Annotated in this window: 51 protein-coding genes and 1 pseudogene (2 of these 52 only partly in view); 39 read left to right on the forward strand and 13 right to left on the reverse strand. The window is 69.2% G+C overall.

All coding sequences use genetic code 11. The features are described 5' to 3' along the window. Window positions 1-931, reverse strand: the 5' portion of a protein-coding gene (locus tag LE190_RS06445) for a flavin reductase (protein WP_225237902.1). It extends 290 nt beyond the left edge of the window; 931 of the gene's 1,221 nt are visible here — the first part of the coding sequence; its start codon is at window positions 929-931; its stop codon lies off the left edge, out of view. A 243-nt stretch (window positions 932-1,174) separates the two neighbouring features. Here LE190_RS06445 and LE190_RS06450 point away from each other — a divergent pair, with 243 nt between their 5' ends. The 16 genes from LE190_RS06450 to LE190_RS06525 all read left to right on the forward strand — a co-directional run bounded on the left by LE190_RS06450 (window position 1,175) and on the right by LE190_RS06525 (window position 17,403). Then, the gene (locus tag LE190_RS06450) at window positions 1,175-2,101 is read left to right on the forward strand and encodes an SDR family NAD(P)-dependent oxidoreductase (protein WP_225237903.1); all 927 of its coding nucleotides are present in this window, start codon (window positions 1,175-1,177) and stop codon (window positions 2,099-2,101) included. A 19-nt stretch (window positions 2,102-2,120) separates the two neighbouring features. After that, window positions 2,121-3,311 (forward strand): Rieske 2Fe-2S domain-containing protein, encoded by a 1,191-nt coding sequence (locus LE190_RS06455; RefSeq protein WP_225237904.1) that lies wholly within the window; start codon window positions 2,121-2,123, stop codon window positions 3,309-3,311. 66 nt (window positions 3,312-3,377) lie between these two features. Then, a complete protein-coding gene (locus LE190_RS06460) occupies window positions 3,378-4,550 on the forward strand; it encodes an acyl-CoA dehydrogenase family protein (protein WP_225237905.1) in 1,173 nt (390 codons plus the stop codon). Between the two features lie 12 nt (window positions 4,551-4,562). Next, window positions 4,563-5,699, forward strand: a complete 1,137-nt coding sequence (locus tag LE190_RS06465) for a CaiB/BaiF CoA transferase family protein (RefSeq protein WP_225237906.1) — start codon at window positions 4,563-4,565, stop codon at window positions 5,697-5,699. 39 nt (window positions 5,700-5,738) lie between these two features. Beyond that, a complete protein-coding gene (gene mhpD, locus LE190_RS06470) occupies window positions 5,739-6,554 on the forward strand; it encodes a 2-keto-4-pentenoate hydratase (protein WP_225237907.1) in 816 nt (271 codons plus the stop codon). A gap of 2 nt (window positions 6,555-6,556) precedes the next feature. Beyond that, on the forward strand, window positions 6,557-7,534 hold the full coding sequence (locus LE190_RS06475) for an acetaldehyde dehydrogenase (acetylating) (RefSeq protein ID WP_225237908.1): 978 nt from the start codon (window positions 6,557-6,559) through the stop codon (window positions 7,532-7,534). A 12-nt stretch (window positions 7,535-7,546) separates the two neighbouring features. After that, window positions 7,547-8,581: a 4-hydroxy-2-oxovalerate aldolase gene (dmpG, locus tag LE190_RS06480; protein WP_225237909.1), complete on the forward strand. Its 1,035-nt coding sequence runs from the start codon at window positions 7,547-7,549 to the stop codon at window positions 8,579-8,581. A 177-nt stretch (window positions 8,582-8,758) separates the two neighbouring features. Continuing rightward, the gene (locus tag LE190_RS06485; RefSeq protein ID WP_225237910.1) at window positions 8,759-9,727 is read left to right on the forward strand and encodes an IS1595 family transposase; all 969 of its coding nucleotides are present in this window, start codon (window positions 8,759-8,761) and stop codon (window positions 9,725-9,727) included. 408 nt (window positions 9,728-10,135) lie between these two features. After that, the gene (locus LE190_RS06490) at window positions 10,136-11,281 is read left to right on the forward strand and encodes a porin (RefSeq protein ID WP_225237911.1); all 1,146 of its coding nucleotides are present in this window, start codon (window positions 10,136-10,138) and stop codon (window positions 11,279-11,281) included. Window positions 11,282-11,314: 33 nt separating this feature from the next. Then, window positions 11,315-11,821 (forward strand): hypothetical protein, encoded by a 507-nt coding sequence (locus LE190_RS06495; protein WP_225237912.1) that lies wholly within the window; start codon window positions 11,315-11,317, stop codon window positions 11,819-11,821. Beyond that, window positions 11,822-12,007: a hypothetical protein gene (locus LE190_RS06500; RefSeq protein WP_225237913.1), complete on the forward strand. Its 186-nt coding sequence runs from the start codon at window positions 11,822-11,824 to the stop codon at window positions 12,005-12,007. A 32-nt stretch (window positions 12,008-12,039) separates the two neighbouring features. Continuing rightward, on the forward strand, window positions 12,040-13,584 hold the full coding sequence (locus tag LE190_RS06505; protein WP_225237914.1) for an MmgE/PrpD family protein: 1,545 nt from the start codon (window positions 12,040-12,042) through the stop codon (window positions 13,582-13,584). A gap of 83 nt (window positions 13,585-13,667) precedes the next feature. Beyond that, window positions 13,668-14,789, forward strand: coding sequence for a DctP family TRAP transporter solute-binding subunit (locus LE190_RS06510; protein WP_225237915.1), 1,122 nt, complete (start codon window positions 13,668-13,670; stop codon window positions 14,787-14,789). 97 nt (window positions 14,790-14,886) lie between these two features. Next, entirely contained in the window at window positions 14,887-15,375 is a 489-nt protein-coding gene (locus LE190_RS06515) for a hypothetical protein (RefSeq protein WP_225237916.1), read from the forward strand. A gap of 46 nt (window positions 15,376-15,421) precedes the next feature. After that, a complete protein-coding gene (locus tag LE190_RS06520; protein ID WP_225237917.1) occupies window positions 15,422-15,970 on the forward strand; it encodes a DoxX family protein in 549 nt (182 codons plus the stop codon). Between the two features lie 38 nt (window positions 15,971-16,008). Continuing rightward, window positions 16,009-17,403: an MFS transporter gene (locus LE190_RS06525; RefSeq protein WP_225237918.1), complete on the forward strand. Its 1,395-nt coding sequence runs from the start codon at window positions 16,009-16,011 to the stop codon at window positions 17,401-17,403. A gap of 311 nt (window positions 17,404-17,714) precedes the next feature. Here the strand turns inward: LE190_RS06525 and LE190_RS06530 are convergent, their stop codons facing one another. The 4 genes from LE190_RS06530 to LE190_RS06545 are packed head-to-tail and all read right to left on the reverse strand — an operon-like array spanning window position 17,715 to window position 21,601. After that, window positions 17,715-18,707 carry a PDR/VanB family oxidoreductase gene (locus tag LE190_RS06530; protein ID WP_225237919.1) on the reverse strand — a complete coding sequence of 331 codons (993 nt, stop codon included), beginning with the start codon at window positions 18,705-18,707 and terminating at the stop codon, window positions 17,715-17,717. A 3-nt stretch (window positions 18,708-18,710) separates the two neighbouring features. Then, complete coding sequence (locus LE190_RS06535) at window positions 18,711-19,574, reverse strand: fumarylacetoacetate hydrolase family protein (RefSeq protein ID WP_225237920.1); 864 nt, start codon at window positions 19,572-19,574, stop codon at window positions 18,711-18,713. Between the two features lie 23 nt (window positions 19,575-19,597). Beyond that, the gene (locus tag LE190_RS06540; protein WP_225237921.1) at window positions 19,598-20,605 is read right to left on the reverse strand and encodes a cupin domain-containing protein; all 1,008 of its coding nucleotides are present in this window, start codon (window positions 20,603-20,605) and stop codon (window positions 19,598-19,600) included. A 9-nt stretch (window positions 20,606-20,614) separates the two neighbouring features. Beyond that, the gene (locus LE190_RS06545) at window positions 20,615-21,601 is read right to left on the reverse strand and encodes a substrate-binding domain-containing protein (protein ID WP_225237922.1); all 987 of its coding nucleotides are present in this window, start codon (window positions 21,599-21,601) and stop codon (window positions 20,615-20,617) included. A gap of 289 nt (window positions 21,602-21,890) precedes the next feature. Between LE190_RS06545 and LE190_RS06550 the strand changes: the two genes are divergently transcribed. The 5 genes from LE190_RS06550 to LE190_RS06570 all read left to right on the forward strand — a co-directional run bounded on the left by LE190_RS06550 (window position 21,891) and on the right by LE190_RS06570 (window position 27,016). Continuing rightward, window positions 21,891-22,571 (forward strand): TetR/AcrR family transcriptional regulator, encoded by a 681-nt coding sequence (locus LE190_RS06550; RefSeq protein WP_225237923.1) that lies wholly within the window; start codon window positions 21,891-21,893, stop codon window positions 22,569-22,571. Between the two features lie 168 nt (window positions 22,572-22,739). Then, the gene (locus tag LE190_RS06555) at window positions 22,740-23,594 is read left to right on the forward strand and encodes an alpha/beta fold hydrolase (RefSeq protein WP_225237924.1); all 855 of its coding nucleotides are present in this window, start codon (window positions 22,740-22,742) and stop codon (window positions 23,592-23,594) included. 92 nt (window positions 23,595-23,686) lie between these two features. Further along, on the forward strand, window positions 23,687-24,580 hold the full coding sequence (locus tag LE190_RS06560) for a VOC family protein (RefSeq protein WP_225237925.1): 894 nt from the start codon (window positions 23,687-23,689) through the stop codon (window positions 24,578-24,580). Window positions 24,581-24,637: 57 nt separating this feature from the next. Continuing rightward, the gene (locus tag LE190_RS06565; RefSeq protein ID WP_225237926.1) at window positions 24,638-25,810 is read left to right on the forward strand and encodes an acyl-CoA dehydrogenase family protein; all 1,173 of its coding nucleotides are present in this window, start codon (window positions 24,638-24,640) and stop codon (window positions 25,808-25,810) included. A 30-nt stretch (window positions 25,811-25,840) separates the two neighbouring features. Further along, complete coding sequence (locus tag LE190_RS06570) at window positions 25,841-27,016, forward strand: MFS transporter (protein ID WP_225237927.1); 1,176 nt, start codon at window positions 25,841-25,843, stop codon at window positions 27,014-27,016. On the opposite strand, the gene LE190_RS06575 is transcribed toward LE190_RS06570, so the two are convergent. The 5 genes and pseudogenes from LE190_RS06575 to LE190_RS06595 form a co-directional block, all read right to left on the reverse strand. Beyond that, window positions 27,013-28,512 carry a helix-hairpin-helix domain-containing protein gene (locus LE190_RS06575; RefSeq protein WP_225237928.1) on the reverse strand — a complete coding sequence of 500 codons (1,500 nt, stop codon included), beginning with the start codon at window positions 28,510-28,512 and terminating at the stop codon, window positions 27,013-27,015. The genes LE190_RS06570 and LE190_RS06575 overlap by 4 nt on opposite strands. A 5-nt stretch (window positions 28,513-28,517) precedes the next feature. Further along, window positions 28,518-29,960 carry a protein phosphatase 2C domain-containing protein gene (locus LE190_RS06580; protein ID WP_225237929.1) on the reverse strand — a complete coding sequence of 481 codons (1,443 nt, stop codon included), beginning with the start codon at window positions 29,958-29,960 and terminating at the stop codon, window positions 28,518-28,520. 37 nt (window positions 29,961-29,997) lie between these two features. Next, window positions 29,998-31,037, reverse strand: a pseudogene (locus LE190_RS06585) (TerY-C metal binding domain-containing protein). A gap of 20 nt (window positions 31,038-31,057) precedes the next feature. Then, window positions 31,058-31,699, reverse strand: coding sequence for a vWA domain-containing protein (locus LE190_RS06590; RefSeq protein ID WP_225237930.1), 642 nt, complete (start codon window positions 31,697-31,699; stop codon window positions 31,058-31,060). Continuing rightward, window positions 31,696-32,304 (reverse strand): TerD family protein, encoded by a 609-nt coding sequence (locus LE190_RS06595; RefSeq protein WP_225237931.1) that lies wholly within the window; start codon window positions 32,302-32,304, stop codon window positions 31,696-31,698. Before LE190_RS06595 ends, LE190_RS06590 begins: the two co-directional genes overlap by 4 nt. Window positions 32,305-32,595: 291 nt before the next feature. Here LE190_RS06595 and LE190_RS06600 point away from each other — a divergent pair, with 291 nt between their 5' ends. The 3 genes from LE190_RS06600 to LE190_RS06610 are packed head-to-tail and all read left to right on the forward strand — an operon-like array spanning window position 32,596 to window position 35,534. Beyond that, complete coding sequence (locus LE190_RS06600; protein ID WP_225237932.1) at window positions 32,596-33,648, forward strand: DUF475 domain-containing protein; 1,053 nt, start codon at window positions 32,596-32,598, stop codon at window positions 33,646-33,648. 22 nt (window positions 33,649-33,670) lie between these two features. After that, a complete protein-coding gene (locus LE190_RS06605) occupies window positions 33,671-34,249 on the forward strand; it encodes a TerD family protein (protein WP_225237933.1) in 579 nt (192 codons plus the stop codon). Window positions 34,250-34,274: 25 nt separating this feature from the next. Continuing rightward, the gene (locus tag LE190_RS06610) at window positions 34,275-35,534 is read left to right on the forward strand and encodes a GNAT family N-acetyltransferase (RefSeq protein ID WP_225237934.1); all 1,260 of its coding nucleotides are present in this window, start codon (window positions 34,275-34,277) and stop codon (window positions 35,532-35,534) included. Between the two features lie 6 nt (window positions 35,535-35,540). Here the strand turns inward: LE190_RS06610 and LE190_RS06615 are convergent, their stop codons facing one another. Beyond that, complete coding sequence (locus tag LE190_RS06615) at window positions 35,541-36,242, reverse strand: penicillin-insensitive murein endopeptidase (RefSeq protein WP_225237935.1); 702 nt, start codon at window positions 36,240-36,242, stop codon at window positions 35,541-35,543. Window positions 36,243-36,389: 147 nt separating this feature from the next. Here LE190_RS06615 and LE190_RS06620 point away from each other — a divergent pair, with 147 nt between their 5' ends. The 13 genes from LE190_RS06620 to LE190_RS06680 all read left to right on the forward strand — a co-directional run bounded on the left by LE190_RS06620 (window position 36,390) and on the right by LE190_RS06680 (window position 51,057). Then, window positions 36,390-37,211 (forward strand): prohibitin family protein, encoded by an 822-nt coding sequence (locus LE190_RS06620; protein WP_225237936.1) that lies wholly within the window; start codon window positions 36,390-36,392, stop codon window positions 37,209-37,211. A gap of 40 nt (window positions 37,212-37,251) precedes the next feature. After that, window positions 37,252-37,848, forward strand: a complete 597-nt coding sequence (locus tag LE190_RS06625; RefSeq protein ID WP_225237937.1) for a metal-dependent hydrolase — start codon at window positions 37,252-37,254, stop codon at window positions 37,846-37,848. Then, on the forward strand, window positions 37,845-38,759 hold the full coding sequence (locus LE190_RS06630) for a hypothetical protein (RefSeq protein WP_225237938.1): 915 nt from the start codon (window positions 37,845-37,847) through the stop codon (window positions 38,757-38,759). The genes LE190_RS06625 and LE190_RS06630 overlap by 4 nt, the downstream gene beginning before the upstream one ends. 43 nt (window positions 38,760-38,802) lie before the next feature. Then, window positions 38,803-40,380, forward strand: coding sequence for a MoxR family ATPase (locus LE190_RS06635; protein ID WP_225237939.1), 1,578 nt, complete (start codon window positions 38,803-38,805; stop codon window positions 40,378-40,380). 1 nt (window position 40,381) lies between these two features. Beyond that, a complete protein-coding gene (locus tag LE190_RS06640) occupies window positions 40,382-41,389 on the forward strand; it encodes a hypothetical protein (RefSeq protein ID WP_225237940.1) in 1,008 nt (335 codons plus the stop codon). After that, complete coding sequence (locus LE190_RS06645; protein ID WP_225237941.1) at window positions 41,386-43,209, forward strand: VWA domain-containing protein; 1,824 nt, start codon at window positions 41,386-41,388, stop codon at window positions 43,207-43,209. Before LE190_RS06640 ends, LE190_RS06645 begins: the two co-directional genes overlap by 4 nt. Continuing rightward, window positions 43,206-43,799: a hypothetical protein gene (locus tag LE190_RS06650; RefSeq protein WP_225237942.1), complete on the forward strand. Its 594-nt coding sequence runs from the start codon at window positions 43,206-43,208 to the stop codon at window positions 43,797-43,799. The genes LE190_RS06645 and LE190_RS06650 overlap by 4 nt, the downstream gene beginning before the upstream one ends. Then, the gene (locus LE190_RS06655; protein WP_225237943.1) at window positions 43,784-45,250 is read left to right on the forward strand and encodes a phenylacetate--CoA ligase family protein; all 1,467 of its coding nucleotides are present in this window, start codon (window positions 43,784-43,786) and stop codon (window positions 45,248-45,250) included. Before LE190_RS06650 ends, LE190_RS06655 begins: the two co-directional genes overlap by 16 nt. 25 nt (window positions 45,251-45,275) lie before the next feature. Further along, window positions 45,276-46,349, forward strand: a complete 1,074-nt coding sequence (locus LE190_RS06660; protein WP_225237944.1) for an AAA family ATPase — start codon at window positions 45,276-45,278, stop codon at window positions 46,347-46,349. After that, window positions 46,346-47,260, forward strand: a complete 915-nt coding sequence (locus tag LE190_RS06665; protein WP_307734682.1) for a LysR family transcriptional regulator — start codon at window positions 46,346-46,348, stop codon at window positions 47,258-47,260. The genes LE190_RS06660 and LE190_RS06665 overlap by 4 nt, the downstream gene beginning before the upstream one ends. Before the next feature lie 98 nt (window positions 47,261-47,358). Further along, the gene (locus tag LE190_RS06670) at window positions 47,359-48,144 is read left to right on the forward strand and encodes a dioxygenase family protein (RefSeq protein WP_225237945.1); all 786 of its coding nucleotides are present in this window, start codon (window positions 47,359-47,361) and stop codon (window positions 48,142-48,144) included. Between the two features lie 76 nt (window positions 48,145-48,220). Next, the gene (locus LE190_RS06675; protein WP_225237946.1) at window positions 48,221-48,646 is read left to right on the forward strand and encodes a DoxX family protein; all 426 of its coding nucleotides are present in this window, start codon (window positions 48,221-48,223) and stop codon (window positions 48,644-48,646) included. A 200-nt stretch (window positions 48,647-48,846) separates the two neighbouring features. After that, window positions 48,847-51,057 carry an OsmC domain/YcaO domain-containing protein gene (locus tag LE190_RS06680; protein WP_225237947.1) on the forward strand — a complete coding sequence of 737 codons (2,211 nt, stop codon included), beginning with the start codon at window positions 48,847-48,849 and terminating at the stop codon, window positions 51,055-51,057. Window positions 51,058-51,072: 15 nt separating this feature from the next. Here LE190_RS06680 and LE190_RS06685 read toward each other — a convergent pair whose 3' ends face one another. Further along, window positions 51,073-51,450, reverse strand: coding sequence for a group III truncated hemoglobin (locus LE190_RS06685; RefSeq protein WP_225237948.1), 378 nt, complete (start codon window positions 51,448-51,450; stop codon window positions 51,073-51,075). Window positions 51,451-51,586: 136 nt separating this feature from the next. Here LE190_RS06685 and LE190_RS06690 point away from each other — a divergent pair, with 136 nt between their 5' ends. Together LE190_RS06690 and LE190_RS06695 are read left to right on the forward strand one after the other, a co-directional pair. Continuing rightward, the gene (locus LE190_RS06690; protein ID WP_225237949.1) at window positions 51,587-53,212 is read left to right on the forward strand and encodes a phytoene desaturase family protein; all 1,626 of its coding nucleotides are present in this window, start codon (window positions 51,587-51,589) and stop codon (window positions 53,210-53,212) included. A 98-nt stretch (window positions 53,213-53,310) separates the two neighbouring features. Further along, a complete protein-coding gene (locus LE190_RS06695; RefSeq protein WP_225237950.1) occupies window positions 53,311-53,511 on the forward strand; it encodes a hypothetical protein in 201 nt (66 codons plus the stop codon). A gap of 96 nt (window positions 53,512-53,607) precedes the next feature. Here the strand turns inward: LE190_RS06695 and LE190_RS22010 are convergent, their stop codons facing one another. Beyond that, a protein-coding gene (locus LE190_RS22010; RefSeq protein ID WP_225238070.1) for a YDG domain-containing protein crosses the window boundary here: on the reverse strand, window positions 53,608-56,751 show its 3' portion. Its footprint extends 1,008 nt past the window's final position; 3,144 of the gene's 4,152 nt are visible here — the last part of the coding sequence; its start codon lies off the right edge, out of view; the stop codon is at window positions 53,608-53,610.

Raw genomic sequence — 56,751 nt, forward strand, 5'->3', positions numbered from 1 at the left:
GGTGCGGCATCGAGTACAGGGCGACCAGCTCTTCGAGCTGGCTGCCTTCTCCATCCTCGCCATACAGGGCGATCGACCAGCCGCGCGCGCGCACCCGTTCCAGCTGGGCGCGCGCCGCCTCCACCGTCTCCTGGTCGGCCCGGCCCAGGCGCTTGAGCCATTCGGCCTCGCCCGGGGCGCCGGCGCTGCCCACGAACAGCGGGCCGAGTGGCGGCGCGCAGGGCACCCGCAGGCCGAGGCGGCTGTGCAGGCGGAAGTTCGGCGAGCGGTTCTCGGTGGCGACGTACACCACGTCGCCGCCGACGGCCGCCACCAGGCTGCACTCGGCCTCCAGCTCCACCGCCACCGCTTCCATCTCGTCGCGCCCGGTCTCGGCCAGCTGCACCGCCTCGATGGTTTCGCGGTCGGCCTGGGCCACCAGCGGCCCCGGCGTGAAGCGGCCGTAGCCGCGCTGGAAGAACAGCAGCGGCGCCGTGTCGCGCTCGAGCGCCATGTCGCGCACGCCGCCCAGCACGATGTAATGGTCGCCGACTTCGGTCACGCTGGCGTAGTCGCAGTCGATCCAGGCCACCACGCCGTCCAGCACCGGATTACCGGCCGGGCTGCGGTGCCAGGCCAGGCTGGCGAACTTGTCCTCGGCGGGCGAGGCGAAGTGCTGGCACACGGCTTCCTGGTCGGCGGCCAGGATGTTGACGCAGAAGCTGTTGCCGGGCGCGGCGCGCATCCGCGCGAAGGTGCGCGAGGTCTTCATCGGCAGGTAGCCGATCAAGGGAGGATCGAGCGAGACCGAGGTGAAGGTGCCGATCACCATGCCGGTGGCGGCGCCGTGCTCGTCGATGCAGGTGACGATGGCGACGCCGGTTGGATAGCTGCCGAGCACCTCGCGGAAGCGGGCGCCGTCGATGGGCTGGACGGGAAGGGTGGTGTGCATGGGGGTCTCGCTGTCTCGTTGGAATGGGCCGGATCGAAAGCCGAAAGGGGCCGGGTGCGTTTGATTATATCGTTCTAGAACGGTTATTCAAGAACTTTCGCGCACTGGAGTCATGCAGTTTACGCATAGTAGCCTTGAAGGTATTCGACTTGTATCGGTTCGGCCCAGTGCTGACAATGCTCCTCATTGCCCGACCGGGCCGGCTCCACCGGCGCCGGCAGGGACCCAGGAGACAGGTAGAACATGGACAGATTGAACAACAAGGTCGCCATCGTGTTTGGCGCGGGACCGAACATCGGCGGCACCATCGCCCACTTCCTGGCGCGCGAAGGCGCCAGCGTGTGCGTCACCGACATCAAGGAAGAAGCGGCCTTGGCCGCGGCCGACTTCATCCGCGAACGCGGCTGGGAAGCCACCGGCCTGGCCTGCAATGCCCGCAGCGACGAGGACGTCAAGCGCGCCGTTGCCGCCACCGTCGAACGATACGGCCGCCTCGACATCGTCGTCAACATGGCCGGACGCGTGCATTGGGACGACGTCCTGAACATGAAGCTGGACGACTGGCACGACTCGGTCGGCAGCTTCGCCACCGCCGGCCTGCTGGCCACCCAGCACGGCGCGCGCGCCATGCTGGCCTGCGGTGCGCAGGGCAGCATCATCCACATCATGTCCACCGCCGCCCACTTCGGCGAGGCCGACGGCGCCGCCTACTGTGCGGCCAAGGCGGCCCTGCTCAACTTCGCGCGCTCTGCGGCGCTCGACCTGGCCCACCACGGCATCCGCGTCAATACCGTCACGCCCTGCTCGATGGAGCACCAGCTGTGGTCGACCATGCGCGACGAGATGTTCGCCCCCGACTGGGAGCAGCCGCAGCGGCGCGGCTTCTACTCGCGCCAGGAATACCTGGACCAGATGCCGCTGCGCCGCTTCCCGCGCGCCGCCGACCTGGCCTGGGCCACGGTATTCCTGGCCTCGGACGAATCGTCCTGCATGACCGGTGCCGACCTGGCCGTGGACGGCGGCCTGCGCCACAAGTACCCGACCTGGACCCCGGGCAGGCACGACCCGCTCGACATCAAGGACTATGCGCGCGCCACCCGCGTCACCCGCTATGGCGAGGAGCAGGAGCTCCTCACCGAACTGCACGGACAACCGATCGACCGTTCCTGACCTATCACGGAGACACCCTATGGAAACCATCCAGGACCAGCGCCGCGAAGAACGCGCCCAGCAATTCCGCAAACTCACCGAGACCAGCCGCTGCAAGCCGATGGGGCGCCTGCTGCGCCAGTTCTGGCAGCCGGTCGCGCTGTCCGAGGACGTCGCCGCCGGCGGCGCGATCCCGCTCCTGATCATGGGCGAGGAACTGACCTTGTACCGCGGCGAAAGCGGCGCCCTGCACCTGGTGGGCGGACGCTGCGCGCACCGCCGCACCCTGCTGCACACCGGCTGGGTGGTGGGCGAAGAAATCCGCTGCATCTACCATGGCTGGCAGTTCGACGGCAGTGGCGGCTGCACCAAGCGCCCGGCCGAGGCCAACAACGGCATGCCGCGCACGAAGATTCCCGGCTACCCGGTGCGCGAGTACATGGGCCTGGTGTTCGCCTACTTGGGCGAGGGCGCGGCCCCCGAATTCGACCTGCCGCGCAAACTCCGCCTGGAGCGCGAAGGCACCCTGGTGGCCAACGGCCGCGAACGCTGGGACAACAACTGGTTCCAGCAGGTCGAGAACTCGCTGGATGCGGTGCACGTGAGCTTCGTGCACATGGCGCTCACCGTGGGCCCGTTCGGCAAGGCCGTCACCGGCGCGATTCCGGAGCTGTCGTATGAAGAGACGTCGGCCGGCATCCGCCAGACCGCAAGGCGCTCGGAAAACAACGTGCGCGTCAGCGACTGGACCTTCCCGAACAACAACCACGTTACCGTGCCCGGCCTGACCCCGGACGACCCGTGGATCGACGTGTTCGTGTGGATGACCCCGAACGACGACCTGAACACCACCCGTTTCATGATCTACGGCCAGGCCCCCGGCGCCAGCGAGGAAGCCCGCCAGCGCTTCAGCGACTATTTCGCCAAGTACGGCAAGTACGATCCGGCCGAGCACCACGACGAGCTGTTCGCCTCGCGCGAGTGGAACAATCCGGACGACATCTTCGTGGGACTGACCGCCGCCCAGGACTACCTGTCGATCCGCGGCCAGGCGCGCGTCACGGCGCGCGAGGACGAGATCCTGGGCCGTTCCGACCTCGGCATCGTCACCCTGCGCAAGCTGTTCTTCCGCGAGCTGGAGCTGATCGAGGCCGGCCAGCCGACCAAGGCGTGGCACGCGCTGCACGATGCCGACGCGCTGCCGGTGCAGCCCGGCCAGGAAGCCGCCTGATCCACCTTCGCACCCGGCGCCGCCACCTCGCGGCGCCGGTGCTCCCACCACGAATGCGCCTCCACCATGCTTGACTTGACCCCCCATGATTCGCTCCCCGAGGAGCTGCTGCAGTTCCGCGACTCGATCCGCCGCTTCGTCGACCGCGAGCTGATCCCCCTCGAACACGCCGTCGGCGCCAACGGCATGCTGCCGCCGGAACAGGCCGAGGCCCTGCGCCAGCGCGCACGGCAGGCCGGCTTCTGGCTGATGGACATCCCCGAGGAATTCGGCGGCCAGGGCTTGCCGCTGCTGGCCCTGGCCGTGTTCTGGGAAGAGGTCGGCCGCAGCACGGTCGCCTCCTGGGTGCGCGACCACGGCATCTTCGGCCCGATGGTCGGCCCGATCCTGCTCGGCCTGAACCCGGAGCAGCGCGCCCGCTACCTCGATCCCGTGCTGGATGGGAGCAAGCGTTCCTGCTTCGCCCAGACCGAGCCCGACGCCGGTTCCGACCCGTCGATGATGCGCACCCGCGCCGTGCGTACCGAGGCAGGCTGGCGCCTGAACGGCGTCAAGCGCTACATCACGCGCGCCGCGGCCGCCGATTTCGCCATCGTGATGGCGGTGACCGATCCGGACAAGGGCGCGCGCGGCGGCATTTCCTGCTTCCTGGTCGACCTGGACGCGCCCGGCGTGACGCTGGCCGGTTCCGAGAAGACCCTGATGGGCGACGCACCCAGCGAACTGAGTTTCGAGGACGTGCTGGTGCCCTTCGGGAACCTGGTGGGCGAGGAGGGCCGTGGCTTCGCCCTGGCCCAGGGCTACATCAATTACGGGCGGGTGCGCCAGGGCGCGCATGCCTGCGGTGCTGCCGAGCGCTGCCTGGCCCTCACCGCCGAATACGCGCACCAGCGCAAGACCTTCGGCCAGGCCCTGGCCGAGCGCCAGGGCGTGCAGTGGATGATCGCCGACGCCTTCACCGAGCTTTACTGCACCCGCCTGCTGGTGTACGACGCGGCCCGCAAGACCGATGCCGGGGTCGACGCGCGCATGGAGACCTTCATGATCAAGACCTTCGGCGTGGAAGCCGGCTGGCGCATCATCGACCAGTGCATGCAGCTGCACGGCGGTATGGGCCTGACCGAGGACACCCCGATCGAGCGTTTCTGGCGCGACCTGCGCAGCTACCGCATCACCGAAGGCCCGACCGAGGTGCTGCGCACCACGCTCGCGCGCCAGATCCTGAAACACTACGCCTGAAAGGAAGCACGCATGCACAACCCCCTGGAGGGCATCCTGGTCATCGAACTGGGCACGGTACTGACCGCGCCCCTGGCCGGCATGATGCTGGCCGACCTCGGCGCCCGCGTGATCAAGGTCGAGCACCCGAACGGCGGCGACCCGTTCCGCCGCCACGCGGGCAAGCTCTACAGCCCGCACTTCGCGTCGTACAACCGCAACAAGGAGAGCATCCAGCTCGACCTGCAGACCGAGTCCGGCCGCGCCGACCTGCTGGCGCTGCTGGCGCGCGCCGACGTCCTGCTGGAAAACTACCGTCCGGGCGTGATGACGCGCCTCGGACTGACGCAGGGCACGCTGGACGCGGTCAACCCGCGCCTGGTGTGGGCCTCCATCACCGGCTTCGGCGCGGAAGGGCCGTACCGCGACCGCCCGTGCTACGACGCGGTGGCGCTCGGCCTGTCCGGCCTGGCCAGCCAGATGCTGGAGCCCGTGCAGCCGGTCATGAACGGGCCGACCATCTCCGACAACATCACCGGCATGTATGCCGCCTACGGCATCCTGGGCGCGCTGTTCGGCCGCCAGCAAAGCGGCAAGGGCGCCCGGGTGGAAGTCAACATGCTGGAAGCCTCGATCGCGTTTTCGCCGGAAGGCTTCGCGCAGTACACCCGCCTGGGCGTGGTGCCGGCGCCCCAGACCCGGGTCGCGATCTCGCAGTCGCACGCCTTCGCCTGCGCCGACGGGCGCCTGGTGGCCGTGCACCTGTCCTCGGTGGAAAAGTTCTGGCAAGCCTTCGTCGCCGTGATCGAGCGCCCCGACCTGCTGGAGGACGCCCGCTTCCTCGACCCGCAGCTGCGCACCCGCAACTACGCGGCCCTGAACGACGAGGTGGCGCGCAGCTTCCGCACCCGCACCCGCGCCCAGTGGTGCGAGCGCCTGGGCGCCAGCGACGTCCCGTTCGCGCCCGTCAACACCGTGCCGGAAGTGATGGAAGACCCGCAGGTGGTCCAGGCCGGCACCTTCTACCGGAGCGCGCATCCGGAACAGGGGGAGATGACGGCGATCCACCGCCCGGTCGTGATCGACGGCGCGCGCGGACCGACCACCCGCCCGGCGCCGACCCTGGGCGAGCACGACGCCGCCATCCGGGCCGAATTCGGCCTTGGCTGACGCCGCCGGATCGACCACCCAACGACACCGGAGACACACATGAACCAGCAACACATCAAGGACATCGCCGACCTGCTCTGGACGGCCGAACAGGAAGGCACCCCGGTCGCGCCGCTGCGCGGGCGCATCCGGGAAGCGGCCGCCAGCGGCGACCCGCTGGCCTGCGCCTATGCCATCCAGCAGTACAACGCGCAGCGCCGCATCGACGGCGGCGCGCGCGTGGTCGGCCGCAAGATCGGCCTGACCTCGACCGCGGTCCAGCAGCAGCTGGGCGTGGATTCGCCCGACTTCGGCGTGCTGTTCGCCGACATGGCGTATGGCGACGGCGAACCGATCCCCTGGGCGCGCGTGCTGCAGCCCAAGGTGGAAGCCGAGATCGCCCTGGTGCTGGAGCGCGACCTGCTGCACGAGCGCCACACCTTCGCCGACCTGATCTCGGCCACCGCCTATGCGCTGCCCGCGATCGAGGTGGTCGGCAGCCGCATCGAGAACTGGGACATCAAGCTGCTCGACACCGTCGCCGACAACGCCTCGTCCAGCCTGTTCGTGCTGGGCTCCGCCCCCACCAGGCTGGAGCACCTGGACCTGGTCAACTGCACCATGACGATGGAACGGCGTGGCGAGACCGTCTCCCGCGGCAGCGGGGCGGCCTGCCTGGCCAACCCGCTCAACGCCGCGGTCTGGCTGGCCGACAGGATGGTCAAGCTTGGCACGCCGCTGCGCGCCGGCGACGTGCTGCTCACCGGCGCCCTCGGCCCGATGGCGGCGGTGGCGGCGGGCGACCGCTTCCTGGCCCGCATCGAGGGCCTGGGCGAGGTCAGCGCCGTGTTCGCACAACAAGCTGAAAAGGAATGAACATGACTACCCAACAAAGTCCGCACAAGAAACGCGTCGCCATCATCGGCCCCGGCAACATCGGCACCGACCTGATGATCAAGATCCTGCGGCATGGCAAGCACCTGGAAATGGGCGCCATGGTCGGCATCGACCCGGCCTCGGACGGCCTGGCACGCGCCGCGCGCATGGACGTGGCCGTCACCCACGAAGGCGTGGAAGGGCTGGCGCGCCTGCCGGAGTTCGACAGCATCGACATCGTGTTCGACGCCACCTCGGCCGGCGCCCACGTGAAGAATGACGCCTTCCTGCGCGGGCTGCGCCCGAACCTGCGCATGGTCGACCTGACCCCGGCCGCGATCGGACCCTACTGCATTCCGGTGGTGAACGGCGACCAGCATGTGGACGCGCCGAACGTGAACATGGTCACCTGCGGCGGCCAGGCCACCATCCCGATGGTGGCGGCGGTCTCGCGCGTGGCGCCGGTGCATTACGCCGAGATCGTGGCCTCGATCGCCAGCAAGTCGGCCGGCCCGGGCACCCGCGCCAACATCGACGAGTTCACCGAAACCACCTCGCGCGCCATCGTCGAGGTGGGCGGGGCGCGCGAAGGCAAGGCGATCATCGTCATGAACCCGGCCGAGCCGCCCCTCATCATGCGCGACACCGTGTACTGCCTGGCGGCCGAGGGCGCCGACCAGGACGCGATCCGCGCCTCCGTCGAGCAGATGGCGGCCGACGTCGCCGCCTATGTGCCGGGCTACCGCCTGAAGCAGGAAGTCCAGTTTGAGCGACTCGAAGGGGCACAGGCCCCGAACCTGCCAGGCATCGGGCGCCAGGCCGGCCTGAAGGTCTCGATCTTCCTCGAGGTCGAAGGCGCGGCCCATTACCTGCCGGCGTATGCGGGCAACCTCGACATCATGACCAGCGCCGCCATGGCCACCGCCGAGCGCATCGCCGCCGGCATGCTGGCCGCGCAGCCGCCAGCGCTGGCCGCTTAACCGGAGACACCCATGTTCGACCACGACAAGAAAATATATGTTTCGGACGTCACCCTGCGTGACGGCATGCACGCGGTGCGCCACCAGTATTCGATCGAGGACGCGGTGCGCATCGCGCGCGCCCTCGACGCCGCCCGGGTCGATTCGATCGAAGTGGCGCATGGCGACGGCCTGCGCGGCTCCAGCTTCAACTACGGTTTCGGCGCCCACACCGACCTGGAATGGATCGCGGCGGTGGCCGCCAACCTGCAGCACGCCAAGGTGGCGACGCTGCTGCTGCCTGGCATCGGCACCATCCACGACCTGAAGAACGCCTACGACGCCGGCGCGCGCGTGGTGCGCGTGGCAACCCACTGCACCGAGGCCGACATCGCGCGCCAGCACATCGAGTATGCGCGCGAGCTGGGCATGGACACGGTCGGCTTCCTGATGATGAGCCACATGAACACCCCGGAAGGGCTGGCGCAGCAGGGCAAGCTGATGGAAAGCTACGGCGCCCAGTGCATCTATGTGGTCGACTCGGGCGGCGCGATGAACATGTACGACATCGCGGCACGCTTCAAGGCCATGAAGGACGTGCTCAGGCCGGAGACCCAGACCGGCATGCACGCCCACCACAACCTGAGCCTGGGCGTGGCCAATTCGCTGGTGGCGCTGGAACACGGCTGCGACCGGGTCGACGCCAGCCTGACCGGCATGGGGGCGGGCGCCGGCAATGCGCCGCTGGAGGTGTTCATCGCCGCCGCCGACCGCATGGGCCTGAAGCACGGCTGCGACGTCAAGGGCCTGATCGACGCCGCCGAGGACATCGTGCGCCCGCTCCAGGAACGCCCGGTGCGGGTCGACCGCGAGACCCTGGCGCTCGGCTATGCCGGCGTGTATTCAAGCTTCCTGCGCCATGCCGAGGCGGCGTCGCAGCGCTACGGTATTCCGGCCTTCGACATCCTGGTGGAGCTGGGCAAGCGGCGCATGGTGGGTGGGCAGGAAGACATGATCGTCGACGTGGCGCTCGACATGCTGAAAGGGCGCGAAGCGGCTGCCGCCTGAGCGGGCCATGGCCGATGGCACGGTGCGCGATGCACCACGATGCGGCGTCCGCGATGGAGCCGCCCACCCACGGTGGGCGGCTTTTTCATTGGCGCAGTCAGCCGGACATATGGATGAGACCTGAACTGCCGAGCAGTTCGGCGGTCGAACGCTTGTCTCCCTCGACAGGAACCGATCATGCGCGCTCCCCGCTTCAGGAAGTGGTTCGCCCAGCTGCCCGCACTGAACGTGCCGCAGCGCCTGCAGACGCTCTCGGCCCTGCATCCGGCTGCCGGACTCGACCGCATCATCGCCCTCATTGCCCAGGTCAAGGAAGGCAGGCGCCGCTGCCCCGCCTGCGCTTGCGAGCGCTACTACCGGCATGGCCAGGCCAACGGCCTGCAGCGCTACCGCTGCCGTGAGTGCGGCCGCACCTATAACGACCTGAGCGGCACACCACTGGCGCACCTGCGGCTACGGGAGAAGTGGCTCGACTACCTGAACACGATGCTCGATTCGAAATCGGTGCGCAAAGCGGCCAGGGAGGTCGGCGTACACCGCAACACGGCCTTCCGGTGGCGCCACCGCTTTCTCGACCAAGCCAGGCACGATCGTCCCAAGACCTTGAGCGGTATCGCCGAAGCGGACGAGATGTTCATCCTCGAATCGCAAAAGGGGTCGCGCAAGCTGGACAGGCCGGCGCGCAAGCGCGGTGGTCGGGCACACAAGCGCGGAATTTCAAGCGAGCTCGACTGCATCCTGGTGGCGCGCGACCGTAGCGGACAGACGATCGATGCGGTCGTAGGCCGGGGTCCCTTGAAAGCCGGGCAGCTGGAGCGCCATCTGCTGCCCAAGCTCGACCGGCAGGTGCTGCTGGTGAGCGATTCCCACGCTGCCTACCGCGCGTTCGCCCGCAAGCACCGCATTGCGCATGAGGCGGTCAACCTGCAGGCCGGCATACGGGTCCGTCGCCGAGCTGCCGGCGCCATCCACGTCCAGAACGTCAACGCCTATCACGCGCGCTTGCGGCAGTGGCTCAGCCACTTCCGCGGCGTGGCCTCACGCTACCTGCCCAACTATCTGGGCTGGCGTTGGGCGCTCGACGGAGAACGCATCACGACTGCAGAACAATTGCTGCGGATCGCGATCGGAGCCATCAACAAATAACGGTGACAGCGCCTTTTCGTTGGCGCGCCTTGCATGGTGCGGAAAAACGCGTTAATTCATGCAAAAAGCGTATAGCAGCGATGCGGGGATTCATGTTGCACGCGCACCAGCATGGGGCGAGAATTCTAGAACAGACCTTCCAGAGCAAAGACTCTGGTGATATAAATAAAGACGGAGACTTCATGACCTACGTGCCCACCCGCCATTCCGGCCGGCCAGCAGCCATCCTTACCAGGGACCCGCTGCGCGCGCTACCGACCCAGCTTCGCCTCGCACCCCGCAGGCACTGATCCGCCTTCATCGACGATTTCGCATGACCAGCGCCGCTGCGCGGCAGCCCACGCAAGAGGGGCCGAGCCGGCAAACGGGCAGCCGCCACGGCGCGCCCGCCACCAGATTGGAGACAGCATGAAGAAGTTTGTAGCCGGCATGACCGCCCTGTGCGCCAGCGCCGTTTCGTTCGCCCAGGGGGCGCCAGCGGCGCCGTCCCCGGCGGGCAGCAGCATCAAGATCTACGGCACCGCGGATATCTCGCTGGCGCGCTACCGCACCTCGGGCGAATCCAAGACGGCCATGCACGCCGGCGGCGCCGGCTCGCGCCTCGGCTTCCTGATCAGCGAGGGCCTGGGCGACGGCTGGAACCTGGGTGGCCGCCTGGAGATGGGCTTCAACCTGGATACCGGCACTCCCAGCTCCACCAACGGCAACCCGAACCGCGTGTTCAGCCGCCAGGCCTACGTCGAGCTGGCGCACCGCGACCTGGGTGCGCTGCGCCTCGGCCGCCAGCAGGGGCCGACCTACGACTTCTTCCCGACCTATGATCCGATGCTGCTGCCGGCCATGGATGCCTGGGGCGTGGTCACCACCCTGGGCAGCCCGCTGCCCGGCTACGGCAGCGGCAGCGGCAGCGGCAGGCCGAGCGGCTTCCTGATCAACCCGACCGCGCGCACCGAAAACACCATCGGCTACATCTCGCCGCGCCGCGGCGGGGTGCAGGGACGCCTTTCCTACAGCCCGAACGAAGGCTCGGCCACGGTCGCCAGGCTGCTGGAGGCGAACCTCGACTATGTCGCCGGACCGCTGCAGGTGGGCGTGCTGTACGTGAAGGCCGGAGGGCTGAATGGCAACGGCGCGGTGCTGGCCACCGACCCGAACGAGGAAATCGCTTTTGGCGCCAAGTACCAGGCCGGCCCCGTCCACCCGTATTTCACCTACATCCGGCGCGATATCACCGACCCGACGCGGCGCGCGGGCGGCGGTGTCATGAACGGCAACAGCGAGACCGCGCGCCTGTTCGGCGTGGCCATCCCGGTGTCGGCGCGCGGCACCGTGCGCATGACCTACGGCCTCTATTCCAGCGGCGCCGCCGACAGCGACGCGAAGAACTACGGCATCGCCTACACCTATGAAGTCAATCCGCGCCTGATGCTGATGGCGGCCGCGACCCACCTGTCGCAGGACGGCGCGGCGCGCTTCCCGGTGTTCCAGAGCACCATCCCGCGCGCCGGCGAGTCGGTCGACGCCGTCACCGCGGGCCTGACCTGGCGTTTCTGAGTTCTTCCCTAGATCCCCACCCAAGGAGTCGACATGTCCAAGCAATCGCCCTGGTACTACATCATCCAATGGATACGCTGCTATTTCGGCGCCCACTTGCTGTTCTCCGGCATCCGCTATGCCGCGACCGGCTATGTTCCCGAGATCCCCGGCGTCGGCGGCGAATGGGTGCAGGCCAATGCCAACATCTACCTGTACCAGATGATCAAGTACCTGGAGATCGTCACCGGTCTCCTGATCCTGAGCGGGCGCTTCACGCTGCTCGGACTGATCCTGGAATTCCCGGCCACCGTGAACATCTTCTGGCTCAACACCTTCATCGTGGCCACCCCGCGCCAGCTGTTCACCGGTCCGCAGGAACTGTTCCTGAACGGCGTGCTGCTGCTGGCCTACAGCGGCTGGATGGCGGCCGTGCTGCGGCCGAAGCTCGAGCCGCTGTGGCTGTGGGAGGGCTGGCGTGCCTACCGTCCCATCGTCAACGGCGACATCGCCGAAGCGCCCAAGACCCGTTCCAACCCCATCGCCAGCGAGGTGCACTGAATGAATCAAGCCAAATGGATTGCCATCGTCGTCTGCGTGCTGCTGACCATCGGCGCCTACATCGGCTCGACCGGCCTGTTCTACGCCGAGTTCCGCCCGATCCGCAACTACGACCTGGTGGCCTTCGCGACTTCCTGGGCCGGCCTGATCTACTACCTGGTGCGCGACCGCAAGGCCAGGCACTGATGGCCCGCCATGGCGCGTACAACAAGGAGACGATGATGGAATCGAGCCGCAGGAAATTTGTTGGACTGTCCGCCTTGCTGGCCTCGGGCTGGATGGCCGCGCCGGCCTGGGCCTGGCAGGAGCCGGGCAAGGGGTCGGCCGCAGCGCCCGCAGCAGGCGGCGCGCCGGTACCGGCGCCGGACGCGATCTACGCCCTGGTCGACCATTGCCTGGACACCCGCTACGAGGCGCTGCCGCCCGAGGTGGTGGCCGCCACCCGGGTCCAGATCCTGGATACGGTGGCGGTGGCGCTGCCGGCGCTCGACGCCGACGGCATCCGCCAGCTGGCCGCCTGGAGCCGCGAGACCGGCGGCAAGGGCGAGAGCCTGGTGCTGGGGACCCGCCTGCGCCTGCCGGCCGAGAAGGCGGCGCGCCTGAATGCGGCGATGGCCGCGGCGCTGGAATTCGACGACACCTATGAGCCGTCGCTGATGCACGCCTCCTGCACCATCGTCCCGGTGGCGCTGGCGGTGGCCGAGCAGGTCGCGGCGCAGGGGCGCAAGGTCTCCGGCAAGGAGCTGATCGCGGCGGTGGCCACCGGTACCGACGCGGCCTGCCGCCTGTCGCGCGCCGGTTCCCCCGGCCTCTCTCCCTTCATCGTCGGCTGGGACCCGACCCCGATGTACGGCTTCCTGGCGGCGGCCATGGTGTCGGCGCGCCTGATGGGCCTGAACCGCGAACAGGCGGCGTCCGCAGTCGGCCTGGCTTACCACCAGCTGTCCGGGAATGCCCAGGCGGCGGTCGACGGCACCCACGCCAAGCGCCTCGGTTCCGGCTTCGCGGCCTACGGCGGCATCCTGTCGGCGCGCCTGGCGAAACATGGCGTGATCGGCTCGGAACGCGTGCTGCAGGGCGTGAAAGGCCTGTTCAAGCAGTACCACGGTGGCAAGGTCGACCAGGAAGCGCTGCTGGGTGGCCTTGGCAAGCGCTACGCCGGGGTCGACATCGCGCCCAAGCCCTATCCGTCCTGCCGCGGCGGCCACGTGGCGATCGACGCTGCGCTGGAACTCGTCACCACCCACGGCATCCGCCCGCAGGACGTGGAATTGGTCACCTTCTACAGCCCGCCGGCCGAGATCATGCTGCTGGGCGCGCCGATCGAGAAAAAGCGCAATCCGCAAAGCGTGGTCGAGGCCCAGTTCAGCAATCCGTGGATGCTGGCCGCCGCGATCCAGGACCGCACGGTCGGGCTGCAGCATTTCAGCGAAGCGGCGCTCAAGCGCAGCGACCTGCGCGCGCTGGCGGCGCGCATGACGGCCGTGGAGGACAAGAGCCTGGTGCGTCCGGATGGCGGCCCCGGCTTCGTGCGCCTGGAACTACGTACCCGCGCCGGCCAGACCCATACGAAAACGGTGCAGTTCGCCAAGGGCGACCCGAAGAACCCGATGACGGCCCAGGAATACCGCGCCAAGGCCTTCGCCTGCACCGACGCCGCGCGCATGCCGCGCGCCCAGGCCGAGCGCCTGGTGGCGCGTTTCATGAAGCTGGAGGCGGAACCGGACGTCGCCGCCCTGAACGCCGCGCTGGCGATCGGCTAGGTGTGTGGCGGAGTTTCCTGTTTGCCATTGTATGCGGAGTGGGTTAAATGATAGTCTCAAGAAACAATGTAACGGCTAGCACGATGCTTGTGACACTCCTTGCCCACTTCGCCACGTCTGCCCGGCGTGCCAGGAGCCTGCTGGCGGCGCGGCCCGCATGCCAGTTTTCCTGCATGCTTGCCTGCCTGTTAGCCTGCCTGCCGGCGCCGGCGTTCGCCGCCGCACAGGACGCGCCGGGGACGGCTGCCGTGCGCGAACTCGACATCGCCGACTACCGCGCCTACCTGGCCGAGGACCACCCGGCGCGCATGGGCATGCGCCGCTTCGCGCAGCTGGTGGAGCAGGGCAGCGCCGGCACCCTGCGCCTGCGGGTGCGTGGCGACGCCGTGCCCGGCGCGCCGGGCCGCCAGATCGCCGCCGTGGCCGCGGCCGAGGCAAACGCGCCGGCCCTGATGCTGGTGGCGGCTTCGGGCCTGGCCGGGCTGGCGCCGGCCTTTTCCCTGCTCGACCTGCCTTTCCTGCTGCGCGACGCGGACCATGCCGACGCCGTGCTCGACGGCCCCTTCGGCGATGCCTTGCTGGCGCGCCTGGCGCAGGTCGACGCGCGGCAGGACGCGGGGCTGATCGGCCTGGCCTGGTGGGAAAACGGCTTTCGCCACATCACCAGCGCCGGCGCCCCGCTGCGCGGCGCCGCCGCGCTGCGCGGCCTGACGCTGCGCGTGCCGGACGAACCGGTATTCGTCGAAGGCGCTCGCGCCATGGGCGCCGATCCGCTGCCCTTGCCTTTCGGCGCCCTGTACGGAGCGCTGCAGAGCGGCCGCGCCGCGGCGCAAGACAATTTCCTTTCCCAGATCCTGGCCGGACGCCTGTACGAGGTGCAGCAGTCCCTGACCCTCACCGATCACTCGTATGGCGCGCTGGTGCTGGTGGTTAACCGTGCCGCCTGGCGGGCGCTCGCGCCCGACCAGCAAGCCGTGCTGGGCGCGGCCGCGCGCGAGGCGGGCCGCCACCAGCGCGCCGTCGCGCGGGCCCAGGCCGGGCAAGCCCTTGCCGAGCTGGCGCGCCATGGCCTGGCCGTGCACACGCTGGCCCCGTCCGAGCGCGCGCGGCTGCGCCAGGCGACGGCGCCGCTGCGCGACATTCATTTCAGCCGCCACGGGGACGACCTGCGGCGGCGCTTCGAGGAGCAGGGCGCGCTTCCCTGAGGCGCCGCCATGGCATGCACAAGAACATCATCGATACAGGAGACATCGTGAACCAAGCAAATCCAGAGCGAGCCGGCCGCGCCGGCAGGGAGCAGTCATGATCAGCGACAGCAAACTGAATGCCGTCTCGGTGGGCCTGGGCCTGCTGCTGACGGCCTACGTGGCCCAGGACCTGCATTTCAATCCACGCTGGTATGGCGACACCGGCCCGGGCGTGGGCAAGATGCCGCGCGAAGTGGTGGCCGGCTACATGGACATCGCCTACGGCCGCGGCAAGGTGGACGAGGCGGCGCGCCTGTACTACACGCCGAAGACCGTGGACGCCACCCCGCACGCCCCCTACCGCAGCGATGCCGGTCCCCTGACGTCGACCGTGCGCCAGGTGGTGGCCGAGGGCCTGAACGTGGTCGTGCACCACTGCGTCGAAGGCGCCGGCCCGGCACGCGAAGTGATCGACATGTTCCGCACCTCGAACGGACGGATCGCCTGGCGCAAGACGATCGCCCAGCCGGCCGACGGCGGCAGCTGCGCCGCCAGCAACCTGGCCCGGCCGCTCGACCTCGGCCTGAAGCCGGCCAAGGCCTGAGCCGGCGCGCCGCGCCACCCAACCCAACGCAACGGAGACAAGCATCATGGCAGTCACAACCCGGAGCCTGACTGGCACCACCCACAAGCTCGACGCCTGGTTCGTCGGCAAACTCATCCTGATTTTCTTCCGCATCATGCTGGGGGCCTGGATGATCGTCAGCGGCGCCAGCCACCTGCTGTCGGTGTTCGGCTATCCGCCCATCTTCCCCCAGCCGCTGGGCAATATGCACCCGTCGAACGTGATGCTGGTGTCGCTGCTCGAGGTCGGCCTGTTCGACCTCGTCAAGACCGTCGAACTGGTGGTCGGCCTGTGCCTCGTGTTCAACGTGTTCGTGCCGCTTGCGCTGGCCGTGGCGCTGCCGGTGTCGTACATGGTGTTCCACAACTCGATCGCCCTGAACTTCCGTTACGAGCGCATCTTCAGCACCTACATGGCCGTGTGGTGCCTGTACATGAACATCATCCTGCTGCTGGCGCACATCCGCTACTACCTGCCGATGCTCAGGATGCGCGCCCCGATGGGCAGGCTGGAAGACCTGAAGGGCCTGGCCACCATCTTCCAGGACCCGGAACGCCCGCAGGGCGGCCGCTGAACCCTTCGCCATTCGATCAACTCATTCGCGGAACCAACATGGCAGACCATATCAACCAGGCCGAGATGGCCAAGAGCCGCCGGCGCGCCGTCATTGCCAGCTACCTGGGCACGACGCTCGAATACTACGACTTCCTCCTGTACGGCGTTGCCGCCGCGCTGGTCTTCCCGCACATCTTCTTCGTCAGCATGAATCCGGCGCTGGCCACGATGTCGGCCTTCGCCACGCTGGCCGCCGGCTACTTCGCGCGGCCGCTGGGCGCGGTGGTGTTCGGCCACTATGGCGACCGCCTGGGACGCAAGAAGATCCTGATGATCACGCTGATGATGATGGGCGGCGCCAGCGTCCTGATCGGCCTGCTGCCGAGCTACCAGCAGATCGGCGTCCTGGCGCCGATCCTGTTGGTGGTGCTGCGCCTGGTCCAGGGCTTCGCCATCGGCGGCGAGTGGGGCGGCGCCACCCTGATGTCGATGGAGCACGCCAAGCCGCGCGGCCGCGGCCTGGCGGTCTCGATCGTCGCCTCGGGCGGTCCCAGCGGCGCACTGCTGGGCACCATGGTGATGATGCTGTTCTCCAAGCTGCCGAACGAGGACTTCCTCGCCTGGGGCTGGCGTATTCCCTTCCTGCTCAGCGCACTGCTGCTGGTGCTGGGCATCCTGATCCGCCGTAAGGTCGACGAGACCCCGGAATTCGAGGAAGCGCGCAAGAAACGCCTGGCTTCCGGCAAGAAGGTCAGCGTGCTGCCGGTGGTGACGGTGTTCCGCCACAACCGCGCCCAGGTGCTGTCGGGCGTGATCGGCGGCCTGGCGCCGCTCGCTTTCGCCACCTTCGCCGCGGCCTTCCTGCTCAACTACGCCGTCACGGTGGGACACAGCCGCACCGATTCGCTGCTGGCGATGACGGTGGCGAACTTCCTGCACATCTTCACTATGCCCTGCTTCGGCGCACTGTCCGACCGCTTCGGCCGCCGTCCGCTGCTGCTGACGGGCGCCTTCCTGGGCGTGGTGCTGATCTGGCCGATCTTCCTGCTGGTGAACGCGGGCAGCCTGGGCGCGCTGATCCTGGCGCTGGTCCTGGCGCTGCCGCTGATCCAGGCCATGCTGGGCGGCCCGGTGAACACCTGGATGGGCGAGAAGTTCGCGGCCGACGTGCGCTACAGCGGCATCGCGGTGACCTTCCAGATCGCCTCGACGCTGGGCTCGGGCCTGTCGCCGATGATCGCCTCGGCCCTGCTGGCGATGGGCGGCGGCAGCGATCCGACCCTGGTGGCCTGCTTCTTCGGCGGCGTGAGCGTGGTCAGCGCGATCGCCTACTACTTCAGCGCCGAGCGCTTCGACCAGGAGCTGCCGGTGTACACCGCCGGCACCGACGAGGCGCGCGACGCCGAGCGCAAGCTGGCGGCGATCGACGGCGGCAAGCTCGGGGCGCGCTGAGCGACAGGAATCCGAATCGTCATCGACGCAACGCCCGCTGCATGCAGCGGGCGTTTTTCATGGGAGGGTCGGGGTGGCCGGCTCGACCTGGTACCGAGAGCAGGTGGGGCGGGGCAAGCCGTGGCGCATCTGAACACCGGGGTGTTGAACGCGTGGGCGGCGTCACTGCCGCGTCGGACAAGGCGTTCAGGTGGAGCCGCCCACCCTACGACAGGTTTGTTGACGAAGCACCGCGGATCCGTCCGAACGGCTGGGAATGGCAAAAAAAAGACGCCGGGAGTCACCCGGCGCAAAGGAGGAAGAAGGGAGAATTACAGGTCGAGCACTAGCCGCTCGCACCTGGCGCGCGAGCAGCACACCATCATCGATTTGTTGGAAGCGCGCTGGGCTGCCGTGAGGACTTCGTCGCGGTGTTCGACCTCGCCCTCCAGCACCGCCACTTCGCAGCAGCCGCAGATGCCTGCCTCGCAGGACGAATCGACGGCGATGCCGTTTTCGTTCAGCACCTGCAGGATGGTGGCGCCGGACGGCACGCGCAGCTCGACGCCGCTCCTGGCCAGCTGCACCACGAAGCCGTCGCCGCCGGTGGCCACCGGCGCGCTGGCGCCGAAGCGCTCCAGGTGCACGGTTTCCGGCGCGCGTCCGGCGGCTGCGGCCTCGTAGGCGGCCAGCATCGGGGCCGGACCGCAGCAGTAGAAATGGGTGCCGGCCGGCGCCGCCGCCACGATGGCGGCCATGTCCAGCACGGACTGCGCCTCCTCGTCCACGTGCAGGTGCAAGCGCTCGCCGAAGCGCGCCAGCTCGGGCAGGAAGGCGAGGTCGGCGCGGGTGCGGCTGGCGTACCACAGCGTGAACGGCGCGCCGAGGGCGGCCAGGCGCTCGGCCATGCACAGGATCGGCGTGATCCCGATGCCGCCCGCCAACAGCACGGTGTGCGGCGCGTCTTCCTTCAGCGGAAACAGGTTGCGCGGCTGCGACAGCGTCAGTTCCGCGCCCACCCGCAGCGTCTCGTGCATGTAGCGCGAGCCGCCGCGGCTGTTCGGGTCGCGTTTCACACCCACCAGGTAGCGTCCCGGTGCCGGATGCGCTTCGATCAGCGAATACGAGCGCGTGATGCCGTTGGCCAGGTGCACGTCGACGTGGGCGCCGGGCGTGGTGGCCGGCAGCGGCGCGCCGGCCGGGTCGACGAACTCGAACAGCTGGATGTCGCGGGTCACGTAGCGCACCGACTGCAGGCGCACCCGCAGCCGGTCCTGCGCCGTTGCCGGCGCGACCGCGGCCGGCATGGGGAAGGGCGCGTTCATGGCCTACTCCCCGGCCGCGCGGACCGCGACCCGCATAGCGCCGATACCTTCGATGGCGCAGTCCATCACGTCGCCCGGCCGCACCTGGCCGACGCCGGCGCAGGTGCCGCTCATGATGATGTCGCCCGGGTACAGCGTGTAGTAGCTCGAGGCCCAGGCAATCTGCTCGGCCAGTCCGATCAACATCTCCGCGGTGTTCGCCTTCTGGCGCAGCACGCCATTGACCTGCAGTTCGATGTCGAGCTTCTCGGCGTCGCCCGCTTCGTCGGCGGTGACCAGCCACGGGCCCAGCACCGCGTAGCTGTCGACCGACTTGCGCAGCGAGCGGTCTTCCGGCCCGCGCACCGTCATGTCGAGCGCGATCGCGTAGCCGGCCACGCAGGACAGCGCCTCGTCGACCGAGACATTGGCGGCGATCTTGCCGATCACCACGCCGAGCTCCATCTCGTGGTGCGACAGCCGCTGCGGGAAGCGCAGGGCCACGCCCTCGGATGGCCCGACCAGCGCGCTGGCGGCCTTCAGGAATAGTCCCTGCTCGCGCACCGCGCCCTTGTAGCGGTCGGTGAAGGTGGCCTGGTCGGCGTTCGCCTCGGCCACGTGGTCGGCATAGTTGACCGGTACGCCGATGATCTTGCCCGGGTTGGCCACCGGGCTCAGGAAGCGCGCCTCCTCGACCGGAATCGAGGGCGCGGCCGGCAGCAGCGCGGCAATCGCGGCGCGCACCGCGTCCAGGTGGGCGACCAGCAGGTCGCCCGGGGCTGCCGGGTAGCGCGCCGGGGGCAGGGCGGAGAGGGCGGCGCTGACGTTGAATACGCGGCCGTCGATGACGGCGCCGAGCTGTTGTTGGTTGTACCAGCAGATCTTCATGGGATGTCCTTCAGTGGGTCGGGTCAGGCGGCGGGCCTGGTTTCCTCGGTCAGCAGGCCGAGGCGGCGCAGCACGTCGGCGTCGGACACGATGAACAGGCGGGCGTCGCTGCTTGCGTGGTGCGCGGCCCAGTTGTGCTGCGGGATGGTGAAGGTGTCGCGCGGGCCCCAGGCAATGGTGTGCTCGCCGATGCGGGTCTCGCCCTGGCCCTCGACCACGGTGCACACCAGGTTGGCGCTGGTGCGCCGCGGCAGGGTCGGGGCGCCGGCATCGAGCTGCAGCATGCAGGTGTCGAGCATCGGCATGGCGCCGGCGCCGTCCAGCGGATTCACATAGCGCACCCTGCGCGCGCCATCGGGCGAGCGCGGGGCGTGGGCCAGGGCGCGCACCGCGTCCGCATACGGATAGCGGAACACGGGCGAATGCGCGCGCCGGCCGGGGATGGTCTCGGGGACGATGTTGGCCGAGGCAAACGCGGTATCCGGTATGGTGGCCGGCGCGTCCACGACCGGGCCGGGCTGGAATACGACGCTGCCGAGGTGGGCGTGCAGCGGCACGTCGAGCACGTCGAGCCAGACCACCGGCTCCGCGCCGTCGTGGCGGTGCTCGTGCCAGCACATGCCCGGAGTCAGCACGAGGTCGCCGAATTCCATCGGACATTCCTTGCCGTCGACCAGGGTCACGGCGCCGGCGCCTTCGAGCAGGAAGCGCAGCGCGTTCATCGTGTGGCGGTGCGGGCGCGCGGTCTCGCCGGGCAACAGGCATTGCAGGGCCGAGAGCACGCTGCCGCAGGTGAATTCGTCCGCCAGCGTCGCCGCGTGCGGGCTCCACATCTGCAGCACGCGGCGCTGCACCGCGGCCGGCGAGGTCTCCTGGAACGCCAGCTCGACCAGCGGCCGGGTCTCGCTCCAGCGCCAGATGTAGGGCGCCGCGGGCGGCGGCGGCGGCTTGTGCGCGTTCGGGCTGGCCCACAGCGGCGCCAGGCGCGCGGCGTGCCAGCGGGCATAGACGTCTGGGTTGGACTCGCTCATGGCAGGCCTTTACAGTTTGAAGGATTCGAAGGTGCCCGGGTGGAACAGGTCTTCCGGCTGCACGCGGCGCGTGGACAAACCCTGGCGGTGGTGATGGTCGAAGAACTTGTCCAGCACGTGGCGGTTCTCCTCGACGCCGTACGACCAGAAATCCTCGCCCATCAGATCGCGCGCTTCCTTCAGGCGTTCCTCGGCGAAGGGCAGGGTGATCTTGGTGGCCGAGGTCTCGCCCAGGTGCTCCAGCGCGGCTTGCTTTGACTGGTTGAAGGCCTTGAACACGGCGCCCGGCAGCCAGGGATGCTGCTGCGCCAGGCTGCGGCGCACGCCCAGGATGTGCATGATCGGGAAGATGCGGGTGCGGCGGAAGTAATCCTTGGCCGCTTCCACCGGATCGGGGAACAGCCAGCCGATGTCCGGCGTGCCGGCCGGGACGTCGGGCGCGCGCGGCGCGACATAGGCGTCGATCTCGCCCTTGGCCAGCAGGCTGGAGATGGTCTCGCCTTCGGGCGCGTCGACCAGGCGCACGTCCGGCGGCAGCGCCAGCTTGATCTTTTCCGGGCGGCCCGCGTGCGAGATGCCGCCGCGCACCCAGGTTACGTCCTCCGGCGCGACGCCGTAGTCGTCCTGCAGGATCGAGCGTACCCAGACGTTGGCGGTGAGCTGGTATTCCGGCAGGCCGATGCGGCAGCCGCGCAGGTCTTCGGGACGCTTGATGCGGTCGGTGCGCACGTAGATCGCGGTATGGCGGAAGGCGCGCGACAGGAAGACCGGTACCCCGACATAGGGCAGGGTGCCGGCGGCGGCTTTCACGGTGGAACTCGACAGCGACAGCTCGCAGATGTCGAACTCCTCGGCGCGGAAGGCGCGGAAGAAGATTTCCTCCGGCGAGAGCGTCATGAAGACCGGGTCCACGCCGTCGATCTGGACGGCGCCATCGATCAGGGGACGGCAACGGTCGTAATTCCCGATGGCCACGGAGAGCTGCAGTTTGGACATATGTTTCCTTGACGTGTGAGGCGGGTGCGGCGGCGGACGGACCATGCCGGGCCGCGCTGCGAGGGTGGAGCTATTTTTTGCCATCGCAGGAGAGGGAGCAACGCGAAAAGCCTCATTTCAGCTATGCGTACCCAGCATATCGGTATGGCGAAACGCACATTTCCGCATAGCTCCAGACTGGCATGCCCTGTTCCTCGCGCATGGCGGCGTCCCGCGTACGGGTGGCAATCCTGCAATGCCGCGTGTTACCATTTTTGTTCCCCTTGCCAACCATCCCCTGCCTATGTCCATGATCGACCGCCCCCGCCGTTCCGGAGAACACCGCACCAGCGCCGCCTCGCGCGAGCGCATCCTCGATGCCGCATTCGAGGTGATCCGCGACGAGGGCTACAGCGGCGCGACCATGGCCAAGGTGGCCAAGAAAGCCGAGCTGCCGGTGGGCAGCGTGTACTGGCACTTCGAGAACAAGGACCTGCTGCTGGCCGCCCTGATCGAGACCAGCTACGCGCGCTGGCACAGCCAGGTGGCAAGCTCGCTGCAGCCGCTGGAGGGCGAAGGTTTCGGCGAGCACATCGCGCGCCTGTTCGGCACCGTCGATGCGGCGCGCCAGTACGACGCGGCCGACTTCTGGCGCCTGGGCGTGATCCTGAGCGTGGAGAAATCGGTGCGCGAACAGGTGGCGCGCGAGCGCTTCCTGCGGATCCGCCAGCTGCAGCGCGCCGAATTCGCCGCATGGTGGAGCAAGACCCTGCCGGGCGAGGTGCTGGCGGCCGACCCCGGCCTGCCGGACCGCCTGAGCGGCTTCACGCTGGCGCTGCAGGACGGGAACGCGATCGCGGGGGCCTCCGGCGAAGCGATCCAGGCCTTCCGTCCGATGCTGGCGTCCAGCCTGCTGCACCTGGTGCAGGAGGCCACGGCCGGACTGGCCGCAGCACCGGCACGCAAGCGCAAGACGGCCGCCAGGGCCTGATCCGCCTTCTTCCGCGCGGCATCCGCGCCGTGCCGCCACACGCAAAAATAAAATATTGATTCTAGAACTGGTATTCAGCTAATATGTCTCGACCACCCCGGCGCCGGCCCGTTCGGCGACCCGGCGCGCGGGGCAGGCAACCGAATCTGAAGCTCATTGGAGGAAGACGTGGCGATCGTGACCGAAGAAAACACCAGCAAGCGCATCAAGACCCGGAACTGGGACATCCATTACCACGAAGCAGGCCAGGGCCACCCCCTGGTGCTGGTGCATGGCGGCGGCCCGGGCGCTTCGGCCTGGAGCAACTACAACCCGAACATCGCCACTCTGGCGAAGAAATACCGCGTGCTGGCGGTGGACCTGCCGGGCTGGGGCAAGTCGCAGGCGGTCACCTACGACCGGCGCGACAACAGCGGCGCCCTGGCCGAGTTCCTGGAAGCGCTGGGCATCACGCGGGCGGCTTTCGTGGGCAATTCGATGGGCGGTTCCTCGTGCATCCGCCTGGCCTATGAGCGCCCGGAACTGGTGTCGCACCTGGTCACCATGGGTTCCTCGGCCGGCGTGCCTGGCATCTTCGATCCGGCCGGGCTGAGCGAAGGCGTGAAGGCGCTGGAAGCGGCCTACTTCAATCCGTCGATCGAGACCATGCGCAAGTTCGTCGAAGGCATGGCCTTCGACACCCGCCACGTCACCGACGAGCTGCTGGCCGAGCGCGTGAAAGCCGCCCTGGCGCGCCCCGACCACATCGAAGGCTGGAAGAGCGGCCACGGCAAGCCGATGGTCAGGCTCGACCCGGCGCGCGTGGCCACCATCACCGCCCCGACCCTCCTGATGCACGGCCGCGACGACCGCACCGTCCACTTCAACTCGGCCCTGGTGCTGGCGCGCGCGATCGCGAACTCGCGCGTGTACATCGTGAACCGCTGCGGCCACTGGGTGCAGCTGGAGCACACCGACGAGTTCAACCGCGTCATCGATTCCTTCATCGAAGGCAACCCGGTCACCATCGAGCAGGCCGCCTGAACGTGAATGCCGGCCCAGGCGCGCGTGCGCCCGGGTTGAACGAAGATTCCAGAGCTTAAGTTCATAAGCTCGCTACAAGAAGGAGACAGGGAATGATCAAGTCGCTTGCCTATCTGGGCGTGCGTTCCCCCAGCTACCAGGAATGGGAGCGTTTCGGTCCGGAAGTGCTGGGCCTGCAGGTGGCCGGCCACGGCCCCGACGGCGCCGTGCGCCTGCGCCTCGACGAAGTCGCGCAGCGCATCGTCATCCATCCGGGCGAGCGCAACGCCGTCGCCTACATCGGCTGGAGCGTGCAGGACGAGGCGGCGGCCATGACGGTGGCCCGGCGCGTGAATGCCCATGGCCTCGAGGCCGTGCGCGCCGGTGCCGAGGAGTGCGCCGAGCGCAAGGTCGAGGGTTTCGTCTGGTTCAAGGACCCTTCCGGCTTTCGCCATGAGCTGAGCTGGGGCCTGCACCATACCGTGGCCGCCTTCCACCCGGGGCGCGCGATCTCGGGCTTCCGCACCGCGGACCAGGGCCTGGGCCACGTCGTGCTGGCGGTGCAGGACCTCGACGAGGGCGACCGCTTCTACCGCGAGGTGATGGGCTTCTACCCGTCCGACACGGTGCGCGACGGCCCGCTGGTAGCCCATTTCTACCACCTGAACGGGCGCCATCATTCGCTGGCGATCAGCGCGCTGCCGACCCGCGAGGTGGCTTTCCTGCACCTCATGATCGAAGTGAATGCGATCGACGACGTCGGCACCGCGCACGATATCTGCCAGCAGCGCGAGATCCCGATCACCACCACCCTCGGCAAGCACAGCAACGACCGGATGTTCTCGTTCTACATGTACACGCCATCGTGCTTCCGCCTCGAGTACGGCTGGGGCGGCCTGGACGTGGACCCCGACCTGTGGACCCCGCGCACCTACGACAAGCCGAGCAGCTGGGGCCACCGCCGCCAGCACGCCGAACTGACCGCGCTGAAGCTGGACGAGGCCTGAGCCCGCGGCGCCATCCCATTTTTTGCAAGACCAGACAAGACATTCAAGGAGTGCAGCATGCATCCGGTACGTGAGACCATCATTGGCAACATCGACAGCTTCATCGAGCAGGAAGTCCCCAGCATTGAACTCGGCCGCGTGACGGACGAGGGCGCGCGCCTGATCCGCGACAGCGGCATGGTGCGCATGCTGCAGCCGAAGCAGTACGGCGGCTACGAAGCCGACCCGCGCGAGTTCTACCAGACCGTCATCGAACTGGCCTCGAAGGCCTCGTCGCTGGGCTGGGTCGGCTCGGTGGTGGGGGTGCACCCCTTCCAGTTCGGCCAGGGCGACCCGCGCATGCAGGAGGAGGTCTGGGGCGCGGACCACGATACCTGGACCGCATCGCCCTACGCCCCGATCGGACGCGCGCGCCGCGTGGAAGGCGGCTACCTCCTGAGCGGCCAGTGGCCGTTCTCCTCGGGCACCGACCACTGCAAGTGGGCCGTGCTGGGCGGCCTGGCCGAGCGCGAAGGCGGCGAGGCCGGTGCGTTCACCGAACTGATGCACTTCGTGCTGCCGCGCGCAGACTACGAGATCCTGCAGGATTCCTGGAACGTGATGGGCCTGCAGGGTACCGGCTCCAAGGACGTGCTGGTGCAGGACGTGTTCGTGCCGGACTACCGCACCTACAAGGTGCAGGCCCTGAACGACTGCGAGTACGCGGCCCGCCACCGTCCGGAGAGCGTGCTGTACCGGATTCCCTTCGACCTGTTCTTCCCCGGCGCGATCTCGGCCGCGACGCTCGGCATCGCCGCCGGCGTGGTGAACCACTTCGCCGAGTACACCGGCAGCCGGGTCACCCGCATGGGCGTGAAGCAGACCCAGAACCCCTATCACATGGCGTCGCTGGGCGCGGCGCTGGCCGACATCGACGCCTCCTGCCAGCACGTGCTGAACGAGATCGGCGACATCTACAAGCTGGTCCAGGCCGGCGGCAAGGTCACCAGGGAGATGAAGTACAAGGCGCGCGTCAACCAGGTGCGCGCAGTGCGCCGCGCCGCCGAGGCGGCGGCCGAGGTGTTCAAGCACGCGGGCGGCAATGCCAGCCGGGTCAGCAATCCGATCCAGCGCACCTGGCGCGACCTGTCGGTGGCGATGGGGCACGCCTGCAACGTGGACGATCCGGTGTATGCGGCCTACGCCGGCACGCTGTACGGGATCCCGGTGCCGCGCGGCGTGGTGATCTGACGCGGCCGGCAGTGGACAGCTGAGCAATCCATGACGAAGCTGCCGGCGCTGCCGGCGCCGATGGTGCCGACGGTGCTGATGGTGCTGGCGCACACCGCCTTCGCCGGCGGCCGGGTGGCCCTGGCCCTGTCCGCGCTGCGGCTGGGCGGCTCGCCCTTCGAGGTCGGCATGGTCGTCAGCCTGCTGGCGCTGGTGCCGATGTTCCTGGCGGTGCAGGCCGGGCGCTGGACCGACCGGCGCGGCGTGGCCGGTCCGCTGCTGCTTGCCCTGGCCCTGCTCGAGGCGGGCCTGCTGCTGGCCGCGTTGCCGGCGCTGGCGGCGCTGGGCGTGGCCGCTATCCTGATGGGGTGCGGCTTCATGCTGGTCCACGTGGCGCTCAACAACGCCGTCGGCAGCTGGGACGCGCCGGCGCGCAGCCACGGCTTCTCGATGCTGGCACTCGGCACTTCGGTGTCCTCCGTCGCCGGTCCTTTGCTGGCCGGCGTGCTGGTCGACCTGGCCGGACACGCGCGCGCCTTTCTCCTGCTGGCCATCCTGCCCTGTCTGGCCCTGCCGATGCTGCGCGGCGGCCATCTGCCGCCTGCGCCGTCCCCGGCCCCGGCTGCGACCAGTACGGCGCTGGCGGCCCGGCCGCGCATGGCCGACCTGCTGCGCCATGCGCCGCTGCGCGCGGTGTTCGTCACCAGCGCGCTGCTGTCGATGGGCTGGGACCTGTTCAGCTTCATGCTGCCGATGCATGGCGAGGGCATCGGCCTGACGGCCACCATGACCGGGACCGTCATGGCGGCCTTCGGCGCCGGCACCTTCGTGGTGCGCCTGTTCATCGGCAGGCTGGCACGGCGCTACACGGAATGGCAGGTGCTGGGCGCCGTGCTGGCCCTGAGCGCGGCCGTCTACTTCCTGATGCCGCTGGCGCGCACCCTGCCGCCGCTGCTGGCGCTGGCCTTCGTGCTCGGCCTCGGGCTGGGCTGCGCCCTGCCGATGACGATGAGCGCGATTGCCCGCAACGCGCCGCCCGGTCGCGGCGGCGAGGCGATCGGCATCCGCACCATGCTGGCCAACGCCAGCCAGACCGTGCTGCCGGCCAGCTGTGGCGCGCTCGGCGCGGCGTGGGGCACGCAGGCGGTGTTCTGGCTGGTGGCCGGCCTGCTGGGCGCGGGGCTGGCGTTGCTGGGGCGGGTGCGCACCGGCACGCCTGCCGGCTAGCCGTTCGCCATCTGCACCACGGCCAGCCGCCCGCCCGGCGCGCGCGACATCAGGAACTGGCCGCCATCCTCGAGGGGGATGCGCTCGCCGGGCGCGACCGGGGTCCGTGAGGGCAGAACCATCAGCTCCGGCATGCCTTCGTTGACCAGGTACCAGGCATCCTCGTGCAGCACGAAGTAGCCGACACGCTTGCGTTGCGGCGGCTCCAGCTTCTCGTTCGGCACCAGGAGCCGGTTCGCATGCCATGGGAACAGCGACTGGCCGGAGTACACCATGAGGCGATGCCCGTCCGGCCGGAAGCTGCCTTCGTTCTGCGACGAATACAGGTTCAGCACCGGCAGCCTGCCGGCGTAGCAGGTGCCGCAGAACGGGCAGCGCGGCCTGGAGCGGTTGTCGAACACGTACCACTTCTGTTCGCACGCCGGGTTGGGGCAAGGCTGAAGCAGGTCCACGGTCTTGACCAGCGCCGTTTCCCAGTCGTCGGCGCTGGGCCGCAGGGCCGGCGCATGCAGGCCGTCGACGAAGGCATCGGCGAACAGGCGGCCGAGGTAGGGACCGGTAACCGCGCACGGCAGCCTGGCAGTGTCGCGCCACGGCAGTTCGACCGCCTTCACATTGGCCAGGCGGATCCGGTTCGACGCGTCTTCCGGATGCTCGACGAACAGGGCGCGTTCGCCCATCGACAGTGCTTCGTCGCGCTGGGGATCGTCGGTGTCGTGTACCTTGTCGCCGCGCAGCGGGTGGCGCAGCAACAGGTACATGTAGATCAGCACCGCCAGCGCGTGGCGGTCGGTGGCGATCGAGGGCAGCTTGCGGCGCGGATCGTCTCGCCCCAGCCGGGCCGTGGCCACGCATTCGGGGGCAATGAAATCCGGCGTGCCGACCACGTCCGGCGGAAACTTGCCCGGCACCACCAGGCCATCGATGTCGATCAGGCAGGCCCGCCCGCTGGATGGGTCGATCAGCACGTTGCGGTAGCTGAGGTCCGAATGGGCCAGTCCGGCCGAATGCATGCGCCGCACCGCGCGCGCGATCTGCAGGCACAGCTTGATCTGCAGCATCCAGTCGCCCAGCTCGCGCTCGTCGAGGAAGCGGTTGCGGTTCGAGGGCGAGGCGAACCACTTGCCTTCCTTCTCGCGTCCCCTGATGGCAAGCATGTCGTTGTTGCGCGAGCCATGGGTGAAGAAGAATTCGGGCGCGTAGAAGGGCGCCACGACGCCGAGCCGGCCGCGGTGCTCGACGGTGGTGGTCGGCCAGCAGAACAGGTTCTTCCAGTAGTCGCCGCCGACCTGGCTGAATATGCGCTCGCGGTAGACGGTGGTGATCATCGCGAGCCGTTCGCGCATCGCGGCATCGGCCCCGCCGCGGAAAAAAGCCACCACGTAGGCCTTGTCCGGGGAGAAGTACACGTCCTTCATGCCGCCGGACGCCCTGACTTCGTCGATGAAGCGGACGGTCGAGCCGTCGGCCGCGGTCAGCGTGACGATGTTCGCCATGGCACCTAGTCCTGATCGACGTGGTGGACGATCGCGATGGTCCGGTCGTCGTGGTTGCCCGGAGACCAGAAGTCGAGCCAGTCGAGCAGCCTGCGCGCCCCTTCGTTCCCGCTCCATGGGCCGGGCACGCCGACGCCGGCCGTGCGTTCCAGCTCTTCCCAGAACAGGTGCCAGTCGGCGCTGCGCCCGAGCCTGGCCTCGGTTTCGAAGCGGGCATCCGATACCCCATCCGTCATCAGCACCAGCGCCGTCATGTCCTCGACCAGGGCGACCTGGGTGCGCTGGCGCAGCATGGCGTGGCTGATCGCCGCGTTGTCGAGGAAGCGGGTCTGGCCGGCGTATTCGCCGCTGTCGGCTGCGCCCAGCAGGGTCACGCCGCCGCGCCTGCTGTAGATGGCGACGGCCCCGTCGCCCACCCAGTAGGCCGCGCACAGGGTACCGAAGGGGTAGCGCTTGCCGACCGCGATCAGGGCGGTGCTGGCATAGTCCCTGAACTGGGCGTCCGGGTCCGGATGCGCGGCGACTTCTTCGAGGATGGCCCGGACCGCGTAATAGGCGGCGTTTCCGACGATGTGCGACAGGTCGGTGCGCAGCGCCTCGTGCAAGGCGTCCTCGCGCCCCGCCGGCGGGTCTTGCCGGGCCTGGGCCAGCGCATGGACGCTGGCGTCGAGCCGGGCGGCGGCGCTTCCACCGAGCGCGGCCAGGATGCGCGCGTGCGCCTGTTCGCAGATCAGGGCCGCGCCGCGGCGCGCGTACCTGGCGCTGCCGGCGCCGTCGGCGACCACGGCCAGGTGCCAGCCGGACGCCGCCACATGCGCGATCCGGAAGTCGTCGTCGCGAAAGCCGCCGGCGTGCGCGTGCGCGCGCCCGCGCTTGCTCGCCGCGAGCGTCGCCAGCCCGGCGCCGCGCACGCTGTCGCATTGCGCGTCCGGCTTCCAGTACGGATCCTTGCGGTCGGATGGACGGTCCTGCCACATCGTGCGCGGGTCAGGGAGCACCAGCAGCTGCACCAGTGCGCGCCGCTGGCGGCCACCCGGGTGGCCCGCGTAGCGGTAATCCACGACGATCGTGAACGCGCCGGCCTGCGGCGGGGTGCCGCTGAGCGTGCCGGTAGCCAGGTCCGCTTCCAGGATGAGGCCCGCGGGCAGGGCCAGCGCCTCGAACACCAGGGCTTCGGCCTTGCCGAGCACTTCGATGCGCTGGGTATAGCGTTCGCCGGCGCGGGCGTTGGGCAGGCGCAGGGCAAGGTCGGGAAGCTCCGGCTGCGGCGGGGGCGGCAAGGCATCGGCCAGGAAGCGGTCGAATTCGCGCGCCAGCCTGGCGCCGAAGGTTGGCAACAGCCCGGAAAACGCCGGGCTCGACAGAAAGGCGTCGATTTGCCGACCGCCGGTGGCGGGCCTGGCCTGGGCGAGCCGGGCCCGCACATAGGAAAGCAATGCCTGATCCATGTCGCACTCCTCGGTTGCCGGGCCGGCGCCGGCCGCGCTATCCGCGCGAACGTGCGACATCGAAGCCTTCTCCATCGCATTCGCTGAAATAGCAATCGCGCGCGCAGCCCGGGCAGGTCGCGGGGCCGCTGCCCCGGATGCACATCAGGGTGCCGCAACTGCACATCGCGAAGCCGATCGGATTGCCGCAGTGGGGCAGCCCGGCGCGCCAAGCAGCGCGTCGGTGCTGACGGTGCGGGCCATGGCGCGTTCGTCGGACAGCTCGGCATAGTCCTGCTCCAGTGCGAACACGCCGTTCAGCTGGTACAGGTCGAGCGCCATGCCGACCTTGTCGATCCCGGTCCGGATCCGCTCGTAGCGCATCAGGTAGGGCAGGCGGTTGGTCTGGCAACGCGCGCTCAGCACCACCAGGTCTTCGTCGACGGCCAGGCTGCCTTCGATGTCGCCGATCTTCTTCAGGATCGATGTATCCAGCCTGGCCAGGCTGGGCCCGGTACCCGACTCGGTGACGCTGCGGCTTTGCGCCACCACCGACATCGTGACCCAGTCGACGAAACGCTTGAAATCCTGCTCGCTCCGGGCATCGAGGCTCAGCACGGTGTCGGTGAAGCGGCGCAGCACGTCGACAGCGCCGAACTTGCCGACCGCAATCGCCACCAGGCTGGCGCGGTTGGCATAGCGGGCATGCCAGCGCTGGATGGCCGGCTCGACATCGTCGGTGGGTTTGCCATCGGTCATGAGGTAGATCACCGGGCGCCAGTCGCCCTTGCGTTGCGGCGTGTTGGGCAGGACCGTGCGGTCCAGCTCGTCCATCAGGTGCTGCATGCCGCGTCCCAGCGAGGTGCCCGAGCCGAGTGGCAGGCGGGGAGGATAGAACTGGGCCAGTTCGGTCAGCGGGCACAGGGTACGGGCCTTGCCGGCGAATACGATGGCCGACAGGTGGACCGTCTCGAGCGCATGGGGATCGGTGCGCAAGCCGGCCACCAGGCGCTCCAGCCCCTGCTGCAATTGGCGCAGGTTGTCGCCGGCCATCGACTCCGAGACGTCCAGCAACATGAAAATCGGTAAGCGGCGCATCCTTTCCTCCTCTTGTGTGCCTACAGGACCACCTGGACTTCCGGCGGGGGCGGCGGGAGCTCGCGCGGGCCCGACGTGCCGACGCTGGCGCTGCCGGCGCCGACCGCCGAGCTGACCCACTGGAAGAAGCTGGAGAAGCCGCTGCTGTCGAGCGTATCCAGGCTGAGCACGCGATCGGTCAGCAGCCGGAGCGGCGCCGGGTCGCTCTTCGGTCCGGCGGCGCAGGCGACCACGGTGGCGAAGTCAGCCTGCCCGACGCGCAGCACCGCCTGCTGGTAGTCGTAGGTGTCGGATGGCTTGCCGTCGGTCATCACGAACAGCAGCGGACGCCAGTCGCCCTTGTGCTCGGCGCATGACTTGCGGATGTCGCGTTCGACCATGTCGCAGATCGCGTGCAGGGCGGCGCCGAGGAAAGTCGGCCCGGAGTCCGGACAGACGATCTCGGGCAGCACGAGCTGCTCCACCGGCGTCAGCGGCAGTACCTGCCTGACTTCGGCATCGAAGGTGACGATGCACAGGCTGGCGCTTTCCAGCGCAAACGGATTCTGGCGCAGCGATGCCAGCAGCGCCTGGAGGCCGACGTTGACCGCCTGGATCGGCTCCCCGCGCATCGAGCCCGAGGTGTCGAGTGCCAGGTAGACCGGCAAGCGGCGCCCGCTCATGCCAGGTAGGGACGCATGACGTCGACGAAGCGGTCCGAGGGGTGCGGTGTGCCGATCGCGTTGAACTTCCAGCCGCCATCGGCGCGCACGACCTCGGCGAAGGTCAGCGAGCAGTGCTCGGCCATGCCGGCGTCGCCGCTGATGTTGAAGCGGCACATTTCCTTGTTGTCCGCGTCCACCGCCCGGATGAAGGCGTTCGCGACCTTGGAAAAGTCCTGGCGCTTCGCCCGGCCTTCGTAGATCGCCACCAGGAACAGGATGCGCGTGTACTTCGGCGGCAGCTGGTCGAGCTTGACGATGATCTGCTCGTCGTCGCCATCGCCCGCGCCGGTGCGGTTGTCGCCGGTCAGCCACAGGGCGCCGCTGGGATGGTGCTGGGCGTTGTAGAACACGACGTCCTCGCGCCCGGGGAGCTTGTCGTCGGGACCAAGCAGGAGCGCAATCGCATCGAGGTCGTAGTCTTCGGGCTTCGCCCCGAATAGCGAGCCGAGCAGGCCGCGCTTCGGTTCCGCGACGTCCCAGCCGAGGCCGATGGTGATCCGCGACAGGTTGTTATCGGCCTTGCGCAGGGAAATACCCTGTCCTTTGCCTAAGCTTACCGCCATATTCGCACTCCTTCCTGATTGGTGGTTTTCGCATTTCTTTCCAATTCGGGTGGGCCGAGTGGTGAATTCGCAACCGCCTGATAGAAAAGCCTATTTCTTTCCAGGCAAAGTTTGCTATCTGAAACGCTTAATGTATATTACCGACGAGATTGAAATTAGGAAATAGCACTGGGTTTTTAAATGCAAGGGTTCTTGGATATATAACAAAAAGTTTTTTGTTCTTTATCAATATAGAGCGATTTTCATTTAACTCTCTTTTTATATTTTCCTTTCCATTTCCATTCGGCGAATATGAAACACTTCATAATGTCATTTCTGGTGACCGCGCTCTGCCTGGCCCTGGCGGGAGCCTGGGGTTATCGCCACGGTGGCAGCGCGGCGCTCTTTTCCGCTGTCGGACTGGCCCTGATGCTGGGCATCATGGAGGTCTCGCTGTCCTTCGACAACGCGGTCGTGAACGCTTCGGTGCTGAAGGGATGGAACCTGTTCTGGCAGCGCCTGTTCCTGGGGCTGGGCATCCTGGTCGCGGTATTCGGCATGCGCCTGCTGTTCCCGCTGGTGATCGCCGCCGCCACGGCCGACCTGGGCATTGGCGACGTCTGGACCATGGCGCTGCGCGAGCCCGACCGCTACGCTGCGCACCTGACCAGCCACCATGCGCAGGTGGCCGTCTTCGGCGGTGTGTTCCTGCTGCTGGTCTTCCTCAATTTCCTGTTCGACGAGGACAAGGAAGTGCATTGGCTGGGTCACGTCGAGCGCAAGCTGGGCAGCTTCGGCAGGATCGCCGCACTGCCAGTGCTGCTGTCGCTGGGCGCCGTGCTGGCCTGCGCCAGCCTGGCCGGTGGCCAGAAGCTGGCCGTGCTGAGCGCCGGCGTCTGGGGTGTGCTGACCTACGTCGGCGTCGACGCGCTCGGCAGCCTGCTCGAAAAGGAAGAGGAAAGCAGGGCGGATGCCGGCCGGATCGTGAAACAGGGCGGCATCGGCGGATTCATTTATCTCGAAGTGCTGGATGCCTCGTTTTCTTTCGACGGCGTGATCGGCGCATTCGCGATGACCAAGGATGTGGTGATTATCATGCTCGGCCTGGCGATCGGGGCGATGTTCGTGCGCTCGCTGACGGTATACCTGGTGCGGCAGGGCACGCTGGAGGAATTCGTGTTCCTGGAACACGGTGCGCATTATGCGATCGGCGCGCTGGCGCTGATTATGCTGGCCAGTTTGAAATACCACGTTCCGGAAATCGTGACCGGCTTGACGGGTGTGGCATTTATCCTGGCCTCGCTATGGGCTTCGGTTCTGCATAAACGCAATTCCGAATCGCATGGCGGAAAATTGGCGATTTGATTTAAATCATAATGGAGGAATCATGGCGATCAGTTTACAAAAAGGCGGCAACCTGAGCCTGTCGAAAATGGACCCGAGCCTGCGCGAAGCGCTGGTGGGGCTGGGCTGGGGCGCACGCTGTTCCGACGGCACGCCATTCGACCTGGATGCAAGTCTGTTCATGGTGCGCGAGGACGGCAAGGTCAGGGGCGACCACGACTTCATCTTCTACAACCAGTTGCGCTCGACCTGCGGCGCCGTCGAGCACACAGGCGACAACAAGACGGGCGAGGGCGACGGCGACGACGAGGCGCTGAAGATCCGCCTGGCCGAGGTGCCGCCCGAGATCGCCCGGCTGGTGATCGCGGTGACGATCCACGATGCCGAGATGCGGCGCCAGAACTTCGGCATGGTGCAGGATGCGTTCGTGCGCATCGTGAACCTGGACAGCCATGTGGAAGTCGTGCGCTTCGACCTGTCGGAAGACTATTCGACCGAAACCGCGATGATCTTCGCCGAACTCTATCGTCACGGCGGCGAATGGAAGTTCAAGGCGGTCGGGCAGGGCTACAGCGGCGGACTGGCCGCGCTGGCCGGCCAGCATGGCGTCCAGATCGCCTGATGCGGCGCGCCCGGAGGACCTGTCCATGCGCCTGCCCGAAAAACTGAAAGCCTTCGGCGTCTCCTGCAGCGACCATTTGCAGGAGCGCAAGCGCCTGCGCGGCCCGGCCGGACTGTGCTACGCCATCGCCGATTCCATTGCGATGCTGGACCGCCAGGCCTGGCAGGGGTTGGCCGATGGCGCCGGCTTCTTCCTGTCGGCCGCCTACCTGGAAGCGCTGGAAGACGCGCTGCCGGCGAACCTCAGCCCGCGCTATGCCCTGGTCTACCAGGGCGAGGGGACGCAGCGGGTGCCGCTGGCCGCCGTGTACATGCAGATCGCGGAGATCGGCCTGGCGCAGGCCTGGCCGCCCGAAGGCGCCCAGGTGGCCGTGCAAGCGCGGGGCGCGCTGGACAAGCTGGCCCAGGCCAGCACCCAGCGCGTGCTCACCTGCGGCAACCTGCTGAGCTTTGGCCAGCACGGGGTTGCATTCGCGCCCGGCACCGACCCCGCGCTCGGGTGGCACGGGCTGGCCGAAGTGCTGTACCGCGTGCGCCAGGCGGAGCAACTGGCCGGCAAGACCCATTTCATCATGATCAAGGACCTGCACGCGCCTTTCACCGCGCATGCGGCCAGCCTGAAGAAGCTGAGCTACCGCTACGTGGAGACCGAGCCGAACATGGTGCTGGAACTCGACCCGGCCTGGCGCTGCCACGCGGACTACCTTGCCAGCCTGGCCTCGAAATACCGCGGCGCCGTGCGCAACGCGGTGTTCGGGAAGATCGATGCGGCCGGCTGCACGGTCGAGTCCTTGAGCGGCCTGGGGCCGCACCAGGAGCGCCTCTGGGAACTCTACAAGGCGGTCCAGGCCAGGGCGGCATTCCGCCCATTCGAACTGGCGCCCCACTATTTTCCCTGGCTGGAACGGGTCGCCGGCCAGGCCTTCCGCTGTACCGTGATCCGGCAGGGCGAGTGCCTGCTGGGCTTCCTGGTGTCGGTGGCGGACGGCGAGACCGCCTATGCGTATCACATCGGCTTCGACCGCGATGCGGCCGCGACGCTTCCCCTGTACCTGCGGCTGCTGCACGCCGGGATCGCCGACGCCATCGGCATGGGCTGCAAACGCATCTCGTTCGGCCGCACCGCGCTCGAACCCAAGGCGGCGCTGGGCGCCAGGCCGCAGGCCTTCGGGGTCATGGTGCGCCACCGCCAGCCGGTCCTGAACAAGGCGATCAAGCACCTGCTGCAGGGCATCGAGCACGAGGAGCCGCCCGCGCGCAATCCATTCAGGACGCGGCAGGCTTGAAGCCGCTCAGCGCAGGGGCGCGCATGGCAGGACGAAATCGACGTGGTAGTGCTCGTCGTGCCGGATCCACGGCCTGGCCTTCATGAAGGGCAGGGCTGCGATCCAGGGCCAGGCCGGCGTGCCGTGCAGCTTGCGCACGAAGGGCGGATCGAGGATGACCCGGCCGATGCGCGCGCCGCGCGCCCGCGCGTAGTGGTCGAGCAGCCGCAGGTGGTCGGCGAGCGCGGCGAAGTCGATCCGGTAGCCTTGCCAACGCCCGCTGCTGTCGAACTCGAGGCCGTAGCCGAAGCGCTGGGCGGCCGAGCGCGGCAGGGTGGCCGGGCGTCCGTCCGCGCCGCGCACCGGCACCATGAAGTCGACCGAGACCCCGGCCTGGTGGGTACGGTGCGGGGGCATCGGTCCACCCGTTTGCAGCCCTGTTTCGCCATACACGAAGGTGATGTCGGGTTGCCCTGTTTCCAGGGCGCGGTAAGCGTCCAGCACGATGTCGCGCACGCTGGCGTGGACCCAGGTGCGGCCCAGTTCCACGCCCCGTTGGGCGTAGGGCTCGAAGTTGTTCCCTTGCGCTGGCAGCGCAACGGCCCCTTCGATCCGGCCATGGGCCGGGTTTCCGTAGCAGGTACTGGTGGTGGCATCGGCGGCGGCGGCCGGCGCGGGCAGGGCCATGAGAGCGGCTGCGGCAAGGGGGATCAGAAGGGCAGGAAGCATGGTGGTCGTCACGAAGGGTGGGCCGCGCATCGGCGGCGGTTCGATACGCATTTTCTGGTTAATTAATCACAGGCAATAGATTTACCTCAACAAATTGGCGCAGACGGTTTGCTAGGGTGGCGTTCACACTCTTTATGCGAGGAAAGAATGTCCAAGTTGAACCCTTCACTCACCTTCGTTGGCCTGCGCCGCCTCGCGTTCCTGCTCCTGGTGCTGGTCCTGCTGTGGATCGTTGCTCCGTATGGCATCGTGCCGCCCGGACACCGCGGCATCATGACCACCATGGGCCGTCCGGGCGAGGCGGTACTGGAGGAGGGCATCCACTGGAAGTGGCCGATGCTGCAGCGCGTGCACCTGGTCGATGTCTCGATCCAGGAGAACAACGGCGAAGGCACGGCCGCGTCGGCCGACCTGCAGACCGTGACCATGAAGGTGTCGCTGAACTATCACGTGCTGCCATCGAAATCCCTGTACGTGTTCCGCGACCTGGCCAACGCACCGGGCGAGCGCATCGTGCTGCCGGCGGTACACGAGGCGGTCAAGGCCAGCGCCGCCGCGTATACCGCCGAGCAGCTGGTCGGCCAGCGCAACGCGCTGCGCAACGACATCGTCGAACAGTTGCGGGCGCGCCTGGGACGGCACGGCATCCAGGTGGACGAGATGAGCATCATGGACCTCGATTTCAGCGAAGGCTTCAACCGCGCGATCGAGGCCAAGGCCACCGCCGAACAGGAAAAGCTGAAGGCCGAGCGCGACCTGGCGCGGATCCAGGTCGAGGCCCAGCAGAAGCTGGCCTCGGCCAAGGCCGAGGCGGATGCGCTGGCCCTGCAGCGCCAGCAGGTGACGCCGGAGCTGCTGCGCCTGCGCGAAACCGAGAACCAGGCGCGCGCGATCGACAAATGGGACGGCAAGCTGCCCGGTACCATCGCAGGCGGTACGGTTCCGTTCCTGAACCTGCCGCGCGATTAGGGCCATGCTCCGCTTGCACCGGCGCCGGCAGGCTTGACCCATGCCGACCGTGCTGACCCATGCGGTAGTCCCGGTGGCGCTCGCCCTTGTGCCTGGCGTGGGCCGCGGCGCCCGGCGGGTGCCGCCCCGGCTGCTGCTGTGCGGGATGGTGGCCGCGATGCTGCCGGATGCCGACGCTGCCGGCTACTGGCTGGGTGTGCCCTACGCGGCGCTTGCGGGGCATCGCGGATTGAGCCATTCGCTGGCGTTCGCGCTGGCGCTCGGCCTGCTTGCGGCGCTGCTGGCGCGGCGCCTGGGCGCTCGTGCCTTGCCGGCCGCCTGCTTCGTGGGCGCCTGCACCCTGTCCCATCCCTTGCTGGACATGCTGACCACGGGCGGGCTGGGCATCGCCCTGTGGGCTCCCTGGTCGAGCGAGCGCCTGTTCTTCGCGCTGCGGCCGATCGAAGTCGCCCCGCTGGCGCCGGCGCGGATGTTCGGCGATCGTGGCCTGGTGGTGCTGGCTTCGGAGCTGCGCTGGGTATGGCTGCCGGCGGGCGTCCTCGGCCTGTCCTGCGTTGCCTGGCGCGGTTTGCTTGCCGCCATCCGGCGTTTCTCCCCGCGTTCCTCCTCTTTCGCTGGTCCGGACCGACACCGATGAACCATCCTTATTTCCGCCCTTCGCTCCAGGTGCCGCGCAGCGGCTGGTACGCGCTCGCAGCCGCCATGCTGGCAAGCCTGCCCGCTGCCTGGCTGTATGCCTGGGTCACCGCGCCCGCGCCTTCGCCCGCCGATCCCCTGTGCACGCTCGGCATGGCGCTCTGGCTCGCGCTGGCGGCCAGTTGCGCGGCCGCGCTGGGCAAGGTGCGCCACCCGGGCTGGATGTGGCGCGCCGGCGCGGCGCTCGGGGCCTGCGCCTGGTACCTGCAGTGGGCGGCCTGGCTCGCCCAGCCAGCGCCGAGCGCGCCACCCCTTGACTTGCTGCAGGCAGTCCGGGAGGCCGGTGCGGCGGGCGCTGGGTTCCTGCGGCCCGACCTGGTGCTGGCGTCGGCAAGCAGCCGCGCCACCGGCGCCTCGTCCTTCGTGGCCGGCGCGGCCACGGTCGTGGTGTGGCTGGTCGAGCTGTGCGCATTCATGCTGCCGCCCGCGCTGGCCGGTGCCAGACGAGCGGCGGCGCCCTTCTGCGAGCAGGCCAATGCCTGGGCGCGCGAAGTCCAAGTGCCGGTCCACTTCCGCTTCATCGACGACCCCGACGGCGTGCGGCGCCGGCTGGAGCACGATCCGCGCCAGCTCGCCGCGCTGCTGCGGCCCTGCGGCGACGAGGAAACTCCCTTCGCCGAGATCACCCTGCACCGCTGCGAGGGCGGCAGCGCGTTCGTCACCATCTGCAATTTCTGCGCGATGGCGCCGGAACAGGTACCGGTGCCGGCCCTGCGTACCCTGGCCGAGGCGGCGCCCGAGCGGGTGGAATGCTTTGCGCAGCTGGACGAGCCGGTGGTCGAATTGCTGCGCGTACCGGCGGCCGAGGTGGACGCCCTGGTGCGCGGCTGGGAAGCCGCAGCCGCATCCTGAGGGGCAGGCCCGGCCCCATCACCACAACCGTCACGGGAGTGCCATGAACCACGACCCCTTCCAGAAAATCTCGCAGGCGCCGACCCGGCCCCATGCCGCCGCCAGGCCTTCCGGCTTCGACGTGGCCGACCTGTACCGTGGCCCGGTCGCCGGCGATTGTGCGGCGGCCGCGGCGCCCCCCGCACTGGACGAGAAGCTGCGCCAGGCCTACTTCTGGATCGTCAACCGCGCGATCATCAGCCCGCACTACGACATCGAGTACCACGCCGGTCCGCCGCGCAGCCACATGGTGGGCGATACCCGGCGCACGCTGACCCTGCCTTCGGCGCAAAGCTACTCGAGCTTCGTGCTGCTGCCGCTGCTGGCCTTCGCGGCGCGCCGCAAGTGCCTGTTCATCGGCGGACCCGGGCGCGGCAAGACCGCCAGCGCGGTCCTGATGGGCGTATTGGCCGGCATTCCGGTGCGCGAGGTAAGGCGCGCGATGCAGCATGGCCACCCGCAGATGACGGTGGCCGACCTGCTGGGCAATCCGCTGCCGGCCGACCTGCTCCACGCCCGCAGCCTGGACGAGATCCGCATCGCCTGGCGCGCCTGGCTGCCGATGCGGGTCAAGATCGTGGACGAATACAACCGGATCCCGACGCGCACCCAGAGCGCGCTCCTGACCCTGATGGGAGACAACTACGCCGAGCAGCTGGACCAGGTATTCGAGTGCCCGGAGTCGGCCTGGTACCTGACCGCGAACGACGACCAGGGCGGCGGCACCTATCCGGTGATCGAGGCCCTGCGCGACCGCATCGACGTGACGGTCCAGGCACTGGCCTTCAATCCGCGCTTCCTGGACGAGCTGCTGCTGCGCATCGAGGAAGACATCCGGCCGGAAGAACTGGTGCCGCGCGAACTGGTGCTTTCGGAAGCGGAGATCGACGCGATGGGGGCGGCGATACGGGCGGTATCGGTGCCGGTTCCGGTGCGCCGGCGCCTGGAATTCTTCGCCAGCCAGTTCGAGCTGTGCGAGACGGCCGGCGCCCAGTTCGAGTACCTGAGCAAGGACACCGCGCGCCTGGCCGGCGTGCCCCTGCGCGAACTGGGCGCCACAGACAACGGGCGCGACCGCCTGGCGGACCTGGGCTGCCAGAGCCTGAACGGGATCTCGGTGCGCCAGCTCGGCACGCTGCTGGTGTTTGCCAAGGCGCTGGCCTGGTTTCGCGGCAACCCCGAGGTGGAACTCGAGGACCTGCGCCAGGTGCTGCCTTTCGTCCTGCGCGACAAGCTGCAGCCGGACCTGGAGGCGCCATTTTTCGCCGAAGCCGGCAACACGGCCCTGCGCAGCGACCGGATCAGCTGGCTGCGCCTGCTGTTCGACCTGGCCAGCGCGGAGTACGAACGCCTGGACCTGGACCGGCGCGACGAGGTCGGCGAGATGGCGGCCGCCCTGGCGCGCGGCCTGGACGGCCTGGACGAGCGCGAGACGACGGCGCGCATCGTCCGCATCGAGAAGCTGGTGGCCGAGCGGGTCAAGGGCAGGAAGCTGTATGGCCACCTGGCCGACGACCTGCTGATGTTGAAGTACCTGCACCAGCGCTACACCAACTACCTGGCCTGGCTGCGGGCACGCTGAGATGCTGTGCGCCGCATTCGCCGAGACGCTGGCCGCGCGGCGCCAGCACTGCAATGCCGCGGTGGCAGCGGCGCGGCGCGCCTGGCCCGGTTTCGACCAGCACGCCTTCGGCCGTTTCCTGACGGAGCAGGCCGACCCGGTGGTGGCGGCCGTGGCCGCGCTGGCGCCGCAGCGCGTGGCGGCCGTGGTCGACGCCAGTGTCGAAATCGGCATCGAGCTGACCGGCCGGCGCCTGCTGGACGCCGGCCCGCGCGGCCTGGCCCTGGCGCAGGCCTGGTCCGGCCTCGCGCCCTGTTGCGCCGTGCAGGTGGCGCAGTCTCCCGGCCAGGTGCTTGGCATGCTGAGCAATGCCTCGCTGCACCTCGCGGCGCTGCCCGGCGTGAGCACGGCGCGCTGGCAGGCCGATATGGGGGCCCTGGCGCCCCGCGCCTTGACGCTGGCCGAGCTGCGCGCGCTGGGCCAGGTATTGGCCTGGCGCGCCGGGGCCGCGCACTTCCGGCAGGGCGCGCTGGCGGCGCTGGACGCGCTGCCGCCGGCACTCGCGCTGGCCGCGGTACGGGCCTCAGCGAGCGGCGACTGGGGCCAGGTGCGCGCGGCGCTGCGGGACGACCCGTGGTGGCGCGCGCCACAGGACGAACAGGCTGCCTCGCAACGCATCGTCGGCGCCTTCGCGGGCCTGGGCGGCGCCTTCACTGCGCCGCCGCTGCTGCGTGCGGCCGGCGCGCACGCGGGCGGAGCGTCGTTCGTGGTGCGCTCCGGCGAGCACGACTTTGCCTTGCACGCGGACGCGCACGGCGCCATCGTGCTGCCGGCGCGCACCGCGATGTTCGACGCGGCGCCGGATGGCGCCGGCGATGGCGGGGCAAGGGCGGCACTGGACTGGCAGCGCGTCGCACCCCCGTTCCCGGCGCAGGACTGCGCGGTCTGCGCCGGCGCCACGACGATCGCGATCGCTTCTCCCTATTCGCATGCGATCCTGCTGGTGGCGCGCGCATGGAGCGCAGCATGAAGCGGCGCACCGAACCGGACCCCGGTGCCACCCAGGCCCTGCTCGAACGCTGGCACGCCCAATGGCCCGCCGCGCTTGCCTGCTGGAGCCGGTTTACCCGGCTGCACCCGCCACGCATCTATACCAGCACGACGGAGACCCAGTGGGCCGGCCTGCACGGCAGCTTTGCCATGATCCGGCTGGCCGACCAGGGCGTCGTGGTCGACCTGCAGGCGGTGCACGCGCTTGGCCTGGACGACTACGCCGTCGAGATCCTGGCCCATGAGATCGGGCACCATGTGCTGGCGCCGGGTACGGCCAGCATGCACCTGCGCATGCTGGCGCGCGTGCGCCGCGTGCTCGGGCCCCTGGCCGAGGCCGCGCCGCTGGTGGCCAACCTGTACACCGACCTGTGCATCAACGACCGGCTCCAGCGCCAGTGCGGCCTGCGGATGGACGAGGTCTATCGCGTGCTGGGGCGCGACGGCAAGTCCGCGGCGGCCGGCGCCCTGTGGGCGCTCTACCTGCGCATCTACGAGCAGCTGTGGCAGCTCGCCCCGCGCAGCCTCGGGGGCGCGGCTTGCGCGGAGGCCGCCGAGGCCGACGCCTGGCTCGGCGCCCGCACCATCCGGGTCTACGCCGACGAGCCGCTGACGGGCGTGCGGCGCTTCGCGGCCCTGGTGCTGCCCTACCTGCCTGGCAAGCAGGGACTGGCCCGCATCCCGCGCTGGCAGGATACCCGGACCGCGGCAGCGGGCTGCGCTCCGGGCGGCCTGCATGTGCTGGAAGAAGACGAGGACGATGAAGCAAGCGCGGAGGATGCCGGCAACGCCCTGCATCCGGCCTGGGACGTCCGGGTGACTGGCGACGCCGTCCCGGCCGCCGTGCTGGGCCAGGGCGGCGGCCGGGGCGGCGGCAGCGCGTGCGGGCAGGCGCGCGAACCCTTCGAGTATGGCGAGATCCTGCGCCTGGGCGGCAGCACGCTGTCGCCGCGCGAAGCCGCGATGCGCTACTACCGCGAGCGCGCCTTGCCCTACCTGGTGCCGTTCCCGAAGCGCCCGCAGCAGAAGGCGCCCGAGCCGCAGTTCGAAGGATACGCTCCGTGGAGCCTGGGCGACCCGCTCGAGGACATCGACTGGGCGCGCAGCCTCGCGTACTGCCCGCAACCGGTACCCGGCCTGACCCTGCTGCGCCGGGTCCACGGCGAAGATGCGTCCGGCGCGGCGGCGCCGCTGCCGATCGACCTCGACCTGTACGTGGACAGTTCCGGATCGATGCCCGATCCGCAGCAGGCGACCTCGCAGATGGCGCTGGCGGGCGCCATCGTTGCCCTGTCGGCGCTGCGCAGCGGGGCCGCGGTACAGGCCACGCTGTGGAGCGGCAAGCGCGAGGTGCTCGCCACCCCGGGCTTCACGCGCGACGCCGACCAGGTGCTGCGGGTCCTGACCGGCTACTTCGGCGGCGCCACCTGCTTTCCCATCCACCGCCTGCGCGCGACCTATGCCGCGGGCGCCAGGCCGCGACCGACCCACATCCTGATGATTTCCGACGACGGCATCACCACCATGTTCGACGAGGACGAGCGCGGCGAGAGCGGCTGGACGATCGCGGCGCGCGCGCTGGCAGCCGGCGCGGCGGGCGGCACCATGGCCCTGAACCTGGCGTCCGGCTGGGACGAGGCGGACAGCCCCTGGTACGGCGAACTGGCGGCGATCCTGGGGCGCGCGCGGCGCGAGCAGGGCTGGGACATCCACGCCGTTCCCGACCTCGACGGGCTGGTCGCCTTCGCGCACGCCTTCAGCCACCGCCTGTACGCCAGGCACGCGGGAGGCGCGCGGTGAACCAGCCCGGCCCGGCGCTGGAAGCGATGCTGCGCCGCCTGCGCGAGACGCCGGCCGAGTTCCTGGCGGAGCCGCGCATCGGGTCGTGCACCAGCGCCGCCGGGGTCGCGGTGTCCGCGCTGGTGCACGACCTGATGCGCATGCACGGCCACGCGGCGCCCGCGCGCTGGCTGGCGGCGCTGGGTGGCCTCGACCCGCGCGCGCGCCGCAACCGGCTGGCCCTGGCCATGATCACCTGCTGGCTGCTGGCGGACGCGTGGTTCCTGGCGCGGCCGTTGCCGCTTGAGGCGCTGTGCGCCGTGTTCGACAGCGCCACCCCGCTGCTGGCCCAGGCGACGGCGGCGCACCGCTTCGCCGCCGATGCGGCCGATGGCGAGGAGCTGGTGCGCGTGGTGCTGGCCCGGCTGGGATACCGCCCGGCGGGCGAAGCGGCGGCGCAGGCCGAGGACCGCCTGGCCGCGGTGAGCGGCGCGGCCAGGCGCCGGCTGCTGGAAGCGAGCCGCGCGGCCGAGAAACGGGCGCGCGCGGTGCGCGAGGCGCTGGCGCGCAAGGCGGCCCAGGAGGCGGCGGACAAATGGACCCGCGAATGAAGGATGGCGCCGGCGTCAGGCCAGCACCGGAGACGGCGGCGCAGCGGCGCGCGCGCTTTCCGACCCTGAGCCCGGCCGGCCGGCGCATGCTCGCGTTCCTGCGCCGGCATCCGCACGCGCCGATCTACCGCAACCACAGCGGCAACCGCTTGCTGGCCCATGAAATCGCCCTGGTGCGCGCCTTCGAGGAGGAAGTGGCGGCCACGCCGCCCGACTGGACGCCGGGCCGGCCACCCGGCTGGGTCATGCCCTTCGTGGCCAAAGCCTTCGCCACCGTGCCTTTCTATCGCGCGCTCGGCTCGCCGCCGCGCCGGCTGGACGAGCTGGCGCCGGTGGCGCGCGCCGACCTCGCCGCCGACGTCGCCCGTTTCGTGCCAGACCACGTCGACACGCGGCGCCTGCTGGCGTTCCAGACCACCGGCACCACCGGCCATCCTTTGCTGGTGCCCTCGCATCCGCTGGTGGCGGCGCGCTACGCGGCCTTCCACAAGCGCGCCCTGCGGCGGGCCGGCATCGTGCCGAACCATGGGGCGGGGCAGGTGGGGGTGGTGCTGCTCGGCTTCCAGCGGCGCTGCTTCACCTACGTCTCGGTCTCGCCCACCATGGGCGAATCCGGGCTGGCCAAGATCAACCTGCACCCGGCCGACTGGCGCCACGAGGACGACCGCGCGCGCTACCTCGACGCGCTGGCGCCGGAAATCATCGCGGGCGACCCGATCTCGCTGCGCGCCTATGCCGCGCTGCCGTGCCGGCACGCGCCGCGCGCGATCCTGTCGGTCTCGATGGCCCTGCACGCCGGCCTGCGCCGGCTGCTGGAGAGCCGCTTCGGCTGTCCGGTGCTGGACATCTATTCACTCAACGAAGTCGGCCCGGTGGCGGTGCACGACGAGGACGCGGGCGGCCACCTGCTGCTGCAGCCCAGGCTCTACGTGGAGATCCTGGACGAGCGCGGACGCCCGGTGGCGCCGGGGGGGCGCGGCGAGATCGCCGTCACCGGCGGCTTCAATTTCTGCCTGCCGCTGCTGCGCTACCGCACCGGCGACCATGCGGCGCTGGTGGCGGGCGCCGAGGGTCCGGTGCTGGCCGGGCTGTGCGGGCGGCGCCCGGTGCGCTTTTACGGACGCGGGCAATGGTGGAACAATATCGACGTCACCCACGCCCTGCGTCCGCTTCCGCTGTCGCATTTCACGCTGCACCAGGCGGCCGATGGCAGCCTGCTGCTTGGCCTGGCGCGCGATGCGATGGCGTACGCGGCGGCGGCGCAGGGCGCGCTGGCGCCGATGTTCGGGGAGCGGGAAATCGCGGTGCGCCCGATCCTGGCCGAGGACAAGGTGCTGCAGTACAGTTCGGACCTGGCGGGCGCATGCCAGGACGGCGCGCCGCAACACGCTGCGCCGGCGCCCGGCGCCTGTCATACTGGCGCATCGACAGACGGACACGCAGACCCATGACCACGCCCACCGAAGACCGCAGCGCATGAAGGCCCACCGCCTCGGCCTGGTCGTGGGCAAGTTCTGCCCGCTGCACCGCGGCCACATGCACCTGATCCAGGCCGCCCTCGACGCCTGCGACGAGGTACTCGTGCTGAGCTACACGAAACCGGCCTTTCCGCGCTGCGACGCCTTGCAGCGCGAGGCCTGGCTGGCCAGCCTGTTTCCCACGGCGCGGCGGCTGGTGCTGGACGATGCCCGGCTGGCGCAGGCCTGCGCGCGGCGCGGCATCGCCCCGCCCATGCCCCTGCCCGCGAACGAGGCACCGGAGCCGGCGCACCGCGCCTTCACCGCCTGGCTGTGCTGGGCGCTGGCCGATTGCACCGTGGACGCGGTGTTCACCAGCGAAGCCTACGGCGACGGCCTGGCCGCGGCGTTGGCGGCGCATTTCACGGACTGGAGCGGGCGCCGGATGCAGGTCGTGCATGTGAGCGTCGATCCGGCGCGGCGCGCGGTGCCGGTGTCGGGCACGCAGGTGCGCGCCGATCCGCAGCGCCACCGGCACCTGCTCGACCCCATCGTGTACGCCAGCTTCGTGGACCGCATCTGCATCCTGGGCGGCGAGTCGAGCGGCAAGACCACGCTCGGCGTGGCGCTGGCCGGTGCGCTTGGCGCCGCCCTGGTGCCGGAGATGGGCCGGCTGTACTGGGAAGCGAAGGGCGGCCGGCTGGTGTACGAGGACATGCGCGCCATCGCCGAGGCGCAGGTGGACGAGGAAGAGCGCCTGGCGCGTGCCGCCGGCCGCTGGCTGGTGTGCGACGGCAGCGCGCTCACCACCGCCTTCTACAGCGAGGATGGCTACGGCCGGGTCGATCCGGCCGTGCAGGCGCTGGCCGCGCGCCGCTACGCCTTCTGCTTCGTCTGCGCACCCGACTTTCCATTCGTACAGGATGGCACCCGGCGCGATGCGGCTTTCCGCGCGCGCCAGCACCGCTGGTACCTGGAGCGCCTGGCGCGCGACGGCGTCCCGCATGCGCTGCTGGAAGGCCCGGTGGAACGCCGCCTGGCCACCGCGCTGGCGCTGCTGCGGCGGGCGGGGGAAGGGAGGGCCGGCGCATGATGGACCGGTTCCAGGAAATGCGGGTGTTCGCCGCCGTGATCGACACCGGCGGCTTCACCGCGGCGGCGCGGCGGCTCGGGATGTCGAAGGCCACCGTGTCGCGCCACGTGAACGAACTCGAGGAGCGGCTCGGGGTGCGCCTGCTGCAGCGCACCACACGGCGCCTGTCGGCCACCAGCGAAGGCGAGATCTTCCACGCGCGCTGCCGCGAACTGCTGGACCGCCTGGACGAGGCGGAAGCCGAAGCCGCCTCGGGCAGCGCGGCCGCCACGGGCCTGGTGCGGATCAACGTGCCGGTAAGCTTCGGATTGCTGCACCTGGCGCCGCTGTGGCCCGCGCTGCTGGCGCGCCATCCGGCGCTGGAACTCGACATCACGCTGTCCGACCGCGTGAGCGACCTGGTCGAAGAGGGTGACGACCTGGCGGTGCGCATCGGCCAGCTGCCGTCATCCTCGCTGGTGAGCCGGCGCCTGGCCAGCACCCGGCTGGTGCTGTGCGCGGCGCCGGCCTACCTGGCGGCGCACGGCGAACCGGACACGCCGACCGACCTGGCACGGCACGAAGTCATCGCCTACAGCCTGTTCGCGGCCGGCGAACAGTGGAGCTTTACCGGACCGGCGGGCGAGCAGACGGTGCGGGTCCAGCCGCGCATGCGCGCCAACAACGGCGACACCTGCCGCGTCGCCGCGCTGGCCGGGCAGGGCATCATCCTGCAGCCGAGCTTCATGGTGGGCGCCGACCTGGCCGCGGGGCGCCTGCGCGAGTTGCTGCCGGGCTGGCGATCGATAGAACTGGGCATCCACGCGGTGTATCCCTCCCGCAAGTTTCTAGCCCCTAAGCTGAGGGTCGTGATCGACTTCCTGGCCGAAGCCCTGGCTGGGGCAGATTGGGAAGATTGTTCCGGCAGATGAAACAGTGTAGCGCCGTTTCGCCTGTTTATCTTCAGCGTTGATGTCAATATCATGGTGATGTCGATGCGGCACCCGCCGCGTCCCAGCAGGAGTACACCATGTCCCGACTACCGACCCTCTTCGTTTCCCATGGCTCGCCGATGCTGGCGCTGCAGGACAGCCCTGCGCGCCGCTTCCTGGCCGGGCTCGGCGCCGCGCTGCCGCGGCCGCGCGCGGTGCTGGCCGTGTCGGCGCACTGGGAGACCATCGGGGCGCCGGCCCTCGGTTACGCGACGCGCCCCGCCACCATCCACGATTTCGGCGGCTTCCCGCCCGCCCTGTACCGGATCGACTACCCGGCACCCGGCGCGCCGGAAGTGGCCGGGCGGGCGGCGGCGCTGCTGCAGGCGGCGGGCCTGGCCGCGGGGCGCGACCCCGGGCGTGGCCTGGACCACGGCGCCTGGGTGCCGCTGCGCCTGATGTATCCGGACGCCGACGTGCCGGTGACCCAGCTCTCGATCCTGCACCGGGGCGACCCGTCCGCCCACCTGCGCATCGGCCGGGCGCTGGCGGCACTGCGCGAGGAGGGCGTGCTGGTGCTGGCGTCGGGCTCGCTGACCCACAACCTGCATGCCTATCGCGGGCAGGGCGTGGATGCGCCGGTGCCCGACTGGGTGGCCGGGTTCGGCGACTGGATGGCGGCGCGCCTGGCGGCGAACGACCAGGCGGCGCTCCTTGACTATCGCCGCGCGGCCCCGCACGCGGTGCAGAACCATCCCACCGACGAACACCTGCTGCCGCTGTTCGTCGCCCTGGGCGCGGCCGGTCCGGATGCGCGTGCCACGCGCCTGCATGCGAGCGTGGAACACGGCGTGCTGGCGATGGATGCCTACGCCTTCCAGTAGCCAGCAGTGCGCCAAGGCCGTGCGCAAGCGGCGATGATGTCAAGACAACACTTCAATACTTCAATCCGGAGCAATCATGCACACCACGAACCCTACCCACCGCAACCTGGACGACGAAGGCAAGCTGGTACTGCGCGCCGCGCTCTCCATCCTGCTGCTGTTCCACGGCATCTCGAAGCTCTCCGGCGGGATCGGTTTCATCACCGGCATGCTGCAGGGGATGGGCCTGCCGGCGCTGTTCGGCTACGGGGTCTATGTGGGCGAAGTGGTCGCGCCGCTCCTCATCCTGGTGGGCCTGTTCACCCGCCCTGCGGCGCTGGTGGTTCTCATCAACATGGTGGTGGCGGTGCTGCTGGCGCATACCGCCCAGTTCTTCACGCTCAACGAGACCGGCGGCTGGGCCCTCGAACTGCAGGGCATGTACTTCGCCGCGGCGCTGGCCGTGGCCCTGCTGGGCGCCGGGCGCTACAGCGTGGGCGGGGCCGCGGGGCGCTTCAACTGAGCCCGGACGGGCCGGTTTCCAAGCCGCGAACGGGGGAATCGCGTATCATGGCGCCCCTGGATCGTGCCACGGTATTCGCCTGCTGTTCGCCCGGCGCTTTGCCGCGGAGCCTGCCACGCCACGCGATCTGAACGCGTGGGCAGGAGACCTGCCCACCCAACGCTCATCCATCCGCCTCAGGCTTCACTCAGGATCACCACATGGAAATCAAGGTCAATTTTCTCGACAAGCTGCGTCTCGAAGCGAAGTTCGACGACTTCACGGTCATCGCCGACCAGCCGATCCGTTACAAGGGCGACGGCTCGGCGCCCGGTCCCTTCGACTACTTCCTGGCTTCGTCGGCCCTGTGCGCCGCCTATTTCGTCAAGCTCTACTGCAATACGCGCGACATCCCGACCGAAAACATCCGCCTGTCGCAAAATAACATCGTCGATCCGGAGAACCGCTACAAGCAGATCTTCAAGATCCAGGTCGAGCTGCCGGCCGACATCTCCGACAAGGACCGGCAGGGCATCCTGCGCTCGATCGAGCGCTGCACCGTGAAGAAGGTGGTCCAGGAAGGGCCGCAGTTCGTGATCGAGGAAGTCGACAGCCTGGATGCCGACGCCCAGGCCCTGCTGACCCTGCAGCCGGACGCCGGCGTGCGCACCTGCATCCCCGGCAAGGACCTGCCGCTCGAAGAGACCATCGCCAACATGTCGGCCCTGCTGGCATCCTGGGGCATCAAGATCGAGATCGCATCCTGGCGCAACATCGTGCCCAATGTCTGGTCGCTGCACATCCGCGACGCCCATTCGCCGATGTGCTTCACCAACGGCAAGGGCGCGACCAAGGAAAGCGCGCTGGCCTCGGCCCTGGGCGAATACATCGAACGCCTGAACTGCAACCATTTCTATGCCGGCGCCTACTGGGGCCAGGACATCGCCGACGCCGACTTCGTGCACTACCCGAACGAGCGCTGGTTCCAGGCGGGCCCGGACGACGCGCTCCCCGACGGCATCCTCGACGAACACACGCTGCCGATCTACGACCCCGACGGCGAACTGCGCGCCTCGCACCTGGTCGATACCAATTCCGGCAATGCCAAGCGTGGCATCGTCGCGCTGCCCTACCTGCGCCAGTCGGACGGCGCGACCGTCTACTTCCCGTCCAACCTGATCGAAAACCTGTACGCCAGCAACGGCATGAGCGCCGGGAACACGCTGGCCGAAGCCCAGGTGCAGTGCCTGTCCGAGATCTTCGAGCGCGCCGTCAAGCGCGAGATCCTGGAAGGCGAGATCGCCCTGCCCGACGTGCCGCAGGAGGTGCTGGCCAAATACCCGCGCATCCTGGCCGGGATCCAGGGCCTGGAAGAGCAGGGCTTCCCGGTGCTGGTCAAGGATGCCTCGCTGGGCGGGCAATACCCGGTCATGTGCGTGACCCTGATGAACCCGCGCACCGGCGGCGTGTTCGCTTCCTTCGGCGCGCACCCGAGCTTCGAGGTCGCGCTCGAGCGCAGCCTGACCGAGCTGCTGCAGGGGCGCAGCTTCGAAGGCCTGAACGACCTGCCGGCGCCGACCTTCGCCAGCGAAGCCGTCACCGAACCCTACAACTTCGTCGAGCACTTCATCGATTCGAGCGGCCTGGTGTCATGGCGCTTCTTCAGCGCGCGCGCCGAGTACGACTTCGTCGAATGGGATTTCACCGCCCAGGGCAAGGACGCCAACGCCGAGGAAGCGGCAACCCTGCTGGGCATCCTGGCCGACATGGGCAAGGAAACCTACATCGCGGTGCACGACGAACTGGGCGCGGTGGCCTGCCGCATCCTGGTGCCGGGCTACTCGGAGATCTATCCGGTCGAGGACCTGGTCTGGGACAACACCAACAAGTCGCTGCTGTTCCGCGAAGACATCCTGAACCTGCACCGGCTCGACGAGGCGAAGCTGGACGCGCTGCTGGAGCGCCTGGAAAACAACGAGCTCGACGAGTATTCCGACGTCGCCACCCTGATCGGCATCGAGTTCGACGAGAACACCGACTGGGGCCAGCTCACCGTGCTCGAGCTGCGCCTGCTCATCAACCTGGCGCTGCGGCGTTTCGAGGAGGCCCACGAGCTGGTCGGCGCCTTCTTGCAATACAACGACAATACCGTCGAGCGCAAGCTGTTCTACCAGGCGCTCGACGCGGTGCTGCACGTGACCCTGGACGAGGAACTGGAAATCGGCGACTTCGAGCACAACCTGCGCCGCATGTTCGGCGATGCGCGCATGGACGCGGTGCTCGGCTCCGTGGATGGCAGCGTGCGCTTCCATGGCCTGACCCCCACCAGCATGGCGCTGGAAGGGCTGGACCGGCACCACCGCCTGATCGACAGCTACCGCAAGCTGCACAAGGCACGCGCAGCCCGCGCCACCACCGCTGCCCGCGGCTGAACGGCGCGGAACGGCTCAGCCGGCGACTTCGACCCGCCCGAAGTAGCCGTACTGCAGGCTGGCCGCGATGCGGCGCGCGGCCGCCAGGAAGGCCTCGGCGGTGTCGGGCGCGAACAGGCGCCGCGCATGCGCTTCGAACAGGCCGAGCCAGCGCCGGAAGTGTTCCGGCCCGATGCCCTGCAGGGCCATGTGCTTGCCGTATACATTGCCCTTGAACTCGGCGCTGGCGAGCATGACCGAACACCAGAAATCGACCATGCGCCCGAGGTGCTCGTCCCAGTGCTCGCCGATGGCGGCGTCGAAGACTGGCTGCAGCAGCGCGTCGCGGCGGATGTCGGCGTAGAAGTCGGCGACCAGGGTCGCGATCGCATCGCGGGTCAGTTCGGAATGCATGGCGTGGTCAGGAAAGACAGGGACAGGACGCCATTGTGGCAGATTCCCGCATCGTGGCCCAGCCTCGCCGGCCGCGGCGCCTGGCGTTTTCGCTTCCGATGGCACACAATGGCCGTGTTCTCCTGCGGAGGTGCGGATGCGAGATGCGATCGTCATTGGCGGCGGCCATAACGGCCTGGTCTGCGCGTTCTACCTGGCGCGCGCCGGCCTGAAGGTGACCGTGCTGGAGCGCCGGCCGGTGGTCGGCGGTGCCGCGGTCACCGAGGAATTCCATCCGGGCTTTCGCAATTCGGTGGCCGCCTACACGGTGTCGCTGCTTAATCCCAGAGTGATTCACGACATGGACCTGGCGCGCCACGGACTGCGCGTGGTCGAGCGTCCGCTCGCCAACTTCCTGCCGCTGGACGAATCGCGCTACCTGAAGCTGGGCCCTGGCCGTACCGCGGCCGAGGTGGCGCGCTTCTCGCCGCGCGACGCCGCCCGCCTCGACGCCTACCACGCCCACCTGGACAGCGCCGCCGACCTGCTGCGTGAACTGGTGCTGCAGACCCCGCCGAACCGGGTGCAGGGCGGCTGGCTCGCGGCCCTGCCCGAGCTGCTCAAGGCCGGCCGCATCGGCAGGCGGATGGCCAGGCTGCCGCTGGCCGCCCAGCGCGAACTGCTCGACCTGTTCACCAAATCGGCCGGCGACCACCTCGACAGCTGGTTCGAGAGCGATCCGATCAAGGCCGCCTACGGCTTCGACAGCGTCGTGGGCAACTACGCCAGCCCGTATACGCCCGGTTCGGCCTACGTGCTGCTGCACCACGTGTTCGGCGAGGTGAACGGCAAGAAGGGCGCCTGGGGCCACGCGCTCGGCGGCATGGGCGCGATCACGCAGGCGATGGCGAAGGCCGCCCGGGCCCAGGGCGTCGAGATCCGGCTCGACTGCGCGGTGGACGAGGTGTTGCTGCGCGACGGACGCGCCGCCGGCGTCGTGACCGCGCGCGGCGAGCGCCTGGCGGCGCGCGCCGTGGTCTCGAACCTGAATCCGCGCCTGCTGTACACCCGGCTGGTGGACCCGGCGGCGCTGCCGCCCGACTTCCTGCGCCGCATGCAGGCCTGGCGCTGCGGGTCCGGCACCTTCCGCATGAACGTGGCGCTGTCGGAACTGCCGGACTTTGGCTGCCTGCCCGGCAAGGCGCCCGCCGAGCACCACGGCAGCGGCATCATTATCGCCCCCAGCCTGGCCTACATGGAGCGCGCCTACCACGACGCGCGCAGCCTGGGCTGGGCGCGCGAGCCGATCGTCGAAATGCTGATCCCGTCCACCCTGGACCCCGGCCTGGCCCCGCCCGGCCAGCACGTGGCCAGCCTGTTCTGCCAGCACGTGGCGCCCGTCCTGCCCGGCGGCGCCAGCTGGGACGACGCGCGCGAGCGGGTGGCCGACCTGATGATCGATACGGTGGACCGGCACGCGCCGAACTTCCGGCGCGCGGTGCTGGGCCGGCAGATCCTCAGCCCGCTCGACCTGGAGCGGACCTTCGGCTTGGTGGGCGGCGACATCTTCCACGGCGCGCTCGGCCTTGACCAGCTGTTCGCGGCGCGCCCGATGCTCGGCCACGCCGACTACCGCGGGCCGGTGGCCGGCCTGTACACCTGCGGCGCAGGCACCCACCCGGGCGGCGGCGTCACCGGCGCACCCGGCCACAACGCGGCGCGAGAAATCCTGCGCGACTTCGCACGCCGGGGCCGACGCGGGCGCATGCGCCGGGACGCCTGAGCGGGCCCAGGGCAGGGCGCACGGCAGTGGCGCGCATTTGCAGGGCAACTGATCGGGGAGTATGCTGTTCCCAGGCATGCTTGGATCGGGAGACCATCATGAAACTTCGTCCGACAGTATCTCACCTGGCAGGACAGTTCCACCGTCCCTTGCGTTTCGGCCGCCGCTGGCGCGGCCATGAACTGGCGCTGCGCATGGTGCAGCTGGTGCTGCTGGTGCTTCTGGCAGGCGTCGGCGCCAAGCTGATTGCCGAAGGCGTGGCGCTGGCGGTGAACACGATCGCCAGCATGATGGCCTGACGCTGCAAGCCTGGGCAAGGGGCGTCTTCGTTCCGGTCTCGACCGGAGCGGGGCGGTCGCGCGCGGTCGATCGCGTCCGCGCCGCCCCCTCCTGTATCAACGCGAGCGGAACTCGAACAGATAGTCGCCGCCGGCCTGGTGCCCGGCCGCCGTCAGGGTGCCGTACTGCGGCGTCTGCGGGAACTCCTTCCTGACCGCTTCCTGCACGCCTTCGAAGACGGTACTGCCGGGCTTCCAGTTCGCGACCGAGCCGACCACCTGCATCAGGTTCCAGGCGAAGATCGAGTGGTTGCCCCGGCCTTCGTCGGGCACCGGCTCGTCGCCGCCCGAGGACAGCACCACCACCGAGCGCTTGCTGAGCACATCGTCCGCGTTCACGTTCCTGCCCACGTTCGCCATGCCCTCGCGCGCGAAGGCGCCCGAATAGCAGCTGTCGGAGATCAGCGCCATCTGGCGCGAGCGGATGCCGGACAGGATCTTGGCCACGTCGCTGTTCGAGATCCACTGGCGCGGGTCGCTGGCGGCGGCGTCGGACGGCAGCCAGTAGCCGGCGCCGTTCTTCTCGAGCGAGTAGCCGTGGCCGGCGTAATACACCACCACGCTGTCGGCGCTGCCCACTTCGGTGGCGAGCGCGTTCAGGGCGCGGATCATCTCGGCCTTGCCCGGGTTGTGCAGCACCCGCACCTCGTAGCCGAGCTTTTCCTCGAACAGCTTGGCGATGGCGTCGACGTCGGTGATGGCGTTCTCCAGGCGCGGGATGGCCTTGTCGTTGTACTCGTTCACGCCGAACAGGACCGCGATCTTGCGCTCGATCTTCGGCAAATTCGAGCTCTTTCCACTGGCCTGCCGCATGATCTGCTCCTGTACCTGTACCTGTACCTGCACCTGCGGCCGGCTGGCGTGCAGCAGTTCCAGCTGGGCGGTGCTGATGCGGCAGGCGCCGGAGCTGGCCTCGGCGACCGTGGTGCACGGGCGCAGGTCGGCCAGGCTGGGGTCCATTTCCAGCTTGTAGATCGCCGCCGAGAACAGGTTCTGCTTGAAGTTGCGGCGCTGGGCCAGCATTTGGGCCAGCTCCTCCTGGCTCATCGAGCCGATGCGGACCGGGCTGAAAGCCTTGGAGCCCGCGCCGGTGCTGTCGGCGACCGGGCTGCTGGCCGGCGGCAGGCTCGGCACCTGGTTGGTTGCGGCCAGTGCAGCGCTGACGGCGTTGGTCGCGCTGCTGGTCACGCTGCGGATGGTTTCGCCCGGCCGCACCACGAGCGCGGTGGCGTTGCCGGGCGCCTGCACGAACTCGTAGTTGGCGGCGGCCAGGCCGGCGCCGAGGATCGGGTAGGAGCCCGGCGCCGCGCCGTTCGCGGCGCCCGCCTGCCAGGCCAGCTGGCCGGTGGTGGCGGATGCGAGCGTGTCGCCGCCCCGGAAACCCGAGACCGTGCCGTTCAGCGTGCCGAAAGGAAGCGTCGATTCGACGACCGCCGGGTTGGCCTGGTAGGTCAGCACGGCCGGGGTGATGCGTCCGATGTTGGCAGTGACGCTGGCATTCACGCCGCTGCCCAGCCGCACGCCATTCAGGCTGTAGTTGGCGGCATCCACGCCACTGAAGTCGAAGGGGCCGCTGACGCTGACGGCCTTCTGCTGGCCGACGTTGGGCGTATCGTAGCTGCCCTGGGTCGGACCGCGCACGCCGATGTCGTCGCCCGCCACGAGGTTGGCCATGGCGTACTGGTTCGCGCCCAGGACCGCGCTGCTGGTGGCGTCGTATTCCTTCGCCGTCTGGCCCGTCAGCGCGAGCGTGACCGGGCGCGGCGTGATCGAGGCCGTGGTGGCCAGCCGGCCGTCGAGGCGGTAGTTGCCGGCATCGGCACCGGACAGGGCGCCGCCGCTGATGGCGACGGTCTTGCCGGTGCCGACGTTCTTGTTGTCGAACTGGCCGGCGAGGGTGCCGATCGTGACCTGGTCGCCGGCCAGCACACCGGTCGGGGCGCCGGTCAGGCTGGCGCTGGTGTTGCCGTCGTAGACCTTGTCGCTGGCGCGGATGCCGGCTGCGGACAGGGTCAGCGGGGTGATATCGGCGGTGGTGGAGAACGCCGTCTCCGGCAGCATGTAGTTGGCGGCATCGGCGCCGGACAGCGCGCCGGCCGACACGTTCACGCGCTTGCCGGTACCGGCATGCCGCGAATCGAAGGCGCCGCTGAGCGTCCCGAGCCTGACCTCGTCGTCACCCACCACGTTGCCCAGGCTGGCCCGGACATCGGCCCCGACGGTGCCGTCGTACACCTTGTTCGCCGCCACCAGGCTCGACAGGGACAGCATCCTTCGCATGATCGCGCCGATGCCGGTGGCGGTCGTCGTGATCGTGTTGGCGCCCGTGCCGCCGAGCGTGACGCCGCCAAAGCTGTAGTTGATGGCGTCTGCGCCGCTGATGACGAAGGGGCCGCTCACCGTCACGGTCTTGCCCTGGCCGGCATCGGCGCTGTCGTAGCGGCCGGCCGTGGGGCCGGCAACCGTGACCGCGTCGGCGTCGAGGATGCCGCTCAGCGCGTACTGGCCGGCGCCAAGGGTAGCAGCCTGGGTGCCGTCGTATTCCTTTTGTACCTGGCCGGTGATGCCGATCTGCGCGGCGCGCGGCGTGATCGACGCGGTGGTATTGCCAAGGCCGTCGAGCCGGTAGTTGCCCGCATCGGCCCCGGACAGCGCGCCGCCGGTGACGATGACCGCCTTGTTGGTGCCGACGTTCTTGTCGCTGAAGCGGCCTTCCAGGCTGCCGATTTGCAGCTGGTCGCCGGGCAGGGCGCTGGAGGGCGTGCCGCTGATGCTGGCCGTGTCGCGGCCGTCGTAGACCTTGTCGCTGGCGCTCAGGCCCTGCACCGAGATCGGGCGCGGCGTGATGTCGGCCCTGGTGGTGGCCGTGCCGGCAGGCAGCTCGTAGTTGCCGGCTGCGGTACCCGACAGGCCGCCGATCGAGACCGTGACCAATTTGCCGGTGCCGGCATGCTTGTCCTCGAAGGTGCCGGTGAGATCGCCGATCCCGACGTCGTCGCCCGCCACCACATTGCCCAGCGCGCCGCCGAGAATGGTCGCCGAAGTGCGTGCATCGTAGACCTTGCTGGCGGCAGTGACGCCCGTCAGGGCCAGGGTGCGGCGGGTGATCTCGCCAATCGCGCCGCTCACCGTGGTGGACACCGTATGCGCGCCACCGTCCAGCACCACACCGCCGTAGGTGTAGTTGATGGCGTCCGCGCC

This window comes from Massilia hydrophila (assembly GCF_020208145.1).
GTDB lineage: Bacteria > Pseudomonadota > Gammaproteobacteria > Burkholderiales > Burkholderiaceae_D > Telluria > Telluria hydrophila.

Coding starts and splice junctions, on each gene's coding strand:
- LE190_RS06450 (WP_225237903.1), top strand. CDS start 1,175: ATGGACAGATTGAACAACAAGGTCGCCATCGTGTTTGGCGCGGGACCG.
- LE190_RS06455 (WP_225237904.1), top strand. CDS start 2,121: ATGGAAACCATCCAGGACCAGCGCCGCGAAGAACGCGCCCAGCAATTC.
- LE190_RS06460 (WP_225237905.1), top strand. CDS start 3,378: ATGCTTGACTTGACCCCCCATGATTCGCTCCCCGAGGAGCTGCTGCAG.
- LE190_RS06465 (WP_225237906.1), top strand. CDS start 4,563: ATGCACAACCCCCTGGAGGGCATCCTGGTCATCGAACTGGGCACGGTA.
- mhpD (WP_225237907.1), top strand. CDS start 5,739: ATGAACCAGCAACACATCAAGGACATCGCCGACCTGCTCTGGACGGCC.
- LE190_RS06475 (WP_225237908.1), top strand. CDS start 6,557: ATGACTACCCAACAAAGTCCGCACAAGAAACGCGTCGCCATCATCGGC.
- dmpG (WP_225237909.1), top strand. CDS start 7,547: ATGTTCGACCACGACAAGAAAATATATGTTTCGGACGTCACCCTGCGT.
- LE190_RS06485 (WP_225237910.1), top strand. CDS start 8,759: ATGCGCGCTCCCCGCTTCAGGAAGTGGTTCGCCCAGCTGCCCGCACTG.
- LE190_RS06490 (WP_225237911.1), top strand. CDS start 10,136: ATGAAGAAGTTTGTAGCCGGCATGACCGCCCTGTGCGCCAGCGCCGTT.
- LE190_RS06495 (WP_225237912.1), top strand. CDS start 11,315: ATGTCCAAGCAATCGCCCTGGTACTACATCATCCAATGGATACGCTGC.
- LE190_RS06500 (WP_225237913.1), top strand. CDS start 11,822: ATGAATCAAGCCAAATGGATTGCCATCGTCGTCTGCGTGCTGCTGACC.
- LE190_RS06505 (WP_225237914.1), top strand. CDS start 12,040: ATGATGGAATCGAGCCGCAGGAAATTTGTTGGACTGTCCGCCTTGCTG.
- LE190_RS06510 (WP_225237915.1), top strand. CDS start 13,668: ATGCTTGTGACACTCCTTGCCCACTTCGCCACGTCTGCCCGGCGTGCC.
- LE190_RS06515 (WP_225237916.1), top strand. CDS start 14,887: ATGATCAGCGACAGCAAACTGAATGCCGTCTCGGTGGGCCTGGGCCTG.
- LE190_RS06520 (WP_225237917.1), top strand. CDS start 15,422: ATGGCAGTCACAACCCGGAGCCTGACTGGCACCACCCACAAGCTCGAC.
- LE190_RS06525 (WP_225237918.1), top strand. CDS start 16,009: ATGGCAGACCATATCAACCAGGCCGAGATGGCCAAGAGCCGCCGGCGC.
- LE190_RS06530 (WP_225237919.1), bottom strand. CDS start 18,707: ATGAACGCGCCCTTCCCCATGCCGGCCGCGGTCGCGCCGGCAACGGCG.
- LE190_RS06535 (WP_225237920.1), bottom strand. CDS start 19,574: ATGAAGATCTGCTGGTACAACCAACAACAGCTCGGCGCCGTCATCGAC.
- LE190_RS06540 (WP_225237921.1), bottom strand. CDS start 20,605: ATGAGCGAGTCCAACCCAGACGTCTATGCCCGCTGGCACGCCGCGCGC.
- LE190_RS06545 (WP_225237922.1), bottom strand. CDS start 21,601: ATGTCCAAACTGCAGCTCTCCGTGGCCATCGGGAATTACGACCGTTGC.
- LE190_RS06550 (WP_225237923.1), top strand. CDS start 21,891: ATGATCGACCGCCCCCGCCGTTCCGGAGAACACCGCACCAGCGCCGCC.
- LE190_RS06560 (WP_225237925.1), top strand. CDS start 23,687: ATGATCAAGTCGCTTGCCTATCTGGGCGTGCGTTCCCCCAGCTACCAG.
- LE190_RS06565 (WP_225237926.1), top strand. CDS start 24,638: ATGCATCCGGTACGTGAGACCATCATTGGCAACATCGACAGCTTCATC.
- LE190_RS06570 (WP_225237927.1), top strand. CDS start 25,841: ATGACGAAGCTGCCGGCGCTGCCGGCGCCGATGGTGCCGACGGTGCTG.
- LE190_RS06575 (WP_225237928.1), bottom strand. CDS start 28,512: ATGGCGAACATCGTCACGCTGACCGCGGCCGACGGCTCGACCGTCCGC.
- LE190_RS06580 (WP_225237929.1), bottom strand. CDS start 29,960: ATGGATCAGGCATTGCTTTCCTATGTGCGGGCCCGGCTCGCCCAGGCC.
- LE190_RS06590 (WP_225237930.1), bottom strand. CDS start 31,699: ATGAGCGGGCGCCGCTTGCCGGTCTACCTGGCACTCGACACCTCGGGC.
- LE190_RS06595 (WP_225237931.1), bottom strand. CDS start 32,304: ATGGCGGTAAGCTTAGGCAAAGGACAGGGTATTTCCCTGCGCAAGGCC.
- LE190_RS06600 (WP_225237932.1), top strand. CDS start 32,596: ATGAAACACTTCATAATGTCATTTCTGGTGACCGCGCTCTGCCTGGCC.
- LE190_RS06605 (WP_225237933.1), top strand. CDS start 33,671: ATGGCGATCAGTTTACAAAAAGGCGGCAACCTGAGCCTGTCGAAAATG.
- LE190_RS06610 (WP_225237934.1), top strand. CDS start 34,275: ATGCGCCTGCCCGAAAAACTGAAAGCCTTCGGCGTCTCCTGCAGCGAC.
- LE190_RS06615 (WP_225237935.1), bottom strand. CDS start 36,242: ATGCTTCCTGCCCTTCTGATCCCCCTTGCCGCAGCCGCTCTCATGGCC.
- LE190_RS06620 (WP_225237936.1), top strand. CDS start 36,390: ATGTCCAAGTTGAACCCTTCACTCACCTTCGTTGGCCTGCGCCGCCTC.
- LE190_RS06625 (WP_225237937.1), top strand. CDS start 37,252: ATGCCGACCGTGCTGACCCATGCGGTAGTCCCGGTGGCGCTCGCCCTT.
- LE190_RS06630 (WP_225237938.1), top strand. CDS start 37,845: ATGAACCATCCTTATTTCCGCCCTTCGCTCCAGGTGCCGCGCAGCGGC.
- LE190_RS06635 (WP_225237939.1), top strand. CDS start 38,803: ATGAACCACGACCCCTTCCAGAAAATCTCGCAGGCGCCGACCCGGCCC.
- LE190_RS06640 (WP_225237940.1), top strand. CDS start 40,382: ATGCTGTGCGCCGCATTCGCCGAGACGCTGGCCGCGCGGCGCCAGCAC.
- LE190_RS06645 (WP_225237941.1), top strand. CDS start 41,386: ATGAAGCGGCGCACCGAACCGGACCCCGGTGCCACCCAGGCCCTGCTC.
- LE190_RS06655 (WP_225237943.1), top strand. CDS start 43,784: ATGGACCCGCGAATGAAGGATGGCGCCGGCGTCAGGCCAGCACCGGAG.
- LE190_RS06660 (WP_225237944.1), top strand. CDS start 45,276: ATGAAGGCCCACCGCCTCGGCCTGGTCGTGGGCAAGTTCTGCCCGCTG.
- LE190_RS06665 (WP_307734682.1), top strand. CDS start 46,346: ATGATGGACCGGTTCCAGGAAATGCGGGTGTTCGCCGCCGTGATCGAC.
- LE190_RS06670 (WP_225237945.1), top strand. CDS start 47,359: ATGTCCCGACTACCGACCCTCTTCGTTTCCCATGGCTCGCCGATGCTG.
- LE190_RS06675 (WP_225237946.1), top strand. CDS start 48,221: ATGCACACCACGAACCCTACCCACCGCAACCTGGACGACGAAGGCAAG.
- LE190_RS06680 (WP_225237947.1), top strand. CDS start 48,847: ATGGAAATCAAGGTCAATTTTCTCGACAAGCTGCGTCTCGAAGCGAAG.
- LE190_RS06685 (WP_225237948.1), bottom strand. CDS start 51,450: ATGCATTCCGAACTGACCCGCGATGCGATCGCGACCCTGGTCGCCGAC.
- LE190_RS06690 (WP_225237949.1), top strand. CDS start 51,587: ATGCGAGATGCGATCGTCATTGGCGGCGGCCATAACGGCCTGGTCTGC.
- LE190_RS06695 (WP_225237950.1), top strand. CDS start 53,311: ATGAAACTTCGTCCGACAGTATCTCACCTGGCAGGACAGTTCCACCGT.